The sequence below is a fragment of the Rothia sp. HMSC071B01 genome, assembly GCF_001808945.1.
GTDB lineage: Bacteria > Actinomycetota > Actinomycetes > Actinomycetales > Micrococcaceae > Rothia.
Genome location: NZ_KV795071.1, coordinates 1 through 46,119, shown reverse-complemented (window position 1 = coordinate 46,119; position 46,119 = coordinate 1). Strand labels below are relative to the sequence as shown.

Here is a 46,119-nt window from a genome sequence, read left to right as displayed (position 1 = left end):
GCACACGCTCTTCGAGTTCCTCCTCACGCGTTGGTGGCACCGCCCGCACCGACCCCTTCGGCCTGCCCTTAGGCTTAGGCTTAAGCGCCTGCGCGCCGCCCTGCCGGTACAGCCTGCACCACTGCTTCAACGGTGTCACGCTTGCAATACCGAAACGCGCCATCGCCTCAGGCTTACTCATCCCACCATCAACCACGGCCCTGGCTGCGGCAACCTTGGTCTCATAGTCGTATCTGGCCTGCTTTATTCCCATGGCAAGAAGCCCGCTCCTCCCGATTACGCGGTACATTTTCTGCCACTCTCTCACAGTCGCGGCGGACACACCAAGCCTGCTGGCGGTCAAACGATAGCCACGTCCCTTCTCAAACATTTGCGCTGCCTGTTCCCGAAGCAAACGGTCATGCCTTAATCCCAGATGCACGGACATGAAAAGCCTCCCGTTTCTTGGACTTCATTTTTGGTGTCCAAGAAACGGGAGGCAGTTCAAACTCAGGAGGCGGGGCTGAAAAACGCTATGGAAGCGGAGAGGACTAAGCGGAAATAGCTTCTGCCTTTTCGATGTCCTCGTCGCGGATTTCCTTATCGGGGTTCGCTCCGATTGCCTTGGAGATGCGTTCGGTCAGGGTTGCGATGGTCGCGTCACCGGTCACGTTGGTCGCGGTGCCGAAGGAATCCTGAGCCAGGTACAGAGCAATCATCAGGGCAATCATGGAGGAGTCAAAGCCAAGCATGGACTCCAGCAGACCGATTGCGGTCATCACGCCACCGCCGGGAACGCCGGGAGCGGCAACCATCATCACGCCGAGCACAAGAATCATGGGAACCAGCGAACCGAAATCGGGGCTCTTACCGGTCATGAACAGCACAGCCACCGCGCAGGAGGTAATGGTGATCATGGAGCCGGAGAGGTGAATGGTTGCGCACAACGGAATCGCGAAGTCCACCACGCGAGCAGAGATGCCAGCCTTCTTTGCAGAACGCACGGTCACCGGGATGGTCGCAGCCGAAGACTGGGTGCCGATTGCGGTGAAGTACGCGGGCATCATGGTCTTGAGCATCTGGATGGGGCTACGGCGAGACACCGCGCCAGCCACCGAGTACTGCAGAGCCAGGGTGACCCAGTGCAGAATAATCACCATGACGAACACAAGACCGAAGACGGAGAGGATCTTCGCCACCTGACCGGCGAGGGTCATGTTCGCGAACACGCCCACAATGTGCACCGGCAGCAGGGGGATAATCACGTAGCTGAGCATCTTCTCAACGATGACCTGGAAGTCCTCGAAGAGGTTCAGCATTGCGCGGGTCTTCAAAGCGGTAATGCCCAGGCCCAGGATGAAGGAGAGAATCAGGGCGCTCAGCACGCCCATAATCGGGGTCAGCTGAATGGAAACGTAACCGGTGGAGAGGGCGTTCTCGGGGTTATCGAAGGAGGCGAGCTGCTGACCCTTCAGGATGATGGGGTAGAGCAGCAGTGCGCAGGTCAGTGCCAGGAAGCCAGCAAGGATGCTGGAGATGTACGCCAGACCCACGGTGATGCCGAGCATCTTGCCCGCACCCTGCGCGAGGGAACCAATGCCGGGCACGATGAAACCGATAATAATCAGCGGAATCGCGAAGCTCAGGAAGGCACTGAATACGGTAGAGAAGGAGACGAAGAGCTGCACAATGAGGTCGGTGGGGATGGCTGCGCCTGTTGCGTCATTGATGCCGCTAATCATTCCGGGGGTCAGCAAGCCGATGAGTACACCCGATGCAATCGCGATGAGAATCCATACGAGAAGGGGTAGTTTTTTGAGTGCCTTCATAGTTTCCTAAATGAGGGTTCGTTGTGTGTTATGCGCGGGATGTGCCCTCACGGTCCGGTGGATCCTGCCGGTGAATTCTGGGTAGAGTTCTGCCTATGAATACACGGGGTGTGGGGGTTCCTACGCTGGAGGCGATAATAAGGTTATATATTATCTGGAAACTGTATTATTATCCACCTCACATAGTGGCTTGGGGCACAATTTTTGGGAGAAAACTCACCAAACGCCCCCCCACCGGCACCTACATATGAGGTAAAACTCTTTCCACACACCCTGTTATTCCGCTATATGGCACAGCACCGGCACCCAACACAGCACCGACACCCAACACAGCGCGGGCGCCTCCCCACAGGGCTAACCAGTAGCCACCGAAACTAGCCCCCCCCGAACCCAGCCGTCACGAAGCCAACCACCAAGAAAACTCAGACTCGATACACTAGAGGAGTGACTACAGAGAACAAAACCCTCCTGCTCATTGACGGACACTCCCTCGCCCTACGCTCCTTCTTCGGCATCTACACCATGGCCGAAAAGACCGGACAGCACATCTTCGTGCGCAGCGACGGCCAGCACACCGAAGCCGTCCATGCCTTCCTCTCCACCCTGCTGAGCATCATCAAAGACAACCAGCCCAGCCACATCGCCGTAGCCTTTGACCTGCCCGGCGGCACCTTCCGCACCGCCGAATACGGCGAATACAAGGGCGGCCGCAACGCCATCCCCGAAGCCTTCAACGGCCAGATTGACCTCATCAAAAAGATGCTCGGCGCGCTCAACATCCCCGCGCTCACCTACGAAAACTACGAAGCCGACGACATCGTCGCAACCCTCACCCGCCGCGGCACCGAAGCCGGCTACAAGGTCCTCATCCTCTCCGGCGACCGCGACATCTTCCAGCTCGTCACCGACGACGTCACCCTGCTCTACCCGGTCACCACCGGCCCCTCCAAGGGTATTCAGCGCATGGACCCCGCCGCCGTCGAAAAGAAAACCAAAGTACCCCCGCACATGTACCCCGACCTCGCCGCCCTCACCGGCGAACAGGCGGACAACCTGCCCGGCGTACCCGGCGTGGGCCCCGGTTTCGCCGCCAAATGGCTCGGCGAATACGGCTCCCTGCAGGGTGTGCTCGACAACCGCGACAAGATTGGCGGCAAGAAGGGCGAGGCGCTGCGCGAGAACGTGGATAACGTGGTGCGCAACCGTCGCCTCAACCAGCTCGTCAACGACCTCGACCTGAACGTCACCCTCGAAGACACCGCATTCACCCCCGACCTGGATGCACTCAACACCTTCTTCGACGAAGTAGAGTTCCGCACCATCCGCAAGCGCGCCGCCGACACCCTCGGCCCCATCGTGCGCGCCGCCGGATCCGCAGGCGCTACTAGCTCCGCCGCAGAAGCAGGGGAGGAGGGCGCCCCCAAGAAGGCACCCACCGGCCCCGTCTACGCACCCATCAATACCAGCGCACCCACCAAAAACGCAGACGCAGCAGCATTCCGCGCCTTCTGTTCCGCCGCAGCCGAAGAAAACTACGGCACCGACGAACAGGGCGCGCCCATCGCTGTACCCGAACGCCTCGAAGGCGCCGTGACCCTCTACCCGGTCACCAACCTGCCCGTAGCGCGCCCCGCCATCGGCGATGCCCCCGCCGTCAAGGTCACCAAAACCAAGATCCGCGCCGCCGAAGAAAACCCCGAACTGCTCGGCGTGCTCCTCACCAGCAAGAGCACCAGCCTCTGGATCGATACCCGCACCATCGACCCGGAACTCGACGCCGCCCTCGCCGCCTGGCTCTCCGACGAAGCAGCCCGCAAAATCGTCATGGACCTCAAGGTTCAGCGCAAACTCCTGCGCGCCTACGGCTACGAACTCGCCGGCGCCGTCGAGGACCCCGCGCTGTCCTCGTACATGTGCGGCTTCATCCCCACCGCAACCCGCAAGCTCTTTTCCGAACGCATGGAAGACCTCGCCGAACGCTACCTGTGGATTCCCAAGGAACCCTACGCGCAGCTGGTCTTCCAGCCCGAGACGCGCGAAGAACCCTCCCTGTTCAGCCTGCCCGGCGAAACCGAACCGGTCGAGAACCTGCGCTACTTCACGCAGATTAGCCGCATCATCCACGAGCTTGCGCGCCTGTTGCACTACGAAATGGAAGAGCACGGCCAGCTGAAGGTCTACGAAGAAATCGAGCTGCCGCTACTGTACGTGCTCGCAGACATGGAGCAGGCCGGCATCGCCGTCTCCGATGCGCTCCTGACCGAGCTGCACGACACCTTCTCGGCACGCGCCAACCAGGCGCAGGAATCCGCCCGAGCCATCATCGGCGGGGAGGTCGCCACCGAGGACGGCGAAGAACCCCTCAACCTCGCCTCCGTCAAACAGCTGCAGACCGTGCTCTTCGAGACCCTTGGCCTGCCGCACACCCGCAAGATTAAGTCCGGCTACTCCACCGACGCCGAATCCGTCACCGAGCTGCTCTCCAAGATCTCGCCTGAATCCGACGGCGCAGCCTTCCTTGGTGCGCTCATCGCCTACCGCGACAACATCAAGCTCGCCCAGACCGTCGAGGGCCTGCAGAAGGCCGCCACCGAGGACGGACGCGTGCACACCACCTTCCAGCAGGGCGCCGCATCCACCGGTCGACTCTCCTCGACCGCGCCGAACCTGCAGAACATCCCGATTCGCACCGAGGAGGGCCGCCGCATCCGCGGTGCCTTCATCGTGGCTCCCGAGCCCATCGACGGCGTGGAGTACGAGGGTCTGCTCACCGCCGACTACTCGCAGATCGAAATGCGCATCATGGTGCACCTGGCCGCCGACGAGAAGCTCATCGCCGCCTACGAGGCGGGGGAGGACCTGCACCGTTACGTCGGCTCCGAGGTCTTCGGTGTCGCCCCCGAGGACGTCACCCCCGAGCAGCGCTCCAAGGTCAAGGCCATGTCCTACGGTCTGGCATACGGTCTGTCCCGCTTCGGCCTCGCCAAGCAGCTGAACATCAGCTCCGACGAAGCGGGCGAACTGCGCACCAACTACTTCAAGCGCTTCGGACGCGTGGGACGCTTCCTGCGCGGCGTGCTCAAGCAGGCACACCAGGACGGCTACACCGAAACCATTTTCGGCCGCCGCCGCGTGCTGCCCGACCTGGACTCGCCCAACCGTGTACGCCGAGAAGCCGCCGAACGCGCCGCCCTCAACGCCCCGATTCAGGGCACCGCCGCGGACATCATCAAGATCGCCATGATCAACATTCACCGCCGCCTGCGCGAAGAGGGCCTGAAGACCCGCATGCTGCTGCAGGTGCACGACGAAATCATCCTCGAAGTCGCCACCGGTGAGCGTGAAGCCGCCGAACGCGTGCTCGTCGAGGAGATGAGCGGTGCCGCCTCCCTGCGTGTTCCTCTGGATGTGCAGGTCGGCTGGGGTAAGTCCTGGCAGGAGGCGGGCCACTAGGCTCACTACCTTGTATTGATTTCCGCACGGAAAGGCAGTTATCGTCCTCGTTCCTACAGGCAGGGGTGGGTGGGTACGCTATACCCTTCCTCCGCTCCTGCAGGGGAACCCACCCTCTCGGGCGCTCCGCCCTCTCCTTGCTTCGCTGCGGAGAGCACCCGAGAGGGTACCCTGATGTCGCTTCCGGAGGGTATAGCTACCCTGCGCTCCGGCTAGGCTTGGCGCGTCGCGTGGAGGGGCGGTGTCGTCCGTAGTGACATCAGGGTGCCCGAAGCGAAGCGAGGGCGGGTGCCCCTGTAGGAACGAGGACGAACGCCGTACCCTCCGCAAACCACAAGTTCAAAACCGCAAATAAGTACGGGAATCCCGGGCGCGTAACCATTGACGACACGCCCGGGATTCCCGTACACTATTAATCGCGTGTACCAACGTACGGGTTTTCTATGCTCTTTTTTCTCCTTAAGAAAACGGGGAGAAAACGGGCACAGACCGCTCGCACACCCTGCTAAAAGCATCTGCTTCCGGTGGGTGGTACACATTGTAAGTATCCGTCAGCTCGACGTTTCCTCACCCCATTCAAAGGCGTTAGCGGTCCTATGCCGTGCGCGCCGGGGTGAAACAGTGAGCCGGTCGGCGCCTCCACCCGGGGGTGTTGAGCGGTGAACCGGCAGCGTCGACCTATTAGAAATCCAATTGGAGCCCTCACTACATGAGCACCAACATCCCTCAGGTCGCAATCAACGACATCGGCGACGAGCAGGCATTCCTCGAGGCTGTCGAGCAGACCATTAAGGTCTTCAACGACGGCGATCTCGTCTCCGGCCAGGTCGTTAAGATCGACCACGATGAGGTTCTGCTCGACATCGGTTACAAGACCGAAGGCGTCATCCCCTCCCGCGAGCTGTCCATCAAGCACGACATCGACCCCTCTGAGGTTGTCGAGCTCGGCTCCGAGGTTGAGGCACTCGTCCTCACCAAGGAGGACAAGGAAGGTCGCCTGATCCTCTCCAAGAAGCGCGCACAGTACGAGCGTGCATGGGGCGACATCGAGAAGGTCAAGGAAAACGACGGCGTCGTTACCGGTACCGTTATCGAGGTTGTCAAGGGTGGCCTCATCCTCGACATCGGTCTGCGTGGCTTCCTGCCCGCATCCCTCGTTGAGATGCGCCGCGTCCGCGACCTCGCTCCCTACATCGGTCAGCAGATCGAAGCTAAGATCATCGAGCTGGACAAGAACCGCAACAACGTTGTTCTGTCCCGCCGTGCATACCTGGAAGAGACTCAGTCCGCTGTTCGCTCCTCCTTCCTCAACGAGCTGGAGAAGGGTCAGGTCCGCGAGGGCGTTGTCTCCTCCATCGTCAACTTCGGTGCATTCGTGGACCTGGGTGGCGTGGACGGTCTGGTTCACGTTTCCGAGCTGTCCTGGAAGCACATCGACCACCCGTCCGAGGTTGTCGAGGTTGGCCAGCCCGTTACCGTCGAGGTTCTCGAGGTGGACCTGGACCGCGAGCGCGTGTCCCTGTCCCTCAAGGCAACCCAGGAAGACCCGTGGCAGGCATTTGCTCGCACCCACGCTCTGGGCCAGATTGTTCCCGGCAAGGTCACCAAGCTCGTTCCCTTCGGTGCATTCGTGCGCGTTGAGGACGGCATCGAGGGCCTCGTCCACATCTCCGAGCTGGCAACCCGCCACGTTGACCTGGCTGAGCAGGTCGTCTCCGTTGGTGAAGAGGTCTTCGTTAAGATCATCGACATCGACATGGACCGCCGCCGCATCTCCCTGTCCCTCAAGCAGGCAAACGAGGGCGTTGACCCCAACGCTACCGAGTTTGACCCCGCTCTGTACGGCATGGCTGCAGAGTACGACGAGGCTGGCAACTACAAGTACCCCGAGGGCTTCGACCCCGAGGCTAACGAGTGGCTGGAAGGCTTCGACGCACAGCGCGAGGCTTGGGAAGCACAGTACGCAGAGGCACAGGCTCGCTTCGAGGCTCACAAGGTTCAGGTTGCTAAGGCTCTCGAGGCTGACGCAGAGGCTGCAGCAGCAGCTCCCGCAGCAGCTGAGCCCGCACCGACCTCTTACTCCTCCGAGGAGCCCGCTTCCGCAGGTACCCTCGCATCGGATGAGGCACTGGCTGAGCTCCGCAAGAAGCTGACCGGCAACTAATCTGCCGCTCAGATGAGCACTCATCAGGCGTAATAGCCGATAGGTAACCCCGCGTGGGGTGCCTAGAGCAGAGGAACCCCCTCATCTCCCGTTTGGGAGGTGAGGGGGTTCTTTGCGTTATTGGGGGTTTAGGTGAGTCAGGGTTGGGGGCGTTGGGATCCGGAGTACGCGCCCGGTGTTGCTATGCCCGCTGTTGCTGTGCCCCGTGTTGCTGGGGAGGATCTTAGGCGGCGGTCATCTGCTCCCAGACGGCGCGCACCTGCTCGGCGGTTTCCTCCAGCGAGCCGCCGTTATCGATAATCCAGGTTGCGACCGCCTCACGCTGCTCGTCGGTTGCCTGCGCGGCGATGCGGGCGCGTGCATCCTCCTCACTCATGCCGCGCGAAGATACGAGGCGCTGCAGGCGAGTCGCCAGGGGAGTACGCACCACGACCACGCCCTCAAAGGCGGACGGGTCGCCGGTCTCCACGAGCAGGGGAATATCCTCCAGCACCACGCCGCTGAACCCGGGTTCGGCCTGCGCCTGCTCCACCAGTTGCGCGGCACGCTCACGAATAGCGGGATGCACAATCGCGTTCAGGCGCAGGCGTGCCTGCTCATCTTTGAACACGATACGCGCCAGGGCGGGGCGGTTGAGGCGGCCGTCCTCGTCGAGCAGATGCTCGCCGAACTCCGCGACCGTGCGGGCGAGCACCGCCTCGCCGGGCTCCATGAGGGAGCGGGAGATGGCGTCCGCATCCACCAGGAATGCGCCCTGCTCCACGAAGAGGGCGGCGATGGTGCTCTTGCCACTGCCGATACCGCCGGTGAGGGCGTAACGGCGCAGCGTGGTAGAAGCGGGGGAAGAAGGCTGGGACATGGACGGTGCTCCTGACGGGCTGTGCCACAATAGATAGGTACTGATTAGAGGAGGACACATGCAGGAAGAAACTCGCGCCAACCGATACCTTGTGCCGCGCGGCGATGAGCCCTATGAGAGCCTCCTCGAAATTAAGCGTAGCGAATTTATTGGTCACATCAAACGCGTGAGCACCGTTGAGGAGGCGCGCGCCTACATTGAGTCAGTGCGCAAGACCTACCACGATGCCCGCCACGTGTGTTCAGCGTTCATTATTGGTGCTGACCGCGATATTCAGCGTTCCTCCGATGATGGTGAGCCCGCCGGTACCGCCGGTGTGCCGATGATGCAGGCGCTGCTGGCGCGTCAGACCCGCGAGGACGGCACCACCGACCTGTCGGATGTGGTTGCGGTGGTCGTGCGCTATTTCGGTGGCATTAAGCTCGGCGCGGGCGGTCTGGTGCGTGCCTACACTGATTCGGTGGTGCAGACCCTGGATGGCGCGCTATTCGATTCGCGTGAGCGTCTGCGCGTGGGTCAGGTGCCCAGTTCGCACGCGGATGCTGGCCGCCTGGAGAACGAGATCCGTGCCGCCGGACTGAACGTGCTGGGAACTGAGTACGGTGCGGAGGGTGCCACGATTTCCCTGGGTGTGTTTGACCGCCCGGAGGAGCTGGCGCGTGCCGAGGAGCTGGTGGTGAGCTTGAGTTCCGGTGCGGCGAGCGTGACCTGGGGGGACACGCAGTGGGTGGATTTGCCGGTCTAGGTTACCGGCCTCTAGATTCCCGGTCTTTGATTTCCGCTCCCAGAATTCCTCCTAGGGTTCCGGGCTAAAGCGCCTGCGTAAAGCTCTCAAAATCTAAAAGATAGTCCAACCTTAGTTAATAGTTACTTGAACCCTAGTAATTGACTGTTTTTGTTGCTAGGGTAGAAGGAGTGCCAAAAGGCTTATCCAATATCTGAGGTCGTGAAAACGTGACGCAGCCGGGAACCTACCGAGAACAAGCAGGCAAAAACTCATCAGAGCAGTCCGCGGGCAGCCGCGGCGGCACCGCAACCCTCAACCGCCAGGGAGCGCGCCTCCCCACGAGGGGCACCGTCGAGCAGCTTGAACCCGCCACCGTCGCCCAACTGCTCAACGCCTACCGACAGCAGAACCTCGGCACCCTGTTGGGCGTGCTCACGCAGCGTCCGGCAGAATTTGCCCGCCAGCTTGGCAGGCTCTGCCGCGTCTTCCCCGAACATGTTCACGCTATCGCCCAGGCGTTCGGCACTGTGGGCCGCGCCCTGCCCATTGACGAGCTGGTGCGCCTGCACAACCGCTACTCTAACGCCGCCCGCGGAGTTGGCGAACACCTCAGCCTGGACAACTCCGGTGTGGCGCACATGGTTCAGAGCCCAGCACTGAGCCGTGAAGGTGCGGGCCACCTGCTCATGGCGATTGAACTCTGCCTCGCCGGCAGGATGCGCGGGCTCACCATCGCCATGCCCGCCACCGAGGCATTCACCCCGGCTGAGCAGGCGCCGAGCCTCGGATCCTGCAACCCCGCCCTGGACGGTGCCCTCAATGCTTTTGCACCGGCAGGCTGGGAGCCGTTCCCCCTGGACGGCAGCGAAGTGTTGCTCGCGACCGGTGTGCGCGATGTACCCGACGGCTATGAGCTGTCCCTCTGGCTGCTCGATGACGACTATCAGTGCCGCGCCCGCATTGAGCGAGGCGCCCCGCAGGTGTGCGTGGCAAGCTTCTACGATGAAGAAGTCATCACCCGCACCGTGGAAGAAACCGGGTCGGGCGAAGCCGGTCTGGTCGAGAACTACCGCGTGGAGGAGTACGCGGAACTGGACTTCCTCAACGCCATGGACCGGCAGGTACGCTACGTGGCGGTCACCGCCGCGGTGGGGGAGCCGCTGCTGTCTGTGCTGAACGAGAAGAGCGCGGTGCCGAATAGTATTCCCGACCCTGCCGCTTTTGCGAACAGTGCGGGTGCCTCCCGGTTCGCGGGGAGTGCCTGCCCGGATATTCGCACCGCCGCCGTGGTCGGTAAGGGCCTGCGCACCGTCAATCACCGCGGCATGCTGCCCGTGCTGGGTGTGCCGAACCGCACCGTGTGCGCCGTGATTGACCTGTACAAGCAGCGTATCTGCGTGCCCGGCGTGGGTATTCCGCGCGGGCTGAGCGTGGAGGATGAAGAGCGCACCATGCAGCTGATTTTGAGCGCCCTGAACGGGTACCTTCCGCTGACGAACCGGGCGCTGATGAGCCTCGCCGGAGCCACCGTGGAGGTGCGCTAACGCTGCGGTTAACTAACGCTGAACTCGACTAATACAGTGGCACCCCACGGCTACAAACCAATAAAATACCGCCCGGAACCATGCTGTGAGCACGGTTCCGGGCGGTACGTGTTCAACGAACTAGCCGGTCGCCAAGTGAGCTACCGCCAGGCGAGTTAGTCGCCGGATTAGCTAGTTTCGGATTAGTTAGCTGCGGGGCCCTGACCATTGATGATGCGCTGCGCCTCATCCTCGGTCAGCTGGTAGCCGTAGAAGGTGGAGTAGAACTCGCGAGTCTCCTTCACCAGGTCAACGTCGGAGAACTTCTCGGGGTGGAACAGCTTCGCCGCCCACAGAATCTGCAGAGCCTCCTCAGCCGAGTAGCGGTCCCAGTTGAAGGTGCCAACCGGGTTCTTAACAATCTTGCCGTTCTTCACCGCCGGAACGTCAGCCCACGCGGCGTCAGCCTTGATCGCGTCAACGCCCTTCTGTGCATCCGCGCCGCCAATGATGATGTACTCCGGCTGCGAGGCAATAATCTGCTCCAGAGAAATGTTCTTCAGATTCTCCACGCCGTCCAGAGAGTTCTTCGCGCCCGAAAGCTTCATCCATTCGCCAATTAGGGAGTTTGAGCCGTCCACCTTCGTCAGGTCAGAACCGCCCGCAATGTGCAGCACCTTCGGGGACTCGGTGACACCCTGCAGGCGCTCCTTGATGAGGTTCTCGTTCTTCTCCAGATATGCCAGGTACTTCTCGGCACGCTCAATCGCCTCATCGGTACCGATGACCTCGGCGGTCAGCTCAACGGTGCGCTTCAAATCAGCGAAGTTCTGGAATTCCACGTGCACCGCCGGGATGCCTGCCTCAGTAGCCTTCGCAATCTGATCCTTCGAGGAGGCGAGTAGCACCTCCGGCTTATCGGCAAGCAGCTGCTCCATGTTCACGTCGGTGCCCTTCACCGGCGCGTCAACCTTCTCAATACCGGGGTACACCTGCTTAAACCACGCCAGAGACTTCACGGCAGTCGTGGTGGACACCAGCTTCTCAGCGCCGCCGAGCAACAGAACCACCTGGTTGTTTGCGTGCCACAGGTCAGCGATGCGCTCGGGGTTGGTCGGGACAGTGACCTCCTTGCCGTCAATGTCCTTAATGACCTTGGTGCCGTCACCGTTATCCTTCACGAAGAAGCTGGTGTGCTTCTTTGCGGAATTGCTCGAAGTCGAGACTGAGGTTGAGCTCGATGCGGAACCCGAGGAGGAGGCGGTGTTCGCTGCGCCGCAACCGGTCAGCGCAGCCAACAGGAGGGAAGTGGTCAGGGCAATGCCGGTGTGGAACTTCGTAATCTTCATGATGTGTCTTTCTGTGTCGACAGGGTGGGTGAATAACCCGGAGGCGGTTCGGGGAAGCGGCGCTCTAGGGGCGCGCCACCACAGCGGATGCGGCACCTCTACCGCATCTTCTGTATCTGGTTCAAACCGCCACCGGAAAACTAAAAGCTGTGGAGCCTCATATCGAGGCTCGTCATGTGCACGCTGGAACGACCCAGCTGTGGTGAATACACCACCGACAAATCTGTAGCGAAGGTGCGTGAGAGAACCTCGCTGGTGAGCACCTTGGAGGCGCGGCCCGTGAGCAGCTGAGCCGGCGCATGTGCAGATACCTGCGGCGTTGCGTTTGGCATGGTATCGGGCATATCGTGTACGCCAAGCAGGGCGACGGTCGCATCCAACAGGAGCGCGTGATCCGGATTGTGGGTCGTAAAAATAACCCCGTACCCGGCATCGCGCAGCTGCCGAATCTTGCGCAACACCTTCGCCTGATTCGCCACGTCCAGTGCACTCGTCGGCTCGTCCAGAACGATGAGCGGGGCGTCTTGCACCAGGGTTCGGGCAATACCTACCTGCTGACGCTGACCGCCGGACAGCTCATCCAGCGGGGAGTGCGCCAGGTCGAGCAGCCCCAGCTCCTCCATCACGGTATGCACCTGCTCACGGTCACGGCGCGAGGGTGAAGAGAACAACCCAATATAGGGTGCGCGACCCATCAGCAGGTACTCGGTCACGGTGTAGGAGATGCCGCGACCCTCCATCTGCGGAAGGTAGGCGATGCGGCGGGCACGCTCAGTCGCGGTCAAAGAATCCAGCGGCTCACCGCCCAGGTGAATGCTGCCCTCGGTGAGCGAATTTAAACCAATCAGGCAGTTCAACAGGGTGGACTTACCCACACCGTTGCGACCCAGAATGGCGAGGACCTCACCGCGTCGCACCTGCAGGTTCACGTTGCGGAAAATCCAGCGGCTGAAGCGGTGCCCGGAACGGTGCAGACCAGCGCGGTGATCCGTTCGGCGGCGCTTGATGTGCCCGCCCCGGTGGCCGTAACGGAAGCCCGCATCGTCCAGGTGCAGCAGAACCTCGGCGCTCGCATCCGTGCGGTGCTGAGTATAGGGAGTGGAAGACGACATTACTTCACCCGAACCTTTCCAAACAGCAGTAGCGCCACGTACAGGGGCGTGCCAATGAAGCCGGTCAGCACGCTCAGAGGAACCTCCGCGCTGGTGAGGCTACGCGCCAGGGTATCGACGAACATCATGAACGAAGCACCCATCAGCACGGACAGCGGCATGAGCTTGGTCGTGTCGCTACCAACCAGCAGGCGGCACAGGTGCGGAATGACCAAACCTACCCAAGAAATCGGGCCGCCAATGCATACGCTCGTCGCGGTCACCAGGGTTGCCAGCAGAATGGTGATACCGCGGGTGCGAGTCAGGTTAATGCCGAGGGTGCGCGCCTCATCGTCACCGAGCGAGAGGATATTGATGCGCCAACGCATCGCCAAGAGCAGCAGGATGCAGGGCGCCGCCACCAGCGCAAACTGGGTGAGTGCTTCTGCGCGTACGTCCTGCAGGGAGCCCATCTGCCAGAACACGATCTGCGCCAGCTGAGTTTCGGGGTTCGCAATGAACTTCAACGCACCGAGTGCGGCGGTGCCGAAGCCACCCACAATCACGCCCGAGAGCACCAGCATGAGCGTGGACTGATTCTTCAACAGGTGAGGAATACTCACGGTCAGCAGCACGGCGGCGAGACCACCGGCGAGGGCGGAACCCTGAATCGCGAGGCTCGTGCCCACACCCAGCAGAATGGCGGAGGCGGCACCCACCGACGCGCCCTGCGAAACACCCAGCAGGTAGGGGGAAACCAACGGGTTACGGAAAACTGCCTGGAAGGTGGCGCCCGCAATGGCGAGGGCGGCACCGATGAGCCCGGCGGCGAGCAGGCGCGGAATGCGCACGGTCAGCAGCATGTTTTCGGCGGGCTTGTAGACCTTCAAATCCATGCCGAACCAGTTCTTGCCGAGGATGCGGAAGAGCTCGTCCAGTTCGACCGGGTACCTGCCGGTGATGAGTGAGAGGTAGGTGACGCCCAGCAGAATGGCGAGGGCGATGAGCAGAATCAGCGGGTACGAGGACGCCAAGAGGGTACGGCGATGCTCGGTTTTGGCAACTAAGGTGGCAGCCGGTGTGCCGGTGGGGTTCGCCTCCGGGTTCGCTTCTGTGGATTCGTTCGGGGTTGCCTGTGAAGCTGTCTCCGTGGTCGTGCTCATGGAGTCCTTCCGTGCGCTCTTGTGGTCCCGTTCTGTCTGCGTGTGCGCTCTAAACATATGTGAGCCACATCAAGGAGGCAAAGGGTGCGGGTGCGGAGCGCCCGTCATAAGTCTTTATGTGTTGCCGCTTATCTTCTGCGGTGCGGCACCCGTGAGTGGCGGCGGCTGTGGGGGAGAGCGGCCGCCCCTAAGAGCGCTGTTCCTAAGAGCACCGTCATCGTGCGGGAAAATGCTCCCGCTCGCCTCCTGCCCGGTAGCGCAGATGAACCAGTCGAAAGACCCTTATCTTTTGCGTCCCCTCTTTTATGAACTTGGGCACTTTCATGGTGATGGCTTGTTACCTGTCGTGTCTGTACTATTGCGCGTGATTATATTGCGCCAGTAGAAAAGGGTGACCAATTCTGGGGCGTATGGGGCGGCTTTCCCCTAGGATGGATACATGAGTTACGCACCCGAGATTAACCGTATTGTCGCCCCCTTTGAGGTGGTCAGCCCCTTCCAGCCCGCGGGCGACCAGCCCAAGGCCATCGCCGAGCTCACCGAGCGTGTGCAGAACGGTGAGAAGGACATTGTGCTGATGGGCGCTACCGGTACCGGTAAGTCCGCGACCGCAGCCTGGCTGATTGAGGCGGTGCAGCGTCCGACTCTGGTGCTCGTGCAGAACAAGACCCTGGCGGCGCAGCTAGCGAATGAGCTGCGTGAGTTGCTGCCGAATAATGCGGTGGAGTATTTCGTCTCCTACTACGACTACTACCAGCCTGAGGCGTACGTGCCGCAGACCGATACGTTCATTGAGAAGGACTCCTCCATCAACGAGGAGGTGGAGCGTCTGCGCCACTCGGCGACGAACTCCCTGCTGACTCGCCGCGACGTGGTGGTGGTTGCGACAGTGTCCTGCATTTACGGTCTGGGCACGCCCGAGGAATACATTAAGCAGATGGTGACTTTGCGTCGCGGTGAGGAGGTTGACCGCGACGAGCTGTTGCGCCAGTTCGTGGCGATGCAGTACGCGCGTAACGATATGGACTTTCACCGTGGCACGTTCCGTGTGCGCGGCGATACCGTCGAAATCATCCCCATGTACGAGGAGAACGCGATCCGCATTGAGTTCTTCGGCGATGAGATTGAGGCGATTTACACCCTGCACCCGCTGACCGGCGAGGTGATTCGCGAGGAAGAAGAAATGTATGTCTTCCCCGCAAGCCACTACATCGCCGGTGCCGAGCGTATGGCGAAGGCCATTACCTCCATTGAGGATGAGCTACGCGAGCGCCTGCAGACCCTCGAATCTCAGGGCAAGCTGCTGGAGGCGCAGCGTCTGCGCATGCGCACCACTTACGACCTGGAAATGATGGAGCAGATGGGCTTCTGCAATGGCATTGAGAACTACTCGCGCCATATTGACGGTCGTGCCCCCGGTAGCGCTCCGAACTGTCTGCTGGATTATTTCCCGGATGATTTCCTGCTGATTATTGACGAGTCACACGTGACGGTTCCGCAGATTGGCGCCATGTATGAGGGTGATATGTCCCGTAAGCGCACCCTCGTGGAGCACGGTTTCCGTCTGCCGTCGGCGATGGATAACCGCCCGCTGAAGTGGGAGGAGTTCCTGGAGCGTATCGGTCAGACGATTTACCTCTCGGCGACCCCCGGCAAGTACGAGCTGTCGCAGGCTGATGGTTATGTGGAGCAGATTATTCGCCCGACCGGCCTGATTGACCCGGAGATTGTGGTCAAGCCGACCAAGGGTCAGATTGATGATTTGCTTGAGGAGATCCGCGTGCGCGTGGAGCGTGATGAGCGTGTGCTGGTCACGACCCTCACCAAGCGCATGGCGGAGGATTTGACCGAGTACCTGTTGCAGCACGGTGTGAAGGTGCAGTACCTGCACTCTGACGTTGACACGTTGCGCCGTGTGGAGCTTCTGCGTGAGCTGCGCCTGGGCACCTTCGACGTGCTGGTTGGTATTAACCTGCTGCGTGAGGGCCTGGACCTGCCCGAGGTGTCCCTGGTTGCGATTCTGGACGCCGATAAGGAAGGCTTCCTGCGTTCGACCACTTCGCTGATTCAGACGATTGGTCGTGCGGCGCGTAACGTGTCCGGTCAGGTGCACATGTACGCCGATAAGATTACGGATTCTATGCGCGTGGCGATTGATGAGACGAACCGCCGCCGCGAGATTCAGCAGGCGTACAACCGTGAGCACGGCATTGACCCGCAGCCGCTGCGTAAGAAGATTGCCGATATTACGGATGTGCTCGCCCGCGAGGAAGAGGACACCCGCGAGCTTCTGCAGCAGCGTAAGAGCGGTAAGAAGGGCGCCCGCACGGTGAGCGCGGGTGCGAAGACCGGTTCTGCGACCTCGTCGAAGATTGCCACGAGCACCCCGGAGTCGGAGGAGCTTCTCGCCCGTGCGGAGGCGCGCGTTCGTGCCGACGGCCTGGCGGCGGCACCCGCCGAGGACCTGCTGGATTTGATTGAGCAGATGAACGAGCAGATGCGCGTGGCGGCGGAGAACCTGCAATTTGAGTTGGCGGCGCGTCTGCGTGATGAGCTTGCCGATTTGAAGAAGGAGCTGCGTCTGATGAAGGAGGCGGGTCACGCCTAAACCCGGTGTTCTAGCCCGGCGTTTAGGGGTTCGACGTGGGTTTTTCGCCATGAGGTAACTCATTGTTCATGAAGTTCTACTGAGTGCAGATACATGCTGTACACTATCAAGGTGTTTTACGTGTCAAATAAAACCTTGATGCTTCCGAACGATAAAGAAAAATCTGTGACTATTTCTCATAACTCTTCAGACGCACACACCACGGGAGCTCGTTCCGTTACCCGCCGCAACCTCACCCGCGGCGCGCTCTGGGCTGTGCCCGCTATTGCCGCCTCCACGACGGTGCCCGCATTCGCTGCTTCGGCTGATGATTGCAAGACGGTACACGGCCCGGACTTCACCCAGGTCGGCGGCTGGATGATTACCAATCCCGCCAGTGGCGCCCTGCAGTCGCGCACCAAGAACAAGCCCGTGACTGCGCCGGAGACCGGTCAGGCGTGGTGGTCCATGGAGAATGCAACCTCCCCGAACCCCGCAACGATCCGCCTCATGTCCGTGTACGAGGCGACTCACGGCCCCGAAGGCGACCTCAACCTGAACTGCGGTGAGTTCGTGATGACCTACAACGTCTCCGCCCTGGAGGCGACGACCGGCACCACGCACCTGCACCCGTCCATGGACATTTACCTCTTCTCGCCCGAGGGTAAAATCATTGACCGCCAGATTTTCACGACTGACCCGACCGGCAAGGCAACCGTTATGACCCGCAACGGCAAGACTCAGACCGTTCAGGGCCAGGTTATTCCGTTTGCGTCGAGCGTGAATGATAAAGCGACCGGCATCTCCGCGCGTTTTGCGTTGCGTGGCAATACGCTCATGGAAGGCATGTACCAGTTCGAGGTGGTTATTACCGTCCCGACGATTCAGGAGAACGGCACGCTTGATACGAACAAGCAGGTCAATGCGATTGCGTTCACCCCGCCGACCTTCAACATGGTCTCCTAACTGAATGAAAAGTAGCCCTCCCCGTAATAGTTCACGGGGAGGGCTACTTTTGTATGGGCTTGCTGCACGGTGTTGATCTGTGTAGTGCTGGTCTGCAATACGCCGCTCTACATGTTGTCAAACTAATAGTGGCGCCAGCTAGACCCCCAACTAGACAGCGTGTATTCGTCACGCAGAACGCCGCATCCGACAGGTCAACCCCGCCGGATGCGGCGTTTCGGTGCACCTAGCTCCTGAAAGTTCTCCCGGAGGGGCTCCTGTGCGAAAACCCCAACCTGCTGTATAATCGTTCACCGAGCAAGGGAGTATCCCACCAATCGACTCATCGTCAGCACGTTAGCCGAAGGCGCCTAACCGGTGAATCGAGCCGACCTCCATTAAGGTCGGCGGGAGAGACTTGTGGTCCTGTACGCACACCACAAGAAAGGCTCCCCATGGAAGTTACCGGGTTGCAATGGTTGGTTACTATTCTCATCATCGCGGGTCTGTTGGCCTTCGACTTCGTGTTCCACGTTCGTAAGGCGCACGAACCTTCCGTCAAGGAAGCGGCCATCTGGTCGAGTATTTACATCGGCATCGCGATGCTGTTCGGTCTGTATATTTTCGTGACGAACGGCCCCTCCGCCGCCACCGAATTCTATGCAGGCTACATCACCGAAGAAGCTCTCTCGGTCGATAACCTCTTCGTTTTCATGATTATTATGGGCACCTTCCGTGTCGCCCGTGAGAATCAGCAGAAGGTTCTGCTCTTCGGTATTGTCTTCGCGATCCTGGCGCGCGGCTCCTTCATCTTCGCCGGCGCAGCGATCATCAACTCCTTCGCTTGGGTGTTCTACATCTTCGGCCTGGTCCTGCTCATGACCGCAGGTAACCTGCTCAAGGACGAAATCACCGAAGGTGACGGCGATGACGAAGCCGACAACATCATGGTCCGCCTCGCCAAGAAGTACCTGAAGACCAGCGACCACTTCGACGGTGACAAGCTCTTCACCATCGAAAACGGCAAGCGCGTCATGACCCCCATGATGCTCGTCATGGTCGCTATCGCTGGTTCCGACCTGCTCTTCGCGCTCGACTCGATCCCCGCGATCTTCGGCCTCACCCAGTCCGTCTACATTGTGTTCACCGCGACCGCGTTCTCCCTCATGGGTCTGCGCCAGCTGTACTTCCTTATTGACGGCCTGCTGGACCGCCTCGTCTACCTCTCCTACGGCCTGGCGACCATCCTCGCGTTCATTGGTGTGAAGCTCATCCTGCACGCAATGCACGAGAATAACCTGCCGTTCATCAACCACGGCGAGCCCGTGCACGTGGTCGAAATCAGCACCGAAATGTCGCTGATGGTCATCGTGGGCGTCCTGATCATTACCGTGCTTGCCTCGCTGCTCAGCCCCAAGGGCCGCGCGCTGCAGACCATTCAGCGTGTTCAGGCGCTCTCCGAGAAGTACCTGGCACTGCCCGAGGATGCATCCGCCGCCGAGCGTGCGGACATCACCGCCCGCTGGCAGAAGGAAACCGAGAAGCTCAACGCCATTCCCGCCAAGCTGCGTGACGAGCTGATCGAGAAGGAAGACGAATACCACGCCCTCGTGATGCGTGCCCGCACCGCACAGGATGCGCATTCTTCCTCCTCGAAGTAGTTTGAGTTACTGAGCCTGCGGCCTCACCAGGCTAAGCGCTCACACGAAAGCCCCTCACACCGGATCAACCGGGGTGAGGGGCTTTCGCTGTATCAAAATATATTCGGGGATATACCCGGGGCAGAATGACTACCCGGCGAAGAATTACTGGTTGTGAACCTCAGCCAGCATGTTCTTCAGGTGACCCAGAATGGTCAGCGGGTCAGAACCGAAACCGTCGTGGTGGTGGGTCTTCGAGGTCCACACCTGAGTGTTACCGACCCAGCGAGCGGTCTCCATGGAGTGCTCAAAGTCCACGTACACGTCCGGGTTGTACGCCGCAGCCACCACGGGAACCTCGTTCTTGTGCAGCTGTGCGTGGTCGTACAGGCGGCCCCAGTCCTTCTTCTCAGCCAGCAGGTTAGCAACCTCAGCCAGCGGACGCAGGGAAGGATCCTCCTCGTAGTACCAGGGGAAGATGTGCTCGCCGGTGAAGAGCAGACGATCCGCATCCGGTGCGAACTCGGGGCGGGAAGCCGCCACGCGAGCAGCAGACCAGTTGGTCGGCGCGGGGGAGGGGGACAGCTCGTAGCCGGGGATGCCGGGCAGAACGCCGTCAGCGGGGCCGTCAGCGTAAATGGTCTCGTGCATCAGGGCGTACAGCGGGTTCGCCTGGAAGGTCACCTCGGCACCCATAGCGGTCAGGAACTGATCGGACAGGTGGTCGTTACCCTCAGCGAAAGCGGTCTCCAGGAAGTAGTGCAGACCGCGCTCGCGCCAGCGGCCACCCAGGAAGTGACCGGCCATCTGGAAGCGGTGATCGGTCAGACGCTCACCGGTGGGCAGGTACTCCTTGTGGGTGCGCAGGTGCTCAGCAATGCGGGTAGCGAGCTCAGCGTCCTCGGGGAACCAGCTGTAGTACTCCTCAACACGTTCCTTCATGCGGTCGAAGGTGTGCTGGTAGACGTTGTCCACCGAGGTACGAATCGGCGCCAGGCCCGCGGTGATGCGCGAATCGCGCAGGGACTGCGGAGCGAAGGACAGGTACGAGAGGGTCAGGAAGCCACCGAAGGACTGGCCAATGGTGGACCAGCGCTTATCGGCGCGGTCAGCCAGCAGCACCTCGCGGACAGCCTCCGCGTCAGCGATGATGGAGTCCGCACGGAACAGCTCAGTGTACTCAGCCTGAACCTGCGGGTCACCCACAGCGGTGATGTTGCGAGCAGACAGCGGGGAAGACATGCCGGTACCGCGCTGATCCAGAAGAATCACGCGGTGAGTCTTCGCCAGCTCAGCAATCCAGCCGCCAATGGAGCCGGTCTTCGGCGAACCGAAACCGGGGCCGCCCTGCAGGTACACAATGTAAGGACGCTTATCAGCCGAAACGGTCAGAGTCTCGTTGGTGCTCACAACCTCGCGGGCGAACACGGTGATGGTCTGGTCCGCGAAACGGGAGGAGAGAGCGGCATCCTTGCCCTTGGAGAAAATCAGACCGTGGGTCAGGGGAACCTGGAACCAGTGGTCGGTAATCTCGTAGCCGTCGTGCTTGACGACCGAACCCTTACGGTACTCAACCTTGGGAAGCGAAGAAACGGTCAACGGTGAACCTTCTTTCATTCAAATAGATAGATACTCTGTATTCTAGCCCACTATGGGCAACATCTGGGCAGAGCCTCGGGCGGAGTCTCATTCGAGTCTCAATCGGAGCCTTAGAACTCGCCCACGCTCAGAATCTTCAGCACCGGGTAACCTGCCTCATCGGAGGCCGCCAAATCAACCTCGGCACGAATACCGAAGTCAAAGTTATCTTCGGGGTCGGCGAAGCTCTGCTGAACCTTCCACACGCCCGGGTGAGCGGCGGTGTCCTCATCCATGCTGACCAGGCGAGGCGAGCGCGCGTCGGCGTCCGTGTAGATGTCATCGTAGGTGTCGAAGTAGTCGTCCATGGCGTCCGCCCAGCGGTCGGCATCCCAGCCGCACCACTCGTCCAGGGCGCCCAGGGCGCGGTCACGCTCGTCAGCGAAGAGCTCCACACGGCGGAAGAGGGCGTTGCGTACCATCACGCGGAAGGCGCGCAGGTTCTTCGTCACGGCGGGAGGTTCTTCCTCCTCGATGGAGGCGTGCTCGGCTGCAATGGTCGCGGTGTCTTCGCCGGCAGCCAGCTTCTCCCACTCGTCCACCAGGGAGGAGTCGGTCTGGCGCACCAGCTCGCCGAGCCACTCGATAATGTCGTCGAGCTCGTCGGTCACGGCAGAATCGGGGATGGTGTGGCGAAGCGCCTTGTACGCGTCAGAGAGGTAACGTAGAAGCACACCCTCGGCACGTTCGAGCGAGTAGTACTGCACGAAGTCGTTGAAGCCCATTGCGCGTTCGTACATGTCACGTACGATCGACTTGGGGCGCGGCTCAAAACGTGCAACCCACGGCGCGGACTGCTTGTAGGTCGTGTACGCCTGATCAATGAGCTCCGCCAGAGGCTGCGGGTAGGTGACCTTGTCCAGCTCGTTCATGCGTTCGGTGTAGTCCACACCGTCCGCCTTCAACTGTGCCGACAGCTCGTTCTTCGCCTTGCGTTCCTGCGCGTACAGCACCTGGTTCGGTGATTCCAGGGTCGCCTCGATGAGGGAGAGCGCGTCCAGTGCGTAGCTGGGGGATTCGGGGTCGAGCAGTTCCAGCGCGGCGACCGCAAAAGCGGACAGCGGCTGGTTCAGGGCAAAGTTATCCTGCAGGTCCTCGGTCAGGCGCAGGTAGGAGCCGTGCTCGTCCGGGGTGTTGGTTCGCTCAATCACGCCGCCGGTCAGCAGCTCCTTGTAGATGCCAATTGCCTTGCGCAGCAGCTCGCGGCGGCGCGCAGGGCTCTCGTGGTTCTCCTGAATGATGCGGTACGCGGCAATGACCGGGTTCTCCGGGCGGTGCATCAGGTTCAGCAGCATCGAGTGGGTGATGTCGAAGGAGGAAGTCAGCGGCTCCGGGGCGGCTTCTACCAGCTGGTCGAAGGTCTTCTCGGACCAGCCAACGAAGCCTTCCGGCGCCTTCTTACGCTTGGAGGACAGCGACTGGTTAATGCGCTTGGTGTCGTCACCGAACTTCGCCTGAGCCTTAGCCAACAGGCGAGCATTCTCAATATCGTGCTCGGGTGCCTGAACCACCACGGTGCCGGCGGTATCAAAACCGGCGCGGCCGGCGCGTCCAGCAATCTGGTGGAACTCGCGGGCACGCAGACGGCGGCTGCGGGCACCATCAAACTTCGACAGCGCCGTAATCAGCACGGTACGGATGGGTACATTAATACCCACACCCAGGGTGTCGGTACCGCAAATCACCTTGAGCAGACCCTCCTGAGCCAGCTGCTCCACGAGGCGGCGGTACTTGGGCAGCATGCCCGCGTGGTGAATACCGATACCGGCACGCACCAGCTTATTCAGCGCCTTACCGAAGCCCGGACCGAAACGGAACTTCGCAATCAGCTCTGCAATGCGTTCCTTATCTTCCTTTGAGGCAATAGCCACCGAGAGCAGGGCGTTCGCCTGCTCCAGTGCCGCCTTCTGCGAGAAGTGCACAATGTAGACCGGAGTCTGCTTGGTCTGCACGAGCTCCTGCACGGTTTCCTGAACCGGGGTGGTGGAGTAGTAGAAATGCAGCGGAATGGGACGCTCAGAATGCGCCACCAGGTCACTCTCACGACCGGTCAGCGCCGTCATCTCCTCCTGGAAGCGAGTCGTATCGCCCAGGGTCGCGCTCATCAGCAGGAACTGCGCCTGCGGAAGCTCCAGCAGGGGAAGCTGCCACGCCCAGCCGCGCTGCGGGTCGGAGTAGAAGTGGAACTCGTCCATAATGACCTGGCACAGGTCCGCATCCTTACCCTCGCGCAGGGCAATATTGGCGAGAATTTCCGCGGTGCAGCAGATAATGGGCGCCTCCGTGTTGATGGCGGAGTCGCCGGTAATCATGCCCACGTTCTCGGCACCAAAAATATTGATTAGGTCAAAGAACTTTTCAGACACCAGCGCCTTAATGGGGGCGGTGTAGTAGGAACGCTGACCGGTCGCCAGGCCCGTAAAATGCGCGGCAACAGCCACAGTGGACTTACCCGAACCGGTCGGGGTTGCCAACACCACGTTATGGCCGGCGGCGATGCTCAGGACGGCCTCGTCCTGGGCGGGGTACAGGGTCATGCCGCGGGTCGAAATCCACTCGGTGAAGGATTCATAGATTTCTTCGGCGGTGAGGGGGTTGACCTTGAAATCGCGTCGATTGTAGTCGCCGGGGTTCTCGCCCAGCGAGGGAGAAAGAAAATTCAAAATACTCATGAGGATTCCAGTCTATCGGGAATAGGGCGGGCGCGGGGGCGTTATCGTTACGAGGGAACAACTCGGCATAGGCGCAAAGTCGCGTGCTCTAATGCGGGAAAACCTAAAGTTCAGGTAGGGTGGAATAAAGCGTTTTAGATGCAGTGATGCACAACCTGGCGCTCAGAAGGTCAAAGGCACAGGGCTCCACACTGCAGAGCCTCACACCGCAGGGTTCCATGCCGCATAAATTACCGCCTAGGTTCAAGTCCGCCGATTGATGCCGGACCATACTGTGCGGTCGATACACGCCCCAAAATACGTTGCACAAAATAACGACACGCCCCACCTAATACACTCTTAGTGTTGCGTGCCACATTGATAAAGGAATAGGGTAAGAGAAAGGAGAGACGTTGAATGACTGAATACAACGCTGACAAGGCACAAGAAAACGCTGCGCGTGAAGAAGCTACGCATGAAGAATCCATGCATAACAAAACCACGCAGGAAAAAGCCGCTCAGAAAAAATCTGCACCGGAAATAACCGGCAGCGAACTGCGCAAGGCTGAAGAAGAAGCCCTCAAAAAGCGCCTCGCCCTGCGAGTCACCGCGCCCGGACACAAATACCCCTGGCACCGCTGGGCAATCCCCATCGTGGGTGAAACTACCGCAGGTATTGGCGCAATCCTGATCCCCGTCATGGTGGGTCAATTCATCAACCAGCACATCGCTGGCAAAGCACCCGACGCCTGGCCCATGTTCTGGGTCGTCATCGCATCTATCACCTTCATCGTGATTAATGAGTTCTTTGGCTGGGGTACCTCCATGACCCTCAGTGCAGAACTCGGCCGCGACTGGCGCATCTACATCAACCGACTCATGGGCAAAACCCGCACCGGCGTAGACTCCGGCGAAGCAGTCACCGTCATGAACAAAGACGTACGCCGCATCACGGACGTCTACTTCTCACTGCCGCTATTCGTCAACGCCATGATTATCGCGACCCTCGGTGCCGTGCAGCTCTGGCTCATCAACCCCGTCACCGCGGTCGTCACCCTTATCGGCACGCTCATTGTGGTCGGCGTCATCGCCTGGTACTCGACCTTCCTCGAATCCAAAATCGGCGAATACCGTGAAAAGGACGGCGAAGCCTCCTCACGCGCCTCCGACATCGCCACCGGTCTGCGCACCATCGCCGGCCTCGGCGCCGAAGAACAGATGCGTGAACGCTACCACCGCGGTACCGACGAAGTTTTCGACAGCTACATGCGCTACGAAAAGACGCACCGCTGGATGTTCCTCATCCGCGCGCTGCTCGGTGGCGCCGTGACCCTGCTCGGCATCGGCTTCGCCCTCACCGGCCACGTCGAAAACGGCCGCTGGGTATCCGATACGCCCGCCGCGTCCCTGGTGACCGTCGCCTCCATTATCGCGATGATGGGCGGCCCCATCTGGATTACCCAGAACTTCCTCACCGCCTGGCGTTACGCCAAGATTGCGCTCGCCAAGGTCGCCCGCCTCGAAGGTCACGCCGGCGTGCGTCAGGGCGTGCTGAAGAGCCCGCGCACCGACGAAGAAATGGCGCATCTGGCACGCGTCGAACAGACAGTCGAGGCGAGCACCCTGAAGGTGCCCGTACCCGTCGCCCCCGCCGGTGCCAGCAACCCGCGCATCGTGTACGTCAACCCGCGCGACTACAACCTCACCGCGCAGGACTACGCCGAGGCGCTCGCCCGCACCCTGCGACGCGGGGGAGAGGACCTCAAGGACGCAACCGGCCGCCGCGTGCTGCTGAGCGAACCCAACCCCATGATTTTCGCCGGAACCCTGCAGGAGCACCTGCGCCTGGGCACCGTGCCGAACCCCGACGAGGAGCTGGCACAGGCAAAGGATGAGGAGCTGCTGAAGATTACCGACTCCCGCGAAATCGCCTACCGACTGGGCGGACGCAACCCCGAAGACTACTTCGCCGCACGCATCACCAGTGAAGGTGCGAACCTCTCCGGTGGTCAGCGTCAGCGTCTGGCGCTCGCCCGTGCGCTCGCACAGGACGCGCAGGTGCTGATTCTGACCGAGCCGCTGAACTCCGTGGACGAACCCAGCCAGCGTTACATCTACGATGCGATGGAAACCCAGATTGGTAGCGACCGCCTGCCCGTCGGCTACCCCGGCCTGCTGCAGGATTTGGAGCAGGTCTACGTTGTCTCCACGACCGCGGAGACGACCCGCCGCATGGAATGCGACGGCTACCCGGAAACCGCTCAGTCTGAAACCGCTCAGACCGAAACCACTCAGAATCAGGAGGTGAACTAGCATGGCAAAGCAGCTCCCCATCGAAACCCCCGCCTACGTGGCACGCCGCATGTGGAACTACCTCGCAGCGCATAAGGGGCGAGCCCTCTACACCTTCGTCATCTACATGGTCAGCACCCTCATGGGTGCGGTGGTGCCCCTGCAGATTGGTGCCACAGTGGACGACGTGGTGGCGGGTAAGTTCTCCAGCTACCCGTGGCAGCCGATTCTGATTATTCTGGCGGCGTTCATCGTGCAGGCAATAACCCTCATGGTCTCCTCGTACAGTGCGGCGCGACTGGGTGCGCTCGTCACCCGTGACGCCAACCAGGACACCCTCGACGGCACCCTCGACCTGGACGCACGCACCGTGGAAGAAGCCGGTAGCGGTGACCTGCTCACCCGCGTGACCGACGACCTCTCCTCGGCGGCGAAGTCCGTCAGTGAGGACCTGCTCGGCGCGATTTACGTGGTGCTGTACTTCATTATCTCCACGCTCTCCCTGGCGTTCGTGAGCCCGGCAATGGGTCTGATCATGCTACCCATGATTGCCGGTCTTGCCCTCATCATGTCGAAGATGCTGCCGCTCATGGCGGCACGCAACCAGACCGCCCAGGAGCGCGTGAGCGACCTCAACAGCGTGCTGACCGAGAACATTCGCGGCACCTCCACGATCCGTGAGCTGGGCGTTCATACCGCCCGCGAAGATGCCTTCGCCGGTGAGAACAAGCGCCAGTTCGCCGCGCAGCTGGGCATGGTGCGCATCCGCCAGCTGTACTTCACCGTGGACGCTATTAACGCCTGGATCCCGACGGTTCTGTGCATGCTCTGGGGCGCCGCCTGCGTGGCTCTCGGCTGGGCTTCCTGGGGCGCCGTAGCGACCGCCTCGGTCATGGTTTTCAGCCTGCGAATCCTCGCCGACATGCTGAACCACCACGTCAGCAGCCTGCGCATCATGCTCGTGAACATGGGCCGCGTGTTCGGTGTGGTCTCCCTGGCGAAGAAGCAGCGTGAGGCGCGTGCACAGCACCGTGCCGAAGCGTTCGCCGCCGTCTCGGATGAAGCCGTGAAGGACCCGCAGTACGCCATTGACTGCACCGACGTCTCCTACGGCTACTCGCCCGACGCCCTCGTTCTGGAAGGTATCAACCTGAAGATTCGCCGCGGTGAGGCGCTCGCCCTGGTGGGCCGTTCCGGTTCGGGTAAGACCACCCTGGCTCGTCTGATTGGTGGTTCGCTGACCGCCCTGGACGGCACCATCACCGTGATGGGTCGCCCGGTCGGTCACGGCGACTTCCCGACCGATGCCGCCGCCGACGGCCGCCCGCGCCTGCTGGTCTGCACCCAGGAAGCGCACGTCTTCTTCGGTACTCTCGCCGATAACTTTACGGTGGTCGTGCCGGATGCAACCGTCGAGCAGATGCGTGAGGCGCTGGACGCTATCGGTGCCCGCTGGTGGCGCGACCTGCCGCAGGGTATGGATACTGTCGTCAGCGGCGCGGATTCGCCTCTGACTCGCGACCAGATTCAGCAGCTGGCGCTGGCACGTATTGTGCTTGCTGACCCGCACGCCGTGATTCTGGACGAGTCCACCACTCAGCTGGAGCTCGCGGACGCAACCGAGTCCCTGAGCGCCGTGCTGGCGAACCGTGCGGTGCTGATCATTTCGCACGATGCGCGTATCGCCTCGCTGGCTGACCGTGCGGTCCTGCTGCACGAGGGCAGGATCATTGCGGAGGGTTCACCGGCAGAGATTTTCGCCCTCACCTAAGCTCTGGCCTAGCCCGGTGGATATGCCCGGCGATATGTCCGGCTGATAGTGCCCGGTACCGTCTAAAGCGGTGCCGGGCATTGCCTTTTAACGGGCGAGTTCTGGGGGGGGTGCTGAAGCCTGCGCTGGAAAACCTGAGCCGGAATGGTGGTGCAGTACCGCAATGCTCAAACGAAAATTTCGGAGAGATTCACTTGTCACCCGCAAAACTTTCAGCTACTGAGAATCGTTGTGATAACCTGGCAGAGCGATATGGGGTGCCTTGAGACGCCCGCGACCCGCTGACCCGCCCAACACCCGCCCAACGAAGGGCATACGGCACAGGGGGCGCACGAAACGGCGTAAGGAAACTCAAGGCTGAGAGAATCACCCATTGAACCTGCTCTAGTTCGAACTAGCGAAGGGATTATCGATCATGGCAGAGCAGCCTACCGCGCCCTCATGCGCACCCACCACCACCAACCCTGCACCCGGCGCGAGCGCCTCCGGAAACCCCCGAGAACCCCAGACAGCTCGGGCAGCTCGGGCAGCTCGGGTGCCGAGGGTTCTCTCCATTGCCGGAACCGACCCCTCCGGCGGTGCAGGTATTCAGGCGGACCTCAAGTCCATTGCCGCATCCGGCGGTTACGGCATGTGCGTGACTACCTCACTGGTCGCCCAGAACACCTGCGGAGTGCGTGAAGTATTCACCCCGCCCCTGGAATTTTTGACCGCGCAGCTTGCCGCCGTTTTTGACGATGTCGCGGTGGACGCCGTGAAAATCGGCATGCTCGGGGACGCAGACACGATCCGTACCGTCCGCACCTGGCTGAGCGAGCACCCCGTGCCCGTGGTCGTGCTCGACCCGGTCATGATTGCTTCTAGCGGTGACCGCCTGCTGCAGGCTGAAGCGGAGCAGGCGCTGCGCGACCTCGTGCCGCTCGTGGACGTGATTACCCCGAACATTCCGGAGCTCGCCGTGCTCTGCCAGAAGGAGCCCGCCCAGACTTTCGATGAGGCGCACGAGCAGGCGGCGAACCTTGCGGCGGCGACCGGAACTACCGTGATTGTGAAGGGCGGCCACCTGTGCGGTCAGGACGCCGGTAACACCGCGGTCTTCCTGGACGGCACCTGCGCGCACGTGCGCACCCCGCGCCTGGACAGCCGTAATACGCACGGCACCGGATGCTCCCTGTCCTCCTCGCTGGCAACCCGCCTGGGCGTGGAACTGCTCCAGCACACCGAAGCCGCAGGACACGCCGCAGGCCAGCAGAGCGTTCTGACCAGCGAAGACACCCACCGCGCCCTGCAGTGGAGCACCCGCTGGCTCCACGAATCCATCGCCGCAGGCGCCGGTCTGCAAGTTGGCTCCGGTGAGGGCCACGGCCCGGTGGACCACGCCGCCCGTGCCCGCCGCCTGGAGGCTGCCGCCTCCGCGTACCCGTGGCATCACCTGCTCGCCACCACCGACTCTGAGGGTAATATTCTGGACGGCACCAGCCCGGAGCGTCTGCTGCCGGTCAGCCCCGTACCCGCCGGTGAAGCCGTCGTAAAGCCCGCCGGACCCTGGACCGCCGCCCTCTGGGCAGCCGGTGGCGAAACCTGGCACCAGATCCTGGACCTGCCCTTCGTGCGTGCCCTCGGTGACGGCACCCTCGACGAGGACCTGTTCGCCTTCTACCTGGACCAGGACGCCCTCTACCTGCGGGATTATTCGCGTGCGCTCGCGACTCTCTCGGCGCGTGCTGACACCGCTGAGGCGCAGGTGCACTGGGCCGCCGGTGCGCACGAGGCGATTGCCGCCGAATCGCAGCTGCACGAAGGCTGGTTGGCGAACCGTGTGCGTCTGGGTGGCCCCTCGCCGATTACGATGGGGTACACGAATTTCCTGCGTGCCTCCGCCGCCGGTGATGATTACGTGGTCGGTGCCGCGGCAATCCTGCCCTGCTACTGGCTGTACGAAGAGGTGGGCGCTGTGCTCTCCTCGCAGAATCACGCGGACCACCCGTACGCGGAGTGGTTGAGCATGTACGGTGGCGAAGAGTTCGCCGCGGATGTGGCACGTAGCCTCGCGGAGGTGGAGCGTGCGTTTGAGGCGGCTTCACCGGCTCAGCGTGTGCGTGCGGCGCAGGCGTACCTGTCGGCGTGCGTGTACGAGCGTGAGTTCTTTGACCAGGCACACCGAGCATTGCGTTAGTTTGCCGGGCGCTGTGTTAGATGACTGGCGCTGCGCTAGGGGAGCACCGGAGCCAGCTCGCAGGTGCTTTGGGTACCGATGCTTTAGGTGCCGTTTTTGGGCTGAATACCGCCCCGGCATGGCGTGAGATGGGTGATTGATGCTTCACTCAAGCTACCGCCGGTTCGGGGGGTGCGCCGGTTATGCTTAAGGCGTCGGTGAAAACCGTTTGCGGCAGGATTCCGGCCCTCACCCAACTGGCTGATGTACCTGCCGCGCCCGCACCTCTACGGCGTGTAACCGACCAGTTTGGCCCGTCGCAACCACCTCATCCAACCCCCGCGGCGGGCCAAACGCCTTCCTTCCCGGGTTTTCTTCCCGGGTTTTCTTTTCGGCGCTCCGCTTTCGCGGGCTCCGTTTGAAAGCGTTTCGCGTATAAATTCCGCATAGAAATATCCCGTGCAGATACGTTTATCTGCACGGGATATTTATATGTTTCTCACCGTTGCGGGTCAGCCGCCGCGGCTAGTACTTCAGGCTAGTACATCAGAGGGGAGAAGCGCCTACTTGCTCTCGCCCTTGAGCGCACCCACGAGGGGGCCGATCACGTCCATGGGCAGCGGGAAGACCACGGTCGAGTTCTGGTCGGCGCCCAGCTCCAGCAGGGTCTGCAGGTAACGCAGCTGCAGGGAAGCGGGGGACTGGCTCAGAATGTCGGATGCTTCCTTCAGCTCGCTCGAAGCTTCAAGCTCACCGCGTGCCGAAATGATCTTTGCGCGACGCTCACGCTCGGCCTCAGCCTCACGAGCCATGGCGCGCTGCATGGCCTCGGGAATCTCAACGTCCTTAATCTCGACGAGCTCAACCTGGATGCCCCAGTGCTCGGTGCGGGAGCCGATGATGGAACGCAGGTCCTCGTTCAGGTCCTCGCGGTGTGCGAGCAGGGTGTCCAGGTCAACGCGACCGAGCAGGGAACGCAGGGTGGTCTGCGCGATCTGGCTGGTGGCAATCGGGTAGTTCTCAACCTCAAGCACCGCGTTCTTGGCGTTGGTAACGCGGAAGAGGACCACGGCGTTCACGCGGGCGGGAACGTTGTCCTTGGTGATGACTTCCTGCGGGGGAATGGTCAGGGTGATGACACGCATATCAACGCGCTGCAGGGAGTCGACGAGGGGGAAGACGATGTTCAGGCCGGGCTTCAGTTCCGAGCGCAGGTGACCGAAGCGGAAAGAGATGCCACGCTCGTATTCGGGGATGACGCGGAACATACGAATCAGAATAAAAAGAACAATGACGGCAACTGGGATGAGGATAGTTGCCAAAGTGACGGGATCCATGGTTTTCCTTCACAAGTATTGGGGGAGGACGGTATGTGTGCCCACCTGCCCGCGCCTCGTACGGTTCAGGTAGTAGGGGTGTAGGTAGTGGGTGTTGCCCGGTACCGGGCTGTGTGGGGAGTTTGGGAGGGGAATTTCCCGTCCCGGCGTACATCGCGGCGGTCGGTGCTTTAGCGGCACCCCACATGGAAAACTCAAAAGAGGAATAAAAGAGAAATCCATGCAGGGCAGCCGCCGAAGCTAACAGACGGACCCAACCGACCGGTCAGCCGCCGGAACGGAAAAACTTGTGCAGCGCTACTTCTTCGCCATCTTCTCTGCAGCCAGCTTTTCAGCCGCCTCAACCTCAGCCAGGTTCTGCTCCTGCAGGACCTCGTTCGTGGTCTTATGCAGACGCGGAACCGAGGTGCCGGTACCGCTCCATGCGGGGCGGTCCGGGTCGAGGGCAGAGGTACGAACCGGCAGGGTTGCATCCGCAATCATCTGCTTGCGGGTCTGCTCGGTACGGCGCTTACGCTCATTCGACACGCCACCCCACTTCGCCGCGAAACGGTCCATCTTCACGTTCACCGATTCGTCAGCGGTGGATGCGTGAATATGCTTCGGATCGTTCTCGAAGTTCGCGGGGGAACGCATGAGCTTCACAGCCAGCGGGTAGGTCAGCGACAGGCAGACCACCGCGGCGGCACCCTCCACCAGAAGCTCCAGCGGGGAGTGCCAGACGATGGCGGCACCAATCAGGATGACCACACCCAGCAACGAGACAGCAACCGCCAGCCCGCGGTGGAAACGACCCGACTCGGAGTAGGGCCATTCGTCCACTTCACGGGTGAGCTCGCGGCCGTTCGCCGAGACGGTGCAGCTGTCCTTAATCGGGCAGGTGTTGCACACGCTGGGCTTGGCGCGGTAACGCATCACTCGGTTATCCGAGTCGAATGCGGTCGCCCACAGCCACTGGTCTTCGGGGCAGAGCCACGCGTCGCTCTCTTCGTGGTAGGTGAACCCGAAGGTTCGCGCCGCCACCATGCGCTGGCTGGTGCGCTTGGCGAGAATATCGAAGCCCCAACCCACGGCGACCAGGCCGAACGCGTACACGCAGGCCAGCCACACGAGGAAAGAAACTCCAGCAATCTGCTCAGGCATGGTTAGCCTCGACGATCGCTACGGTAGGGGCTGGTCTGCTCGGGCAGCTCCTCGGCAGCCTTAGCGCCGGCGAACTCTGCGATGCGAGCGTCCTCAACCACCTCGTACAGCGGCGGTTCGGGCAGCTCCAGGACGGTTTCCTTAGCGTTCTTGGAGAAGATCTCCTTGATACCCAGCAGCGCCAGCTTAATCAGCGGGATAATGCCGACCAGGAAGATGACGTCACCGGGCATACGCATCCAACCCATCACGGCGGAAGCACCGTCGTGAATGAACGCGAAGGAACGAGCCTCGTAGTAGCCTTCACCCACGGACTTGTACAGCTGAGCAATACCCAGCGGCAGCAGCGAGATGAAGGACATCCACAGCAGACCAATGTTCAGGGTCCAGAAGGAGAACTTCAGACCCTTCTCAGGCCACTTGTCCTCAGGGATCAGGTAGCGCAGACCAAATACCGCGAACGCGATTGCGAGCATACCGTACACACCCATCATGGATGCGTGTGCGTGGTTTGCGGTCAGCGCGGTACCAATCTCGAAGTAGGACACGATCGGCAGGTTAATCAGGAAGCCGAACACACCTGCGCCGAGGAAGTTCCAGAAGCCCACAGCAATCAGGAACATGACAGCCCAACGGTGCGGGAAAGGCTTGGTGCGGTTGGAGTACTGGCGGGCACCCAGCTGCATGAAGCCCCACGCCTCAACGGTCAGGAAGGTCAGCGGGATAACCTCAGCAGCCGAGAAGAACGCACCGAATGCCATCTGCTCGGAGGGGGTACCGACGAAGTAGGTGTGGTGCAGAGTACCGATCACACCACCGGCGGAGTAGAGCACAGCGTCCATCATGATGATGGAGATTGCGATGCGCTCGCGGACCACGCCGAGCAGCACGAAGATGTACGCCACCATGACGGTGGTGAACAGTTCGAGGAAGTCCTCCACCCAGAGGTGAACCACCCAGAATCGCCAGAATTCGGCGACGGTCACGTGAGTGCGCTGACCTGCGAGCAAGCCGACCGCGTAGAACATGGGGATGGCGAGGCCGGAGAAGAGGAACAGCCACGGCAGGGAGGTCTTCTTCGAGCCCTTCAGACGAGCGGAGAGGGTACGCCAGACGATGACGATCCAGATGAACATACCCGCGGTGAGCAGGATCTGGAAGAATCGCGGCAGGTCCAGGAACTCCCACTGCTGCGAGAAGAAGCCGGTGAATTCCTTGGGGATGAGGCCCTTCTGGGAGAACCATTCGTTCAGCAGCGAGCCGAGGACCACGAAGACCACGGCGCCGATGAGAACGTAGGTGAGCAGGCCCTGCTTCTTGGGTTCGCGGCGGGTAATCAGCGGGGCGATGAAGATACCGCCCGCCAGGAACGCGCCTGCGGTCCAGAAGAGGGAGAGCTGAAGGTGCCAGGTTCGGGATACCGTGTAGGGCAGCAACTGGCCCATGTCGATACCGAAGAATCCGGTGAGTTCTTCACGGTAGTGCTCGGTGAGCGCACCCACCAGAGCCTGCAGCAGGAACAGCACCAGGATCGTTGCGAAGAGCAGGCAGGCTGCCTTCTGCGAGGGGGTCAGGCGAACTTCGTCGGGCTGACGGAAGTCGAGGACGGGTGCCTCTTCCGCGTGCCAGCCGATAGCGCGGGACCAGCGGCCGTAGATGGCGAACATCAGACCGGTACCACCGATGAGGGCAATCAGGGAGAGTGCCGACCAGACCATCAGATCCGCGGTGGGCTTGTTGTCCACGTTGGGTTCGGAAGGCCAGTTGTTGGTGTAGGAGTAGGGCTGGTCGGGGCGGTCTGCCGCCGATGCCCATGCGGTCCAGCCGAAGAATGCGACGATGTCGTGCAGTTCTTCGTCGTTCTTAATGGCGTCGGGGAACAGGCCCTGCGAGGTGTCACCCTTCATGAGGGTTTCACGGTAGTGCTTGAGCATGAGCTGGTAGCCCTTGGTCTCACCAGCGGACCAGGTGATGGTCTTAGTCTGCTCGTCGTACTTGTTCTCCTTGCGCCACTCGTTCTTGACGAGTTCGCGGGGGTCCTGCTTGCCCTGTTCACGGTACTCCTTGACGGCAGCATCGGTGGTCAGGCGCAGGTATTCTGCAGTGTAGTCGGGGCCGAGGTAGGCACCGTGACCGAGCACGGATCCGTACTGCTGCAGGCCGCGTCCCTGGAACAGTTCCTGACCGTGCAGGATCTGTTCTTGGGTTGCGATAGTTTTGCCGTCGTTGCCGACGATTTTATCGGGGAGCGGCATGGAGAGTGCGTAGGTGCGCATTGCAAGGACTGCCATAATGGTGAAGCCCAGGAGCATCACAAACGCAACAGCCTGTACCCAGCCTTTTCCGGCATAGGCACCGACCGTGTCTGAGCGGCGGGCAATCTTTGCTGCCTGCGCACGCGAGACGGGTTTTGTAGCCATAGTGTATGTCTCCAGTGTGCGTGGATTGTGTAGGTGGAGTGGTTCCGACGCACATCCGCTGGAGGGGCGGCTCACTATGTTCAGGGTGAATCGTCCTTGAGGGAGGTGCGACAGCCCACCCTGCTCTCATTTTTGCATATTAAATGCGTATTTACGAAACTTTGCTGACGTATCGTCACAATATGACAGGCGTATTCAGGCATAAAAGCCACAGTTACAAGGCAAAAAAGTTCGAATGTTACGTTGAGGTTGAATCCTTAGCTTCCGCGCTACTTCCCCGCCGGTAACAGAGGAGGAGGCGCCGGGGTGGAAGCTGCGCAGACTCCCTCAATCGGGGCTTTTACTCGGGTTCCTACTCGGGCTTCTACTTGAGCTTCTACCGGAAATCTTGCCGAAATTATTGGTGGGAGGCGCATCCCAGCATGTGGAAGGGGAATGCGGCACCCCTCACGTTCCTACACTCGGGTGTGGAATAATAAAACTCGGTACTACTAAACACAGTACAAATTTTTTCAGTACAGATTCTGTGCACCCACACGGTGTACCCTCAGAAGGGGCCACTCACCCCGCACCCACGGCAGCCCGCCACCACAGCCCGCAATCTATCGGCACCTCAGGAGAGTTCACGTGCTTCTCTACAAATCCACCCAGAAAGCAGTCACCGGAATCCTGCGCACCGTCTTCCGCGCCCGCGTGACCGGACTCGAAAACTTCCCCGCCACCGGCCCGGTGATTGTCGCCTCCAACCACCTGTCCTTCCTGGACTCCATCATTATTTCTGCCATGATGCCGCGCCGCGTGGCGTTCCTCGCCAAGGCTGAGTACGTGAACACCCCCGGCCCGCGCGGCAAGATGATGAAGGCATTCTTCGAAGCCGTGGATATTATTCCCGTGAACCGCTCCGACCGTTCCGAATCGCTCAAGGCGCTCGACATTGCCCTGGAGAAGCTACAGGAGGGTAAGGTCTTCGGCATTTACCCCGAGGGCACCCGCTCCCGCGACGGCTACCTGTACCGCGGCAAGATTGGTGTGGCGTGGCTGGCGCACATGACCGGCGCGCCCGTGGTTCCGGTTGGTCTGATTGGCACCGACCGCCTGCAGAAGCCCGGCTCGAACATGATTTACCCGCGCCGCTTCACGATTCGTGTGGGCAAGCCGCTTTACTTTGAGAAGACCGGTGAGAAGATGACCGGCAAGCAGCGCCGCGTCACCACCGACACGATCATGGATGAGATTGCTCAGCTGTCCGGTCAGGCGCGAAAGCATGAGTACAACGTTTCGCCCTCAGCCGCACGTGACGCAGGCTAGGGCACTCGCCGCCTATACCGCGTAGACTTAAACCGCGCATTCACGCACCGACCCCCGCGTTATGGGGGAGATGGGTGTAGGATGCGCGGTTTGTCGTATGCGCGAGCCTGGGATGCCCCCGGTAGCCCCAGCAGCGGCAACCCCGCAGAAAGTCCAGTAGAAAGCCCAGTAGAGCGAGGAGAAAGTACCCATGGCAGAGCCTTCCAGCTACCGCCCCGCCCCCGGCGAAATCCCCACCGACCCGGGTGTTTACCGTTTCCGCGATGCCGACGGCCGCGTCATCTACGTGGGTAAGGCGAAGAACCTGCGCAACCGCCTCAACAACTATTTTGCGTCCCCGCAGACGCTGAGCCCGAAGACCTACGCGATGGTGCATACGGCGGCGAGCGTTGAGTGGACCGTGGTGGCGAGCGAGATGGAGTCCCTGCAGCTCGAATACACCTGGATTAAGGAGTTTTCGCCGCGCTTCAACATTGCGTTCCGCGACGATAAGTCGTACCCGTACCTGGCGATTACCGTCAATGACGTGTACCCGCGCGCCATGGTGACCCGCGGCGAGCGCCGTAAGGGCGTGCGCTATTTTGGCCCGTATTCGCAGGCGTGGGCGATTCGTGAAACCCTGGATGCGCTGCTGCGCGTCTTCCCGGTGCGTACCTGCACGAACGGCGTGTTTAACCGCGCAAAGAATAGCGGCCGGCCGTGCCTACTCGGCTATATCGATAAGTGCGCGGCGCCGTGCGTGGGCAAGATTAGCGCCGAGGAGCACCGCAAGTTGGCGCGCGGGCTGACCCGGTTTATGGGTGGTGGCGCTGAGAAGCATATCGCCCAGTTGACCGCGGAAATGAAAGCCGCCGCAGCTGATATGGACTTTGAGCGCGCCGCGATTCTTCGTGACGATATTGCCGCGCTGACTAAGGCGTTTGAGCGTAACGCCGTGGTGCTTGGCGCGACCGTGGATGCCGACCTATTCGCCTACGCGGAGGACGACCTGGAGGCGTCCGTTCAGGTGTTCTTCGTGCGCGGCGGCAGGATTCGTGGCCAGCGCGGCTGGATTGTGGAGAAGGTCAACGACAGCACCGACGCGCAGCTCATCGAGCAGCTGATCGCGCAGGTGTACAGCGATATCGCGGCGAGCCTCGCCTCCCAGAAGGACGCCGAGAAGAGCCTGAACAGCTACGATATTCCGCGTTCCGTGCTCGTGCCGGTGGAGCCCGAGAATAAGGAGCAACTGGCGTCTTGGCTGGCGGAGGTGCGCGGCGGCCCCGTGGAGATTAGCGTCCCGCAGCGCGGCGACAAGGCAGAGCTCATGAAGACGGTCGCCGAGAACGCGCGCCAGTCGCTGACCCTGCACAAGAGCCGCCGTGCCGGCGATTTGACCACCCGCAGCGCCTCCCTCGTGGAGCTGCAGGAAGCGCTGGAACTACCGGACCCGCTGCTGCGCATCGAGTGCTACGACATTTCGCATGTGCAGGGCACGAACGTGGTCGCCTCCATGGTTGTCTTTGAGGACGGCATGCCCGCAAAGAACGCCTACCGCACCTACAGCATTACCGGCGACGCCGCGCGTGACGATACCGCCAGTATGTACGACGTCATCACCCGCCGATTCAAGAGGCATCTGGCGCAGCAGGCGGAGCGCGAAGCAGCCCCCGTGCACTCCGGCGAGATTGACGCCTCCACGCCCGAGCCGGCGAAGTTCGCCTACCCGCCGAACCTGGTGCTCGTGGACGGCGGCCCGCCTCAGGTGGCTGCCGCCTCCGCCGCGTTGAGCGATTTGGGCATTACGGATGTGTACGTTGCCGGCATCGCTAAGCGCCTGGAGGAACTGTGGCTACCGGACGACGACTACCCGGTCGTACTACCGCGTACTTCGCAGGCGCTGTACCTGGTGCAGCGCATCCGCGATGAGGCGCACCGTTTCGCTATCACCTTCCACCGTTCCAAGCGCGGTAAGGCGATGGTCGCCTCCGCCCTGGATGAGGTGCCCGGTTTGGGCGAGGTGAAGCGTGCCGCGCTGATTAAGCACTTCGGGTCGGTGGCTCAGATTAAGCAGGCGAGCGCCGAGGAGCTGACGGCGGTGCCGGGTATTGGTCCGGCGTTGGCTCAGAAGATTCTGGCGGCGCTGACCTAATCCTCTGGCTGGCGCTGAGTGAAGGCCCGCCCGGGGTGTGAACGCAGCACCCCGCCTCGTAATGGCGCTTAACAAACGTGTCATAATTGAAGGAAACCGTCATCATTACGAGCGCGCTATCTTCGCGCGCCCTCAACCAGTAGAGTGGAAACCGTGAGTAATAACCATCTGCGCCTATTCACCAGCGAGTCGGTGACTGAAGGCCACCCCGATAAGATTTGTGACCAGATTTCTGACGCCATCCTTGACGGCATTATTGCCCAGGATCCTGCAGCGAACGTTGCTGTGGAGACCATGGTGACCACCGGTCAGGTGCATGTTGCTGGTGAGGTGACCACCTCCAGCTACGTCGAAATCCCCTCCATCGTGCGCGAGACCATTCTGGGTATCGGCTACGATTCCTCTACCCGCGGCTTCGACGGTGAGTTCTGCGGCGTGTCCGTGTCCATTGGTGAGCAGTCCCCGGACATTAACGCCGGCGTGTACGAGTCCCTCGAGGTTCGTCAGGGTATTGCTGCTGACGAGTACGACCGCCAGGGTGCGGGCGACCAGGGCATCATGTTCGGTTACGCTTCGAACGAGACGAACGTGCTGATGCCCGCCCCGATTTGGCTGGCGCACCGCCTCTCTGAGCGTCTGACCAAGGTCCGTAAGGACGGCCTGCTGACCGAGCTGCGCCCCGACGGCAAGACTCAGGTGACCCTCGGCTACGATTCGAACAATGTGCCTGTCTCTGTGGACACCGTCGTTGTTTCGAGCCAGCACACCGCAAGCTACGACCTGGCTGACCTGCGTGCAGACATTGAGAAGCACGTTATCGCACCGGTTCTGGGCAGCGTCGAGCTGGATTCCTCCAACGCCAAGTTCATTGTGAACCCCGCTGGCCGCTTCGTTCAGGGTGGCCCCGTGGGTGACGCGGGCCTGACCGGCCGCAAGATCATTGTGGACACCTACGGCGGTTCGGCTCGTCACGGTGGTGGCGCGTTCTCCGGTAAGGACCCGTCGAAGGTGGACCGTTCCGCAGCGTACGCAATGCGTTGGGTTGCGAAGAACATTGTGGGTGCCGGTCTTGCTGACCGCGCCGAGGTTCAGGTTGCGTACGCTATCGGCCAGGCAGCGCCGGTCGGTCTGTATGTTGAAACCTTCGGCACCGAGAAGGTCAACCCGATCAAGATTGAGAAGGCTGTGCGTGAGGTCTTCGACCTGCGCCCGCTGGCAATCATTAACGAACTGGATTTGCGCCGCCCGATTTACAAGAAGACCGCAGCTCACGGCCACTTCGGTCGTACCGAGCCGGAATTCACCTGGGAGCGCCTGAACCGCGTGGATGCACTGCGTTCGGCAGTGTCCTCCTCCTAATATCTGTCAGGGTAGAGGAGCACGCAGATTCGGGTGACTCAGAGCAGTTCTGAATCGAACTCTTCGGCACCGTTGGGTGCTCAGCAGGAATCCCTGCAACAGCTTGACCTGTTGCAGGGATTTCCTGCTCTTCGTGATGCCCTGATTCCGGCTGCCCCGGAGCCGGTGAACGTTGCCGCCGAGTTGGAGGCGAGCGGCGTGCCGAACCCTGTGGCGCGTGTGCGCGTGGATAGCACCCTGCCGCAGGTGGACCGCACGTTTGATTATCGTGTGCCCGCTGAGCTGAGTGAGGATGCGGTGCCCGGCGCCCGCGTGCGCGTGCTGTTCAACGGTCACGAGCTGACCGGTTACATTGAGGAGCGCGCCGCCACGACCGATTGGACGCGTACCTCGCTGTTGCCGATCAAGTCGGTGCTGTCGCGTGTGCCGTCTGTTGCGCCCGAAATTTTTGCGCTTGCTGAGGCGCTTGCCGACCGTTACGCCTCCACGGTGGCGAACGTGTTGCGCCTGGCGGTGCCGCCGCGTATTGCCGCGCTGGATAAGAAGTACGCGCCGCTTCTGCCGGGTTATGAGTCGGATTATTTGGGCGATTCTGCCCCGGTAAGTACTTCCAATACCCCCGAGAGCACCCCGGAGAACGTCTCCGAGAGCACCCCGGCGAGCGCGGGGGAGAAGCCGCAGGAAAACGCTCCCGAAATCGCGGAACCTGAGTGTGCGGAATCTGAGCCTGATGCCGTCTCCGCCGCCTCCAGCACTGCCGACCCGTACGCTTGGCTTGCCACCCCCGGCGCGCCCGCACCCTTCGTGCTGGACCCGCCGACGCTGAACCCGGACGCGCCGGATGCCGCCTCCGTCTTCTCCGATTACGAGAACGGCGCGGAGTTCATTGAAGATGTTGCCGCCGGTGCCGCGACCCGCGCCGTGATGACGGTTCTTCCCGGCCACCTGGAGCACACGTGGGCGGATGTTTTGGCGACCGCACTCGCGGCTGCTGCTGCCAGTGGTCGCGGCGCTATTGCGGTGGTTCCGACCGCTAAGAACCTGGATCTTCTGGAGGCGGCGCTCGCCGAGCGTCTGCCGGCTGATTCGTTTGTGCGTTTGAGTTCTGATTCGACTCCGCATACTCGCTATCACGGGTTTGTGAAGGCGCGCTTGGGGCAGGTGCCGGTGGTGATTGGTACCCGCGCTGCCGCCTACGCGCCGGTGGCGAACCTGGGCCTGGTGGTGTGCTGGGATGACGGCGATTCTTCGCTGGTGGAGCAGCGCGCCCCGTATTGTCATGCCCGTGATGTGTTGCTTCTGCGTGCTTCTGCTGAGAATACTGCGGCGCTGTTTGCCGGGTTCAGCATGAGTAGTGAGGCGGCGCGTCTGGTGCGTACACGCTGGGCGTCTCATGTGCGTGCGCCGCGTGCGTTGGTGCGTGATTTTTCGCCGCGTATTTTTTCGACGGGTTCGGAGTTTGAGTTGGCGCGTGACCCGTTGGCGGCGATGGCGCGTATTCCTCACCTGGCGTTTGAGCATGCTCGTCGGGCGTTGGCGCGTGGTCCTGTGTTGGTGCAGGTGGCGCGTAGCGGTTATATTCCGTCGTTTTCGTGCGAGCGTTGCCGCATGCCGGCGCGTTGTGGCGAGTGTAGTGGGCCTTTGTCGGTGGCTTCGGGTTCGTCGGTTCCGTCGTGTTCGTGGTGCGGTCATTTGGCGCAGCAGTGGCGTTGTTCTGAATGCGGTTTTACGCATTGGCGTTATTCGGCGGCGGGTGCGACTCGTACTGCTGAGGAGCTGGGCCGTGCGTTCCCGAATGTTCCGGTGATTTCTTCGGCGGGTGACCATGTGCGGGCGTCGGTTGGTCCTGAGCCTGCGTTGGTGGTGGCGACTCCGGGTGCTGAGCCGGTGGCTTTTGGCGGCTATGCGGCGGCGCTTCTTCTGGATGCCGATAAGATGCTTCGTTTTGATTCGTTGCGTGCCCCGGAGGCGGCGTTGCGTCGCTGGTTGAATGCGGCGGCATTGGTTCGTCCTGCGGCTCTTGAGGGTACGGTGGTGACGACTGCTTCGCCGTCGCCGGTGGAGCAGGCGCTGGTGCGTTGGGATCCGGCGTGGTTTGCTCGCCGGGAGCTGGAGGAGCGCGCTCAGACGGGTCTGCCTCCGGCGGTTCGTACGGCTGCGGTGACCGGTGCGGAGGCGGATGTTCGCGCCTTCATGGAGGAGTTCTTGGGCTCTTCTGCGTTGCCGGAGCGGGTGCGTGAGCAGCTGCGTATTGTGGGCCCGGTTCCTCTGGATCAGGGGTATTTTGCCTGGTCGGAGTCTCTTGAGGAGGATTCTGAGGAGGCGCCGGTTCAGGGCGATTGGCGTACCCTGATGTTCTTCTCGTACGGCATTGCCCAGCACGTGACCCGTGAGTTGCGTGCTACGCGTGCAACGATTGCGGCGTTGAAGAAGAACGTGGGGGAGCGCCCGGTTCAGATTCGCTGTGACGGCTTGGACGTGCTGTGATTTTCTAGTCGTGCTGTAGTGTTCTAGTGAGGGGCGGTTTTTGCCCCGGGTTGGGCGTTGAGCTACGCGGGTTTGCGGGCGCGCTGTGCGCAGAGGCGAGGAGGTGAGAGGCATGTCGAAGGTGCCTCATCTGCTGAAGGGTAGTTATCTGCCCGATGGTGAGCAGCGGCGACTGGCTGAGTATGCTTCTGCGCATCCGAGAGTGCCCTGCACCGCAAGGGCCAGCACCATGATGCGGCGGTGCTGCTGGTTCACGGTATCGGCTACCAGAATCACGGCGAGACGCTCGCGTATTTTGGCAAGCCGGTGGCGCATAGTGTGCAGACTCTGCTGGCGCTGAACACGGATTCTGTCGCCGCCTCCGAAGAGAACCCTGCTGCAGAGGCTTCTGCGCGGGTTCGTGTTGAGGTGATTCCTGACGGTGATACCTTCCCGCCTGCCGCCGAGGTGAACCCGCTGAGCCACCACAGCGAGTTGACGTATTCGTTGACGATTGAGCGCACGGAGTACCCTGCCGACCCCGCTGACTCGGTTGAGGAAAGCCCGCAGGTTGAAGAGAACTCCGCGCAGAAAGAACCCGCCGAAGCCTCCGAGCCCAAAGAATCTACAAAAATCAGTCTGCCGAAAATTGAACTTCCGAAGGTTGAGTTGCCCAAAGTGGAGTTACCCAAGGTGGAACTGCCTAAAGTGGAGCTCCCTAAGATTGAGCTGCCGAAAATTGAGCTTCCCAAGGTAGAGCTCCCGAACATCGATTTCCCGAATATCGAGCTGCCTAATCTTGAGCTTCCGCGCCTGCCTCAGCCGAAGCCGCGCCCGGTTCGCACGGTCACTCGCCGCAGCCTCCTTTTTCAGGAGGGCTTCTGGCGGCCCAGGCATTACCGCCCGTTGAAGGAGCATTTGCCCTGGTTGGCGACGGTTTTGCCGCTGTTTTTGATGTTCTGCTTCTACTACGAGCGCCCCGGCGCGACCTGGCGTGAGCGTGCCGGGCACCTGCTACGTTCTACGGCGCGGTTTGTGAACGTAGCGCTGTGGCTGGTGCTGGCGGCTATGGCGCTCATGACGTTCCGCGATGCTTTTGTGGCGTCTCTGGGTACTCCGCAGGGTGCATTTACGGGTCTGGCGGCGGCGCTCGGCCTGGGTATTGTGGGCTGGGTTTTGGCTCGTCGTGCCCGTGAGCTGTGGGCGCTGGTGAAGGCTATTCCGACGCAGCTGATTCAGACGGCAACCAGCCCGGAGTCGCGCGATTTGGAGCGTATTTATGCGCGTCTGGATCGTCAGCTGGACGATTTGAGTTCCCGTAGCGATGCGGTGGGCATTATTGCTCATTCGCAGGGCGGGTATTTGAGCTATGAGTTGCTGCGTCGTCGTGCGGCGGCGGGTAAGAAGCCGATTCGTTTCTTCTACGGCCTGGGTAGTGGCGTGGTCCCGATTAGCATTATCGCTAGTGACCGCAACGACATTCCGGGGCACCTGGATGCTGCGGGCGGCTACCGTAACCGCTCCATGCTGCTGTGGGTGAGCGCGGTCGCGGCGTTCTCCTGGCTGGTGGAGGCGTCCCTGCTGTTTGGCCCGTACCGTTCGCTACTGCACTATGCGATGCTGGTACCCCTGGCGTTGAGTGTGGTGCCGCTGGTTGTGAGCGTGCCGGGTACCTTCAAGGGTAGGGCGCGTATTGGCCGCAAGAGTGCCCGGGACAGCGCCTCCGAAACTCCCTCCGCAAAGAGTCCGGCTGATGTGCGTCTGGCGGATGCGCGCCTGGTCAACCCGTACGGCACACGCGCCTACGTGAAATGGCTGATTCCGTTGCTCTTCGTGCACGGCGTTTTCATGCTGTACGCGGTGTTCATGCTGCTGCTGGCTCAGTTGCGTGTTGAGGGCGCGGTCCCTGAGCTGACCGCCGCCTCCGTGGCGTTTTGGGGCGCGCTGATTCTGGTGCTCATGATGTCGGTGCGTAGCGCCTGCCACCTGTATGTGCGCGCCTACGCGCCGATGCTGCAGGATCTTGATGTGGCTGACCGGTGCGAGATTTCCGCTCGTGGTGACAGTATTGGTAGGTCGAATATTACTCAGCCCGCCGATGTAGACGTCAGCTTTGTGACCCTGCCGGGCCCGTCGGTGAATAGTCACATGCAGTATTTTGATGCGTGCTCGCCGGTGCCGTTGATGCTTGCGCACCGTCTGGTGCCGCACATGATGCCGGCGGGTGAGCAGGCGCAGAAAGCGGCGGCTTTCACCGATATTGGTGCGGAACTGAACCGCGGTTTTGCGCGCGTGAAGAAGTGGATGCGCACCATGCATTACGGGCTGTATGCGGTGCTTCTGCTGATGCTGTCGGTGCTACTGAATGTGGCGTCGCCGGTGAGCCTGTCCGCGTTGACGGGACTTGATACGTCGCACCTACATTCGGAGGGTTTTGACCGTCTGGTGGCGGATGCTCAGCAGCTGCGTGAGCAGGCGGGTTCTTCGGATCTGCTGCTGTGGATTCTGGTCGGCATTTTTGTGGTGGAGGCGCTGCTGATGATGGTGCTTTCGCCGTGGACTCAGCGGCGTTTGCAGCGTGCGTTCATGATGCGCAAGGTGGACCGCACGGGTCAGCTGAGCGAGTTCAATCCTTTGCCGATGGTGACGGCTCTTCTGGGTCTTGACGGTGAGGATGAAGACGCTGAGGATGCAGAGGAACATAACCTCGCAGGGGAGAAAAAGCAGGAGAGTAAAGCAGGGCAGAGCGCTGTAGTTTAGGGTGCTTAGGCGGTGCCGTTGGAAGGGCACCCCAGAATTTTTATGCATTCGTGTGCACCTAAGATTTGTTGGGGTTTGGCTGATTCTAATTGGCGTAGTCTCCGTATCCACGGTAATATATTCAGCACTGCGGATACTATTTCGACGCTTGTCGAGGTGGTGTTGGCAGTATCTATCACTCAACTTCGCGCACGCTTCACAACCGTGCGCACCAACGAAAGATGAATACTGGTGACTCAGACTATGATCGCCCCCGCATACGAACCTGCATGCGGCGGGTCTGCTTCTGTACACAATTACGGCGTCATGCACCCGGACCCCGTGTTGCTTTCCGACATGACCAGCGCAGAACGAGGAGCTGTTTACCGCTACTTGGCGCGCTTCGCTGAGCTGGATGACGCAAAGATTTTCTACGCGTACGGTCACGCTTACGAGCTGGCTCGTAAGGACGCTGAACGCGGTCTCTACGCAACTATGGCGTAGCCTGCACAATTAGTTTTTAGAAATGCTGCTGCACTCTTTATGGGTGCGGCAGCATTTCTGCTTTTCGGGCTGGCTTTCACGCTGGCTTTCGGGTGGGCTTTAGTTCGGTTGGGAACTCGGCGGTCCCATGCTGCTATGATGCCCCTGATTTCTTCCTGACGGCCGGGGACGTGTCCACTATCGGGGTGTTCCCTGATGGTTCTTGAACATTGATTGGCTCTTGGGTAGTTTAGAGGTATCACAACCACTACTGCGAAGAGACTTCCTGTGATTTCCGTAGGTTCTTTTCGCGGTGTTGCCTCCGGTAGCGTCTGCATTGTTGCGGCGCGGCCCTAAGAAACGCCCCAAGGAAAGGTACTCGCCGATGAGCTTCACCAATATTGCCTATGATTACGAACCGGAATTCGGCAATTCGGCGCCCAGCCGCGATAACGGCATTACTCACCCGGACCCTGTTCTGCTGTCCTCGATGACGAAGGCTCAGCGTGGCGCGGTGTGCCGCTACCTGGCTCGTTTTGCTGAGCTGGATGATGCGAAGATTTTCTACGCGTACGGTCATGCGGATGAGCTGGCTGCGAAGGAAGCGGCTCGTACCGGTAGCTTTGCTGCGGTCTAAGGATTTCTGCTCCGGTTTGCTTCCGTAGCGGTTTGCTACACACTTCCTCCGCGCCTACGCAGGGAACTCGCCCTCGCTTCGCTTCGGGCACCCTGAGGGCGCTTCCGGAAGGTGTAGCCTCGCCGCCCCTGTGTAGAACACGTGCCGCTTTGTGCCGATGAATTGAATACGAGAGTGCCGCCGCACCCTCCCGAGTTTCGGGGAGTGCGGCGGCATTCCTGTTTTCGCTATGAGATAGCGAATGTCACTGTTGGCCTTTGGTTGTGTGTGGGGGGGGGGG

The 46,119-nt window shown here is 61.2% G+C and carries 28 protein-coding genes and 1 riboswitch; of the genes, 17 read left to right on the top strand and 11 right to left on the bottom strand.

The genetic code is table 11. The features are described 5' to 3' along the window. The coding region (locus HMPREF2527_RS03725; RefSeq protein WP_246824765.1) for a helix-turn-helix domain-containing protein at positions 1–370 on the bottom strand (370 nt) is incomplete at its 3' end. A gap of 160 nt (positions 371–530) precedes the next feature. Continuing rightward, positions 531–1,808 (bottom strand): dicarboxylate/amino acid:cation symporter, encoded by a 1,278-nt coding sequence (locus HMPREF2527_RS03720; protein WP_070506450.1) that lies wholly within the window; start codon positions 1,806–1,808, stop codon positions 531–533. A 444-nt stretch (positions 1,809–2,252) separates the two neighbouring features. On the opposite strand from HMPREF2527_RS03720, the gene polA reads away from it, so the two are divergent. Then, positions 2,253–5,261 carry a DNA polymerase I gene (gene polA, locus HMPREF2527_RS03715; RefSeq protein WP_070506448.1) on the top strand — a complete coding sequence of 1,003 codons (3,009 nt, stop codon included), beginning with the start codon at positions 2,253–2,255 and terminating at the stop codon, positions 5,259–5,261. Positions 5,262–5,970: 709 nt separating this feature from the next. Further along, positions 5,971–7,425 carry a 30S ribosomal protein S1 gene (gene rpsA, locus HMPREF2527_RS03710; RefSeq protein WP_012903633.1) on the top strand — a complete coding sequence of 485 codons (1,455 nt, stop codon included), beginning with the start codon at positions 5,971–5,973 and terminating at the stop codon, positions 7,423–7,425. Between the two features lie 223 nt (positions 7,426–7,648). Here the strand turns inward: rpsA and coaE are convergent, their stop codons facing one another. After that, complete coding sequence (gene coaE, locus HMPREF2527_RS03705; RefSeq protein WP_070506445.1) at positions 7,649–8,284, bottom strand: dephospho-CoA kinase; 636 nt, start codon at positions 8,282–8,284, stop codon at positions 7,649–7,651. Positions 8,285–8,342: 58 nt separating this feature from the next. On the opposite strand from coaE, the gene HMPREF2527_RS03700 reads away from it, so the two are divergent. Continuing rightward, positions 8,343–9,029 carry an IMPACT family protein gene (locus HMPREF2527_RS03700; RefSeq protein ID WP_005506219.1) on the top strand — a complete coding sequence of 229 codons (687 nt, stop codon included), beginning with the start codon at positions 8,343–8,345 and terminating at the stop codon, positions 9,027–9,029. A 209-nt stretch (positions 9,030–9,238) separates the two neighbouring features. Then, positions 9,239–10,555: a 2-oxoglutarate dehydrogenase gene (locus HMPREF2527_RS03695; RefSeq protein WP_070506442.1), complete on the top strand. Its 1,317-nt coding sequence runs from the start codon at positions 9,239–9,241 to the stop codon at positions 10,553–10,555. Positions 10,556–10,737: 182 nt separating this feature from the next. Here HMPREF2527_RS03695 and HMPREF2527_RS03690 read toward each other — a convergent pair whose 3' ends face one another. From HMPREF2527_RS03690 to HMPREF2527_RS03680, 3 genes are all read right to left on the bottom strand, one after another. Beyond that, positions 10,738–11,883, bottom strand: coding sequence for an ABC transporter substrate-binding protein (locus HMPREF2527_RS03690; protein WP_246824764.1), 1,146 nt, complete (start codon positions 11,881–11,883; stop codon positions 10,738–10,740). A gap of 140 nt (positions 11,884–12,023) precedes the next feature. Then, entirely contained in the window at positions 12,024–12,995 is a 972-nt protein-coding gene (locus HMPREF2527_RS03685) for an ABC transporter ATP-binding protein (RefSeq protein ID WP_012903626.1), read from the bottom strand. Beyond that, positions 12,995–14,137: a FecCD family ABC transporter permease gene (locus HMPREF2527_RS03680; RefSeq protein ID WP_083294454.1), complete on the bottom strand. Its 1,143-nt coding sequence runs from the start codon at positions 14,135–14,137 to the stop codon at positions 12,995–12,997. The genes HMPREF2527_RS03685 and HMPREF2527_RS03680 overlap by 1 nt, the downstream gene beginning before the upstream one ends. A 439-nt stretch (positions 14,138–14,576) precedes the next feature. Here HMPREF2527_RS03680 and uvrB point away from each other — a divergent pair, with 439 nt between their 5' ends. The 3 genes from uvrB to HMPREF2527_RS03665 all read left to right on the top strand — a co-directional run bounded on the left by uvrB (position 14,577) and on the right by HMPREF2527_RS03665 (position 19,330). Next, positions 14,577–16,745 (top strand): excinuclease ABC subunit UvrB, encoded by a 2,169-nt coding sequence (gene uvrB / locus HMPREF2527_RS03675; RefSeq protein WP_070506440.1) that lies wholly within the window; start codon positions 14,577–14,579, stop codon positions 16,743–16,745. 165 nt (positions 16,746–16,910) lie between these two features. After that, a complete protein-coding gene (locus HMPREF2527_RS03670) occupies positions 16,911–17,690 on the top strand; it encodes an ornithinee aminotransferase (RefSeq protein ID WP_246824763.1) in 780 nt (259 codons plus the stop codon). Between the two features lie 434 nt (positions 17,691–18,124). After that, positions 18,125–19,330, top strand: coding sequence for a TerC family protein (locus tag HMPREF2527_RS03665; RefSeq protein WP_070506435.1), 1,206 nt, complete (start codon positions 18,125–18,127; stop codon positions 19,328–19,330). A gap of 144 nt (positions 19,331–19,474) precedes the next feature. On the opposite strand, the gene HMPREF2527_RS03660 is transcribed toward HMPREF2527_RS03665, so the two are convergent. Together HMPREF2527_RS03660 and HMPREF2527_RS03655 are read right to left on the bottom strand one after the other, a co-directional pair. Further along, the gene (locus tag HMPREF2527_RS03660; protein WP_070506433.1) at positions 19,475–20,926 is read right to left on the bottom strand and encodes an alpha/beta fold hydrolase; all 1,452 of its coding nucleotides are present in this window, start codon (positions 20,924–20,926) and stop codon (positions 19,475–19,477) included. 92 nt (positions 20,927–21,018) lie between these two features. Then, positions 21,019–23,619, bottom strand: coding sequence for a DEAD/DEAH box helicase (locus tag HMPREF2527_RS03655; protein ID WP_070506431.1), 2,601 nt, complete (start codon positions 23,617–23,619; stop codon positions 21,019–21,021). Positions 23,620–24,015: 396 nt separating this feature from the next. Between HMPREF2527_RS03655 and HMPREF2527_RS03650 the strand changes: the two genes are divergently transcribed. From HMPREF2527_RS03650 to HMPREF2527_RS03640, 3 genes are all read left to right on the top strand, one after another. Next, entirely contained in the window at positions 24,016–25,911 is a 1,896-nt protein-coding gene (locus tag HMPREF2527_RS03650) for an ABC transporter transmembrane domain-containing protein (RefSeq protein ID WP_070506428.1), read from the top strand. Position 25,912: 1 nt separating this feature from the next. Continuing rightward, positions 25,913–27,661, top strand: coding sequence for an ABC transporter ATP-binding protein (locus tag HMPREF2527_RS03645; RefSeq protein ID WP_070506426.1), 1,749 nt, complete (start codon positions 25,913–25,915; stop codon positions 27,659–27,661). Between the two features lie 243 nt (positions 27,662–27,904). After that, positions 27,905–28,085, top strand: a riboswitch (TPP riboswitch). Further along, complete coding sequence (locus HMPREF2527_RS03640; RefSeq protein WP_246824761.1) at positions 28,077–29,837, top strand: bifunctional hydroxymethylpyrimidine kinase/phosphomethylpyrimidine kinase; 1,761 nt, start codon at positions 28,077–28,079, stop codon at positions 29,835–29,837. (Overlaps the previous riboswitch by 9 nt.) 542 nt (positions 29,838–30,379) lie before the next feature. Here HMPREF2527_RS03640 and HMPREF2527_RS03635 read toward each other — a convergent pair. From HMPREF2527_RS03635 to HMPREF2527_RS03625, 3 genes are all read right to left on the bottom strand, one after another. After that, the gene (locus HMPREF2527_RS03635; protein WP_049357043.1) at positions 30,380–31,153 is read right to left on the bottom strand and encodes a slipin family protein; all 774 of its coding nucleotides are present in this window, start codon (positions 31,151–31,153) and stop codon (positions 30,380–30,382) included. A 297-nt stretch (positions 31,154–31,450) separates the two neighbouring features. Continuing rightward, positions 31,451–32,296, bottom strand: a complete 846-nt coding sequence (locus tag HMPREF2527_RS03630) for a transposase (protein ID WP_012903614.1) — start codon at positions 32,294–32,296, stop codon at positions 31,451–31,453. A gap of 2 nt (positions 32,297–32,298) precedes the next feature. Then, positions 32,299–34,716, bottom strand: a complete 2,418-nt coding sequence (locus tag HMPREF2527_RS03625) for a nitric-oxide reductase large subunit (RefSeq protein WP_070506423.1) — start codon at positions 34,714–34,716, stop codon at positions 32,299–32,301. Between the two features lie 627 nt (positions 34,717–35,343). Here HMPREF2527_RS03625 and HMPREF2527_RS03620 point away from each other — a divergent pair. The 7 genes from HMPREF2527_RS03620 to HMPREF2527_RS03590 all read left to right on the top strand — a co-directional run bounded on the left by HMPREF2527_RS03620 (position 35,344) and on the right by HMPREF2527_RS03590 (position 45,839). Then, on the top strand, positions 35,344–36,024 hold the full coding sequence (locus tag HMPREF2527_RS03620; RefSeq protein WP_044150489.1) for a lysophospholipid acyltransferase family protein: 681 nt from the start codon (positions 35,344–35,346) through the stop codon (positions 36,022–36,024). 190 nt (positions 36,025–36,214) lie between these two features. Continuing rightward, entirely contained in the window at positions 36,215–38,155 is a 1,941-nt protein-coding gene (uvrC, locus tag HMPREF2527_RS03615; protein WP_012903611.1) for an excinuclease ABC subunit UvrC, read from the top strand. A 153-nt stretch (positions 38,156–38,308) separates the two neighbouring features. Further along, positions 38,309–39,514, top strand: coding sequence for a methionine adenosyltransferase (gene metK / locus HMPREF2527_RS03610; RefSeq protein ID WP_070506421.1), 1,206 nt, complete (start codon positions 38,309–38,311; stop codon positions 39,512–39,514). A 33-nt stretch (positions 39,515–39,547) separates the two neighbouring features. After that, positions 39,548–42,001, top strand: a complete 2,454-nt coding sequence (locus HMPREF2527_RS03605; protein WP_070506418.1) for a primosomal protein N' family DNA-binding protein — start codon at positions 39,548–39,550, stop codon at positions 41,999–42,001. Between the two features lie 240 nt (positions 42,002–42,241). Beyond that, positions 42,242–44,740: an aconitase gene (locus HMPREF2527_RS03600; RefSeq protein WP_246824760.1), complete on the top strand. Its 2,499-nt coding sequence runs from the start codon at positions 42,242–42,244 to the stop codon at positions 44,738–44,740. Positions 44,741–44,971: 231 nt separating this feature from the next. Beyond that, positions 44,972–45,223, top strand: a complete 252-nt coding sequence (locus HMPREF2527_RS03595) for a hypothetical protein (RefSeq protein WP_049327135.1) — start codon at positions 44,972–44,974, stop codon at positions 45,221–45,223. 364 nt (positions 45,224–45,587) lie between these two features. Then, entirely contained in the window at positions 45,588–45,839 is a 252-nt protein-coding gene (locus tag HMPREF2527_RS03590) for a DNA mismatch repair protein (RefSeq protein ID WP_070506416.1), read from the top strand. Positions 45,840–46,119: the final 280 nt, after the last annotated feature.

Bases quoted from the DNA above. Each gene is read 5' to 3' on its own strand.
- HMPREF2527_RS03635 (WP_049357043.1), bottom strand. From the start codon at position 31,153: ATGGATCCCGTCACTTTGGCAACTATCCTCATCCCAGTTGCCGTCATT.
- HMPREF2527_RS03700 (WP_005506219.1), top strand. From the start codon at position 8,343: ATGCAGGAAGAAACTCGCGCCAACCGATACCTTGTGCCGCGCGGCGAT.
- HMPREF2527_RS03655 (WP_070506431.1), bottom strand. From the start codon at position 23,619: ATGAGTATTTTGAATTTTCTTTCTCCCTCGCTGGGCGAGAACCCCGGC.
- uvrB (WP_070506440.1), top strand. From the start codon at position 14,577: ATGAGTTACGCACCCGAGATTAACCGTATTGTCGCCCCCTTTGAGGTG.
- HMPREF2527_RS03660 (WP_070506433.1), bottom strand. From the start codon at position 20,926: ATGAAAGAAGGTTCACCGTTGACCGTTTCTTCGCTTCCCAAGGTTGAG.
- HMPREF2527_RS03645 (WP_070506426.1), top strand. From the start codon at position 25,913: ATGGCAAAGCAGCTCCCCATCGAAACCCCCGCCTACGTGGCACGCCGC.
- coaE (WP_070506445.1), bottom strand. From the start codon at position 8,284: ATGTCCCAGCCTTCTTCCCCCGCTTCTACCACGCTGCGCCGTTACGCC.
- HMPREF2527_RS03720 (WP_070506450.1), bottom strand. From the start codon at position 1,808: ATGAAGGCACTCAAAAAACTACCCCTTCTCGTATGGATTCTCATCGCG.
- uvrC (WP_012903611.1), top strand. From the start codon at position 36,215: ATGGCAGAGCCTTCCAGCTACCGCCCCGCCCCCGGCGAAATCCCCACC.
- HMPREF2527_RS03690 (WP_246824764.1), bottom strand. From the start codon at position 11,883: ATGAAGATTACGAAGTTCCACACCGGCATTGCCCTGACCACTTCCCTC.
- HMPREF2527_RS03640 (WP_246824761.1), top strand. From the start codon at position 28,077: ATGGCAGAGCAGCCTACCGCGCCCTCATGCGCACCCACCACCACCAAC.
- HMPREF2527_RS03625 (WP_070506423.1), bottom strand. From the start codon at position 34,716: ATGGCTACAAAACCCGTCTCGCGTGCGCAGGCAGCAAAGATTGCCCGC.
- rpsA (WP_012903633.1), top strand. From the start codon at position 5,971: ATGAGCACCAACATCCCTCAGGTCGCAATCAACGACATCGGCGACGAG.
- HMPREF2527_RS03630 (WP_012903614.1), bottom strand. From the start codon at position 32,296: ATGCCTGAGCAGATTGCTGGAGTTTCTTTCCTCGTGTGGCTGGCCTGC.
- HMPREF2527_RS03590 (WP_070506416.1), top strand. From the start codon at position 45,588: ATGAGCTTCACCAATATTGCCTATGATTACGAACCGGAATTCGGCAAT.
- HMPREF2527_RS03650 (WP_070506428.1), top strand. From the start codon at position 24,016: ATGACTGAATACAACGCTGACAAGGCACAAGAAAACGCTGCGCGTGAA.
- HMPREF2527_RS03665 (WP_070506435.1), top strand. From the start codon at position 18,125: ATGGAAGTTACCGGGTTGCAATGGTTGGTTACTATTCTCATCATCGCG.
- HMPREF2527_RS03685 (WP_012903626.1), bottom strand. From the start codon at position 12,995: ATGTCGTCTTCCACTCCCTATACTCAGCACCGCACGGATGCGAGCGCC.
- HMPREF2527_RS03680 (WP_083294454.1), bottom strand. From the start codon at position 14,137: ATGAGCACGACCACGGAGACAGCTTCACAGGCAACCCCGAACGAATCC.